This is a genomic window from Microcoleus sp. Aus8_D2, from assembly GCF_036702665.1.
Taxonomy (GTDB): Bacteria; Cyanobacteriota; Cyanobacteriia; order Cyanobacteriales; family Microcoleaceae; genus Microcoleus.
In genome coordinates, this window is the sequence record NZ_JAUBUN010000011.1 from 49,234 (window position 1) to 106,904 (window position 57,671).

Genomic DNA, 57,671 nt, shown 5'->3' on the forward strand with positions numbered 1-57,671 from the left:
AGTCGGACTTGTTGTCGGAGTCGGACTTGTTGTCGGAGTCGGACTTGTTGTCGGAGTCGGACTTGTTGTCGGAGTCGGACTTGTTGTCGGAGTCGTTAGAGCCGGTGCGGGAGCGCCGGGAATCTCACTCACAAGCAGGTTGCCGACCTTTTTGAAGGTGCCGTTACCTGGTAGGAAAAAGTTTTCTATAGTCAAATCATCCTTCTCTTTGACCTCGCCATCGGCATTGAGGTCAATCCGCAAGTCGTTTCCTTGTCTGAGAATCCCGTTCTGATCTTTTGCCAGCGTTGTTTTCAGGGTGACGCCATTGAGGATTAAATTATTTTCGGCGCCTCCTAGAGCCTTAATTGTGCTGCCGGCTGCTTTCTTAGCATTGAGGATGTAGGTGGTGTTTCCCTTGCCACCGACGAGGAAGTCGCTGCCACCGTAGAGGGTGTCGCCACCGATCAGGGTGTCGCCACCGATCAGGGTGTCGTCGGCACCAATGGCGACGAGGGTGTCGTTGCCGCGGCCGCCGTAGAGGGTGTTGGGTGCGTCATTACCGACGATCGAGTCATCTCCGTCGCCGGCGAAAACATTCTCGATGATGCTGCCGGGGGCGATGGTGAGGGTTTGTGGATCGAGTTTTTGACGCCCTGTCACATCGCGGCCGCGTAGGAAACTGGTTGAACCGGGAGTCAGGTTGACGATAACGTCATCGGTAATTGCCGCGGTGTTGATGATGTCGTTGCCGTTGTTGGTGTCGCTGAGTGTTTTGCGGCTATCGCCTGCTGCGGTGAAACTAGCGAACTCGTTGGTGTAGACGTAGGTGTTGTCATTAATAATGTCGTCGCCGTACAATCGCAAAGTTGCGCCTTTGAGTTTGCCGATATTTTTGCCGCTGGTTAGTTCTGCTGGTGCCTTGTCGCCATAAATGGAAAAGTTAAAGTAATTTGTGCCATCATTTTTGCCGTCGTTGTCCTTGCTATTATCGGAAATGTTCAGCGTCCAATCCCCAATGCCGGTTTCTCCCCAGTGGCGGGAACTGCCGAAGGTAAAGTTAATGGTTGTGCCTTTGAAACCCTTATCCCCGTCATCGGTGAAGTAAGGGAGGCGATCGAGAATTACACTCTCGGTTTTGTCAGGAGAAGTCAGCTTAACTACTAAGTCTTGAAATTGACCGTGCTCGATATTCAAGTCTAGTTCGAGCTTGTCGATGTTGATGCCTTGAGTAATCTTGAAGGTTTGATTGATCCCTGCGGGGTTATTGTCAGGGATATCTACCCCCGATTCTGGCGTCAACTTGACAAGTTGAGATTTCTCATTTGTCGCAGTTGCCGCTTCATTTTTGGCAGTTCCCGATCCCGATCGCAATTGCCAAGTTTCGGCCAAACGCACTGCTGCGGTGGCATCGATTAGCCCGAAACCGTAGTCGTGATTGACGTGGAGGCCGCCGCCGTTCCAATTTTTAGCCCCGTTAAACGTCCAAGTATCTTTGGGAATTGTCCCAGATTTATATTGGCTGCTTTTAACTACTTGATTGTTGGGATCGTTTTTGCGGGCTGAGTAAGCCAGGATTTCCTGAACGTCGCGGTAGCCGAGTTTGGGATTGGCTTGCAGGATTAAAGCGACAACCCCCGAAACCATCGGCGTCGCTGCCGACGTGCCGTCAAAGTCGTTGGTGTAGTTGGTGTTTGGAAAATTTATTAGAGTCTTACTGTTTTTGAATAATTGGTTGTCCTTTCTGTTGTAGCCCTTATCCTCGGTACGATCGACAGTGGCAATGGTGGCAGGACTATCGCCGAAGGTCGAGACCAGAAGTGGCGCGCCTGGATTGCTGTAAGAGGCAACAACTCCCTTATTGTTGATCGCAGCTACGGCAATTACATACCGACTGCTTTCGTAATCGCCTGAGTTGACATTTCTTCCTCGCTGTTCTGCAGCAGGCAAGTTTGGGTTAAAATTTGTTCGCTCGTTTCCCCCAGCCCAAGCAAATACAGTGCCTAACCCGCTGCGGCCGCTGGTGACGGCGTTTTTGATTTCTGCGATCTCCTTGGAATTGCCAAAATCAAAGCTGGAACTGCCCCCCCAGCTATTGCTAGAAACATCGAATTTAGTTTGCGCCTTTAAACTTGGAAGCTTACTTTCACCAGCGAATTTGTAAGCAGCGATCGTTGCTTCATAAGCAACACCCACTGTGCCCTTATCGTTTCTTTCAGCTGCGATAATCCCAGCTACAGAGGTACCGTGATCGGATGTTTTTTTAGGTGTATCTACTGGAAACGGCCCGCCAAACTTTTCTTCCAGCGACAGATCTTTATTGAAGTTATCCTTAAGATCTTCGTGTGCGCCATCGATACCATTATCAATGACGCCGACTTTGATGCCTTTGCCCGTATACTGCGGCCATAGAGGCAACACGTTGAGATCGATGCCGGGAGTACCTTCCTCTACGCCTACCAATGGTCTGAATTTTATTTTCTGCCCAGTGTTGAACAGCCACCACTGGTCTTCGGCGAACAGCTTTCTGTCTTCGCGCTTTGTGCCTTGGGGATCTTTTAAGTCATCCGGCAATCTGAATTGAGTAGTCATAACAACGAGCCTCTAATAATTTTCTTAACTGCTTCTGATAGCGATTGGGTCTGAGGACAGGGCGAGATCATCTGCTGATTGACGATCGCCATCACCCCGCATCCCCCCTGAGATATATTTTTTCATCGATCGGTGGCGATCGCTCAATTAATTTGCCAAAAATAAAAATTACCTGTTACAGTTCACAAATATCCAACTGCATATAGAACCCAAGGGAGCGAGGGTTGACTTTCGCTATCTGTATTATTTCAGCAGGCGGCTGTTTGTAAAAGTCGGAAAAGTCGGATCTTTAAGTCGGAAAAGTCGGAGCTTCAATCGGAAAAGTCGGATCTTTTGCGATGAGGGTGGTTTAGTGTTGACTTTTGAGGGTTGTTGTGTTAAAGGAATTGAATTTACCAAATGGGCAATCTAATCCTCAGCAAAGTGAGTCTCAACAAATCAGGGAAGTAGTTCTTCCGTACTTGTTATGGTAAATCGACTGCTATGAGCTCTTCCACTGCTATGAGCGATCGCAAGATTTCAAATGGGTTCTATGAATACGAAGGACAGTTTTAGATCTAGTCGAGTCTCCGAAACCCTTACTGGCTATATAGTGGGCTATTTTTTCTTTCGTTTGAGTCCAGCCCTAAGTTTCCTAAAATGCGTTAAAAATGGCAGGGCTTCCTCGCGATCGGCTTACAAAACCGTTAAAAAACTGTCCGAACTATTGTTCTATAAACATATAAAATTAATCAGCGTTAATCTGCGTGAACCTCCGGTTAAAAATTAGTTATATTTTCCCAAACCCAGCGATTTCTTGCTAAACTCTAACCGAGCAGACAATTTGCAGGCAATAAACGCTATTTATGCCGTACATTTCTATCCCTAAACAATTTAGGGAACCTTCCAGGGTCATCGAATCTCAACTGTTTTTACGACCAAAACGCCTCGCTATCTTTGAAGCTTGCCTGATTGGTTTAATCGCCGGACTGGCAGGCGTCTTGCTCAAATTAGGAGTCGGGTGGCTCGGCAGTTGGCGAGTTGCAACCTCCGCCGTAATTCCAGCTTGGATATTACTCCCCAGCGTCGGTTTATTTGGTGGGTTGCTAACAGGTTTCTTGGTTGAACGTTTGGCTCCCGAAACTGCCGGGAGCGGCATTCCTCACGTCAAAGCTGCTCTCGGCGGCGTCAATCTTTCCTTAGATTTCCGAGTAGCTGTTGCCAAACTTCTCACCACTATTTTAGCAGTTGGTTCCGGTTTAACTCTCGGAAGGCAAGGCCCGACTGTCCAAATTGGAGCATCTTTAGCAGGTTGGATCGGTCACTTGATGCCTACCTCCCCAGACTACCGCCGGCAATTGATTGCTTGCGGTGCGGCGGCGGGATTAGCTGCTGGTTTCAACGCTCCCATTGCGGGAGTTTTGTTTGTAGTTGAAGAACTCCTGCACGATGTTTCAGGATTAACTTTAGGGACTGCAATTATCGCTTCATTTATCGGTGCAGTTGTCTCCCAACTTTTGGGTGGCGATAGTTTAAATTTGAACCTTCGCGAATATCAAACCAGTTTTGCAGCTCAGGAAATTCCGTTCTATATACTGTTAGGAGTTTTAGCAGGATTGTTCGGAGCTTTGTTTAGCAAAGGGATTATAGCTAGTTTGCAATTTAACAAGCGGGTTCTTAAATTGTCCTTGCCCATGCGAATTGCTGTAGCAGGTATAATTTGCGGCTTAGTAATAGGTTTTCTGCCAGAGAGTTTCCGCAACAATACGGGATTGCGGGAATTTCTGCTGACCGGGGAAGCCAATGCTACAACGAGTTTAATTGCTTTTGTCGCTCATTTTTTTCTGACAATTATTTCTGCTGCTTCTGGAGCTCCCGGAGGATTATTTGCCCCTTCTCTAGTTATAGGTTCTGCACTCGGTCATATAGTGGGAATTGTGCAAGCAAATTCCCTGGGCGTCGGTTGGCCAGCAACCTATGCTTTTGCAGGCATGGGAGCATTTTTTTGCGCGGTTTCTAGGGCGCCGATTACGGCGGTAGTAATTGTGTTTGAAATTACGGCGGATTTCAAATTAGTGCTACCTTTGATGATTTGTTCTGTTGTTGCTTATTTAGTCGCAGAAAAGGTAGACAAGGGCTCGCTGTACGATCGCCTTTTGGAGTTGAACGGCATTCAGCTAACCAAGGAAAAACCCGCCACCGATACTCTCAGCGACTTAATCGCAGCTAACGTCATGCAGCGCCGAGTGGAAACTTTGTCGAGCCTGCTAACTTTCGATGAAGTGATCCAGGCATTTTCGCGATCGCACCACCGCGGCTTTCCGGTAGTTGAAAATGGTAAACTGGTCGGCATTATCAGTCAAACCGATTTGGCAAATGCCAGCAAGCGCAATTTTTCCGGCAACTCGCTGCTGAAAGAATTTATGACAGTACAGCCAATCACGGTAAGAGCAACCGATACTTTAAGTGAGGTTTTGTACAGGCTGAACAACTACAATCTCAGCCGCTTGCCGGTTGTAGAAGGACGGCATTTAGTCGGAATTATTACCCGCAGCGACATTATCCGAGTAGAATCCGATCGCCTCAGCGGAGAAACAACCCAAGGCCCGCATCCAGAACCATCCTATGTAGTCTATCAAACCAGAGCTCCGCAAGTCGGAAACGGCCGCTTATTAGTGCCGCTGTCCAACCCGCAAACAGCACCCGCCTTGCTGCGACTGGCGGCCGCCATCGCGCGCGATCGCAATTACGAATTAGAATGCCTGCAAATCATCACAGTACCGCGCAACAGTTCCCCCTCAGAAAGCGCAGTGCGAACCACAAAAAGCCGCCGCCTGCTGCAACAAGCCGAGCGCATTATCCGCAATTGGAACTTGCCAGTACACACTCAAATCCGGGTAGCTCACGACGTGCCACACGCGATTTTAGAGACAATTAGGGAGCGCCACATTGACTTAATTTTGATGGGCTGGCAAGGCGAAATATCCACAACTGGGCGCATTTTTGGCGATGTAGTCGATACGGTAATTCGGCAAGCTGGTTGCGAAGTAGTTTTAGTGAAGTGGAGCGAAAAACTATTAGTAACGCGCCAGAAAAATGAGTTTTTATCAGCTAGCAGCGCGCGGGAATATGCGTCTACAGAATGGCAGTTAAATGCTGAAGGAGTTGACGACGCCCAGAATTCCACATTTGCGGCCTCAGATTCATCAGCCACTTTTGAGACAGAACTTTCCCCGCCGAATGCAGAGATTCCGGCGCCAGAATTGGGATTGCACACGCTGATGGGTTTGCAGCGCTGGTTAGTACCAATTCGCGGCAGTTACAAGCAAGCTGCGGCTTTGCGGCTGTTACCTGCTTTCGTGGCTGCGAGTGCTCTACCGGAGATTAAATTGTGTCAGGTGCACCAGCCTTCTGTTGCGGAGCCCTCGCGCGCCGAATTAAAGCAAGCCGCGAAGTTTATTCAGGGGCGGGTTAGTTGTTCGGTAATCGCGACTGCGGTTTGCGCTAAGTCGGTTTCGGATGCTTTAATTGATTTGGCTCAAAACGATCAGTGCGATGCGATCGTCCTGGGAGCCAGTCGCGAAGGGCTCCTCAAACAGGTGATTCAGGGGAACATCCCGGAAGCTGTGGCGCGCGGTTGTGACTGTACAGTCATTTTAGTGCGATCGGCATCTTAGCAAAATCATAGCATGGGCGATTTGAGATTTGATGCGTAGGGTGCGGAGCCATCAAAAATCCCCAAATTATATGCAAAATCATCAAGCGACGCACCTTACATTTTAGTAGTCGTAGGGTGCGGAGCCATCAAAAATCCTTAAATTATATCGACAATTTCACGGCGACGCACCTTACACTTTGAGGATTGAACAAATATTTTTTATAAAAATTTTAATTAATAAACCCTCAATAAACCCGAGGGTGCGTCAGGGCAAAAATCCTGAGTTTGTATTTAAAACCTTCTCACCTGACGCACCCTACAATCTTACACGTGGAGGCTTGCACAATTATTTTTTTTATAAATGGTTTAATTAATAAACCCTCACAAACCCGAGGGTGCGTCAGGGCAAAAATCCTGAGTTTGTATTTAAAACCTTCTCACCTGACGCACCCTACAATCCTAATGACTAATGACTAATGACTAATGACTAATGACTAATGACAACTGACAACTGACAACTGACTACTAACTATGGTTCACTTTAACGTCGGCTTTCAACACTTTAATTCCTTCGCCGACATTACCCTATCGCTGGCGAAAACTTTAGACAAAATGGGAATTCCTATTTCTGTCGAACCATCGACAATCGCCTCTCACGTCACCCGCAATTCCACAGCCGAAGAAAACCACCTGCTAGCGAAGTGGATGAACACCGCACCATCAGACTTATTTCAGATCAAATGGTCTCATTACTGGAAACCTTATTTTCTCAAAGAGCTCAACGGACATCTCAACTTAGAATTTTTTGCCATCAATTACGAATTCGCTAAAAACGATGATGATTATGATTACTGGATCTACGATGCTGTCAACAATTCATCCCACATCCTAGCCGTAAGCGAATATTCTAAAAACGTTTTAATCAAAGCTGGGTGTCCGGCCAAAAAAGTCTCAGTCATACCTCTAGGTTTCAATCCTTTAATCTCGCAACTCTATTCTCCCAGACCGCAAAAAACCCAAAAAGATGTAAAATATATTCTGCACATGACCAATTCTTTTGATTTGTATAGATTTGGCACGGATCTCGCCATTCAAGCATTTTATCAAGAGTTTAAAAATGATGCCAACGTAGAGTTAATTATCAAAGATGGCGGCAAAAATCCTGATATCATAGTCGAACATATCCTAAATATCGAAAAGCAATTCGGCAAGTTAAAGTCAAAAGTTCACGTCAGGCCTAAATTTTATACTAAAGCAGAACTAGCTGATTTATACTTATCAGCAGATGCTTTTTTAGCACCGTTTCGCGGGGAGGGTTTTGCTATCAAGATTTTGGATGCCTTTGCTGCGGGTTTACCCGTCGCTATGACTCTGTACGGCGGCCCCACGGAGTACGCCAATACTGCTAACTGCTATCCCATTGATTGCGATCTAATTCCCGTCGGAGAATGTTACGATACTCAGTATCTAAAAATCAGAAATTCTCCTCATTGGGCAGAACCAAATGTTCAGTCTGTTCGCGAACAGTTGCGAAAAATTGTGGAAGATCCGATGCGTTTTCAGGTAGCACAAAAAGCTAGAGAGACGGCGGATTCGTTTAATTGGGAAGCGACGGGCAAAAAATTGCTAAGATTAATGCGAGAGTTGTTTTAGGAGCGGAAATCATGGGACTCGAACGCAAAATGTTTAGGGGAATGTTTTCACCTAGCGAAGTGGTACAATTGAAGCAACCTTGTTTTACTCCCGGGCGATTGTTTGAGCCCGGAAAATATAAAGCTGCCGATTTGCCGGATGTCGCTTTTGATATGGGTTTAGTAGACCATTTACCACCAGTCAAAGGCCGCAGTTCCGAAAATCTCAACCCCCCAAATCCACAACCTCAAAACCTTGAGGAATAAACCCCGTTTGTAGTAAGGACTTCAGTCCGCAAAATTCCCGTTTGTAGTAAGGACTTCAGTCCCAAAAAACCCCGTTTGTAGTAAGGACTTCAGTCCCAAAAAACCCCGTTTGTAGTAAGGACTTCAGCCCAAAAAAACCCGTTTGTAGTAAGGACTTCAGTCCAAAAAAACCCCGTTTGTAGTAAGGACTTCAGTCCGCAAAATTCCAGTTTGTAGTAAGGACTTCAGTCCGAAAAAGGTTCGTAGTAAGGACTTCAGTCCGCAAAAGGTTCGTAGTAAGGACTTCAGTCCGAAAAAGGTTCGTAGTAAGGACTTCAGTCCGCAAAAGGTTCGTAGTAAGGACTTCAGTCCGCAAAAGGTTCGTAGTAAGGACTTCAGTCCGAAAAATTCCAAGAATTAAAGACTCAAGTCCTGACTGCAAAAAATATCAAGCTAATTTAACCCTTTTGCTCGATTTGAGCAATTAACTCTTTCAAAACTTTACTAGCTTTATCATTGTCAATCTGACAAGTTCCGGCATTCAGGTGCCCGCCGCCGCCATATTTTAACATTAACTCCCCAATATTAGTTTGAGAAGTTTTGTTAAAGATTGACTTACCAACGGCGAAAACAGTGTTTTGTTGCTTCAGTCCCCAGAGTGCGTGAATCGAGATATTGCACTCGGGGAACAAAGCGTAAATTACAAAACGATTTCCGGCATAAATCACATCTTCGTTGCGCAAATCCAAAACGACTAAATTATCATAGACTTTGGCGCAGCGCTGTATTTGGTCTTGAAATTTTTCTGATTGCTCGAAGTAAAGGTCTACTCTTTCTTTCACATCAGGAAGCTGCAAGATTTCAGCGATGGTATGATTTTTGCAATAATCGATTAACTCCATCATTAACTGATAATTGGAAACCGTAAATTCTTTAAACCTGCCCAATCCGGTGCGGGCGTCCATTAAGAAATTTAATAGCACCCATTCTTCTGGATGCAAAACCTCTTCTTTGGCAAATTGAGCGGAATCTGCTTTGTCAACTGCGACCATCATCGCGTCGGAAATAGTCGGAAACTTTAGTTGACCTCCATAATATTTGTACAGCACCCTAGCTGCGGAAGCTGCATAGGGGTCGATGATGTGATTGATTTTGATTTTGTCATGTCTGAGAGTTTCGCTGAAATGGTGATCGAAAGCTAGATGAACTCCCTCAACATAGGGTAAATTGGTGGTAATATCGTCATTTGTGATTTCGATTTTTCCATCCTGCATATCTTTAGGATGCACGAATTTAATCTCGTCGATCAAATCGAGTTCTTTGAGCAAAACGGCACAGACAAGACCGTCAAAATCACTGCGGGTGACTAATCTGTATTTTTTAGTGAGTGGCATATGCTTCTGTGATAGGCAGGGACTGATTATAAGACAATATAACTTATTACCCGATCGCTAAACAATATGAACGCAGACCCTTACGCTTGGCTAGAGAAGTCCCTGGACACTGTTCGCCGGGCCGATTGGTATCGATCGCCACAATCGATCGAAAGCAGCCCCGGGCCTGTGGTAAAATTAGCAAACCGCCGGCTGATTAACTTTGCCAGCAACGATTATCTGGGACTTGCGGGCGATGACAGGTTGATTCAAGCGGCGATGGCTGCAACTAAGGAATTTGGTACTGGTGCGACGGGTTCGAGGTTGGTAAGCGGACACCGCGATTTGCACCGACAGTTAGAACTGGCTATTGCTAATTTAAAACAAACCGAAGACGCTTTAGTATTCAGTTCGGGATATTTAGCGAATTTAGGGGCGATCGCATCAGTTGTCGGCCAGCGCGATTTGATATTATCTGACAAGTACAACCATTCGAGCCTCAAAAACGGAGCCACACTCAGCGGTGCAAAGACGCTTGAGTACAGTCACTGCAACCTTGAGGATTTAAAGGCCAAGCTAGAGCAAAATCGCGCCAAATACCGCAAGTGTTTAATTATTAGCGATAGCGTCTTCAGCATGGATGGGGACTTGTGCCCGCTGCCGCAGTTGTTAGCTTTGGGCGAGGAATTTAACTGTATGGTATTAGTAGATGAAGCTCACGCTACAGGAGTTTTCGGTGCTAGCGGTGCCGGTTGCGCAGAACATTTCGGCTGTACGGGATTGCCACTAATTCAAGTTGGCACGCTGAGCAAAGCTTTGGGAAGTTTGGGCGGCTACGTTGCGGGCTCTGCTGCTTTAATTGATTTTCTGCGCAATCGAGCTGCGAGTTGGATTTATACTACAGCATTGACGCCTGCTGACACAGCGGCTGCTTTGGAAGCTGTGAGAATTGTACAGCAAGAACCAGAGCGCCGAGTTCGGTTGCAGCAAAATATTGAAACTTTTAAATATAGCGCGATTACCAATCGCCAATTAGCAATTAGCAATTCCCTCTCCCCAATTTTCAGTCTGCGGTTAAAAGATGCAGCCACAGCTTTAACAGTTAGCAGCTTCCTCAAGGAGATGGGTATTTTTGCTGTGGCGATTCGCCCTCCGACTGTCAGCGTCAGCCGAATTCGGATTTCGCTGATGGCAACTCACGAGCTCGCACACCTTCAGCAGTTGGTAGAGGCTTTGGGGACGATCGCACAAATATAACACTATTTGTTCAAAGCTGCATCTCTGGGTAGGGAAACGGCAATGCCATCCGTCGTGTCAACAAACACCTCAAACGCAGTCAGAGAATGCTGTTTGGCGACTAAGGCCAGAGCCCCCCGGCGCCCCCCGGATAGTCGGGGGGGACAAGAGTCACTCTCAAAGTCCCCCGACCTAAGAGGGATGCGAGGGGGATCTCGCAAGAGGCTATAAACGAGAGATCAAAAGGGTTTCAGGCGATTGTTGACAAGGCTACGCGCAGTGCCGTGTCCCTACTTGCCCGCGTCTATAGAACCCATTTGACATCTTTGAGTTTTTGGGTTGGGTGACGAGAAATATAGAGAGAGACCGGTTTGTGAGATTTACGCAAGGGGCAAGAAACCGGGTTTCTACGAGTTTTTGGTTGGGTCACGAGAAATATAGAGATCAACCCGGTTTCTCAGATTTACGCAGAATAGATCTCAAATGGGTTCTATATATTTAGATAGATTGTGGAGATTGTCAAGATATCGCTATTGACTTATGGCAAAGATTATATAGTATTGTGTGCGATCGGTCAATAACTGTGAATTTTTTGTAATTTTAGATACTTTTTGAAATTATGCGCTATATTAAAGAAGTAGGAGTTACACCAAATTTAATATAAGGAACGTTCACCATGAACACAAATCGCCAAAACGTAAAAAAAATCGCTGAAACCCACCGCGCTAACATTCAAAAGCAACTGACGCACCGCATCGAAGTAGCTAGAGCCAGCGGCAACCATGATTTGGTTCGGGTGCTTGAAGATGAGATGAGACAGCTTTAAGAAGCGGCCACTAAAATTTGCCCGTAGTTTGGTTTAGAGGGTGGCGCGAGAAATGCAGAATTCCCGCAACCCTTACTAGCGTGATTTTTCACTCCTCTCTTAGTTGGTAGAAAAAACCCCGGTTTCTTCAAGAAACCGGGGTTTTTATTGAACTTTTGGGTGATATGACCGATCGACTACCATAACAAAAACGCTTGGTTCGTAGTGCGGACTTCAGTCCGCAATCTAAAAGCGGACTGAAGTCCGCACTACGAACTAGGGTGATTGGTTCGTAGTGCGGACTTCAGTCCGCAATCTAAAAGCGGACTGAAGTCCGCACTACGAACTAGGGTAAATCGAACGCGATATCATTTATCCCCAATCGAAAATGGTATTATCTTCCTCCGACTACAACATTTTTAATGCGCAAATGGGGGCCGCCGACACTTACCGGCAAACCGCCTTGGCCGCCTTTTCCACAACCGCCGCAGGCATAAACTGAGTCGTTGCCGATCGACTCAATATCCTTTAAAGTCTGAAATACATTGCCGCTTAAGGTGACATCACTCACGGGTTCGGCTAATTTGCCGTCGCGAATCATGAAGCCTTCGGCTGCTGCAAAGGTAAACATTTCGCCGTTAGTTTGTCCTCCCAACATCCGTACTGCATAGACTCCTTCCTCAATGTCGCCCACCATTTCGTCGAAAGAATGTGCCCCAGATTCGATCGCCGTATTAGTCATCCGCACCAGCGGCATAAAAGTGGCGCTCAGGGCCCGGGCATTTCCAGTCGGACTTTCGCCCATTTTGCCCGCAGTCTCGCGATTGTGCATTCTCGCTGCTAAAACTCCATTTTTAATTAAATGCTTGCACTGAGCGGGCACGCCTTCGTCGTCGTATTTCAAAGTTCCCGGTAATCCCGGCAAAGTTGCGTCGTCAATTACGTTCAATTGTTCGATCGCCACAGGCTTACCCAAAGTCAACAATTCTTGCATTTTCGGGTTTTCGTAAATGCCGTCAGCTTCCGACAAATGGCCGAAAGCTTCGTGAATAAATACTCCCGACAAATAAGGGTCTAAAATCACCGGATATTGGCCGCCTTTCACCGGTTTTGCTTCTAGTTGGCCCACAGCTCGCACCGCCGCGCTCTTAACACGATCTTCAATATTTGTCAAGACATTGTAATCCGATCGCGAATGAATCGACTCAGACCCTTGGCGGACAACACCACCTTCCCCGCGGGCGATCGCCCCGAAGCGCCCCGTCACATCCAAACGCTCTTGAGCAATGCAAGTTCCTTGAGAATTTACAAAATAAGTAATCCCAAATCTGTCGCTGTAACCAGCCATTGTCGTCTGAATTCGCGGGTCGTGATCTAACAACAATTGGTTGTAAGATTCGAGCAACTTGCGTTTTTCTGCTAGAGTAATCGATCGCGGATCGCGACCTAATTCCACGGCTACATAATCTTGAATCGGAGTGACATCTGCTAGTACAGTTTTTTCGCTCCCAACTAAACGAGACTGCACGACAGCTTCTTCTATGCGAGCTTTTAATTCAGCTAAACCATTAAATGTTACAAAACTCCAGCCGCCTTTGTGACAGGCGCGGATGCCGCCGGCGAGACTGAAACTGCGGTTGACTGCATCTAACTGAGGGCCGCGAAAACTAATTGCTGTTGACTCGCTTTGTTCGAGGCGAACTTCTAGATAATCTACGCGATCGCGGTAAGGGGCGATCGCTTCCATCAACTGTTCCTGCATCAAATTGCCCCTATGAATGATTTGCGCCCAGCACTGACAAAAATTATTGCTAGCCTTATTTTAGCCAACAAATCCCGTGTTTCGGGAGCGATGCCGTGCCGCAGCGGTGCGATGGGGGCGCACCCTACCGATCGCACCGCTGCGGTACTGAGTGTCATACAGTACAAAAAACTCCCGCCCAGTTGCGCAAAGCCCCGCAGATCGGAAATCTTGCATCTGCCTACAGAAATAGAATTAAACTATAGCGGTTCTCAAGCGTGGTGAGGTATGTCCGGTTTGGCCTATGCCCTATGTCCGGTTTGGCCTATGCCCATAGCCCATAGCCCATAGCCCATAGCCCGTCAAGTACCTCATCTTTCTGAGAAAGGCTATAAATCTATCTAAATACTTAAAAATATAGTTGAACTACCCACCAATGGAATACTTTCAGGTTAAAAAATTCCAAATTTCAGCGTATTTAGCCGCAATTTCGACATTAATAGCAATTTTGGTCGGAGTTGGTATTTTAGACCGATCGCAACAAGAGCGATTTTTGCTGCACAACCGCGCTAGCACGATCGATCGGCTCAGCACAGTGCGTTATAAGCTGGAAAGCTCTTTGAATTCCCGGCTGTTTTTGCTCCGGGGTTTGGTGGCTGACATTTCCCACAACCCAAACATCACCGCAGCCGAGTTTGCAGCCACGGCGAGAATTTTGGTGGCACAGCAAACCGGCATTCGCAACATCAGTTTAGTGAAAAACACGACGATCGCTTACATTTATCCGCGGGAGGGAAATGAAGGGGCGATCGGGATTGACTTGATGGCGATACCCGAACAGGGGCTAATGGTGGAAGAAGTCATCAACACCAGAAAAACTTTGCTAGCTGGGCCCGTGGAATTGTTGGAGGGGGGCGTGGCCTTCGTCAGCCGATCGCCCATTTTTCTCACACCCGCCGGCGCCGAGCCCGAAACAGGAGTTTACTGGGGGTTGATCGGCCTGATCCTCGACAAAAATGCCCTGCTTGAGGAAGGAGGCCTCAATGACCCCTCAGCTAAGCTGCAATACGCCCTGAGGGGCAAAGACGGGAAGGGAGTGTCGGGGGAGGTGTTTTTCGGCGACAACTCGATTTTTCAGAGCAATCCCGTGGTGCTGGAAGTGACTTTGCCCAACGGTTCCTGGCAGTTGGCAGCAATTCCGGCGGGAGGATGGCCACAGAATTCGCCGTTTCGCGGGTGGCTGCTCGGGGGAGGCGGCTTGCTGGCCGTTTTGAGCTCTGCGGTGGTGTTTAGCTGGGTGTACGGCCCTGCGAAGCTGCGCGCCAGCGAAGCTAAGTACCGGCAACTGGTTGAGAATGCTAACAGCATTATTGTGCAGTTAGACAGTGAGGGCAAGATTACTTTTTTTAATGAGTTTGCGGAAACTTTTTTTGGGTATTCACAAGCAGAAATAATTGGCAAAAGTGCGATCGGCACAATTGTAGATCCGGCCGATTTGTCGAAAAATCACTTAGCCATCATGATTCGAGACTGTGTGGCCGAGCCGGAGAAATACTTCAAACACGAGAATGAAAACATCCGCAGCAATGGGGAAAAAGTCTGGATAGCCTGGAGAAACAAACCTTTGCTCGATGCCAAAGGACGATCGATTGGGCTGCTGTTCGTCGGTACAGACATTAGCGATCGCGTCTTAGCAGAAGCAGCAGTGCAAGCCAGCGAATCTCGCTATCGAGGGATTGTCGAAGACCAAACCGAATTGATTTGCCGCTTTTTGCCGAGCGGAATTATTACTTTTGTCAACGATGCCTACTGCCGCTATTTCAATAAATCGCGATCGGAGCTGATCGGCAATTCTTTTATGCCTTTGATTTGGGAAGAAGATAGAAACTTGTGCAGCGATATTTTCAATTCTTTAAGCTTAGAAAATCCCGCTGTTACCTGGGAACACCGCGTCACGATCGACCAGGGCGAAATTCGCTGGATACAGTGGACTGACAGGGCATTTTTTGACGTTCGAGGTGCGGCGATCGAATATCAAGGAGTGGGGCGCGACATTAGCGATCGCAAAAACGCTGAAATCGCCCTGCAAGCTTCCGAATCAGAACTTCGGGCCTTGTTCGCTGCCATGAACGACATTATTTTTGTCATCGATAGCGAAGGACGCTACCTAAAAATAGCCCCGACAAATCCCGAACTTTTGTACAAGCCGCCGGCGGAACTTGTCGGTCAAAAAGTCAGCGATATATTCGCTCCAGAAACAGCAGAATTTTTTCTGGATAAAATCCGCATCGCTGCCGCTACGAATCAAACCTGTACCTTTGAATACAACCTGGAAATTGGCAGCGAACAAAGGTGGTTTGTTGGCAAGATGTCGCCGATGCAGGACAACACTTTCATCTTCGTGGGGCGCGACATTAGCGATCGCAAACAAGCTGAAATCGCCCTGCAAGCTTCTGAATCGGAACTTCGAGCTTTATTCGCGGCAATGAAGGACGTAATTTTCGTGATTGATACGCAGGGACGCTACCTGAAAATTGCGCCCACAAATCCCGAACTTTTGTACAAACCGCCAGCAGAACTCATAGGCCAAAGTCTGCACGAAATCCTGCCACCAGAATTAGCAGATTTTTTTCTCACTCAAATTCGACTTACCGCCAACACAAAGCAGACCAATTCACTAGAATACAGCCTGCAAATTGACAACAAAGACATTTGGTTTGCCGCTAACATTGCGCCCATGCAGGAAAACACTGTTATTTGGATGGCCCGCGACATTACGGATCGCAAGCAAGCTGAAAATTGGTTGACAGGTCAAAAACAAATTTTAGAAATGATTGCTCAGGGCGCAACTCTTGGCGATACTTTAAATACTTTAGTTCAAATTATCGAACAGCAATCGAAAGATGTCATGGGTTCGATTTTAATTCTAGCTCCAGACGGCGAACATTTGCTGCACGGAGCCGCGCCCAGTTTGCCAGAAAGTTACAATGCTGCTATTCATGGCGTAGCCATCGGCCCGGATGTTGGTTCTTGTGGCACTGCTGTCTATCGCTGCGAACAGGTAATCGTTACAGATATTGCTACCGATCCTTTGTGGGCAAATTATCGAGATTTAGCCTTGAGTTTTGGACTGGGAGCTTGCTGGTCTACTCCTATTTTATCATCTCAGGGTCAAGTTTTGGGAACTTTTGCCATGTATTATTCCCAACCGCGCACTCCCGAAAATTTTGAGCTGCAATTGATCGAATCTGTCAGGCATTTAGCGGGAATTGCGATCGAGCGCAAACAGGCAGAAGACAGTCTCAAACAGCTCAATCAAGAACTAGAAAATAGAGTCGAACAAAGAACTGCCCAATTGAGGCAAACTGAAGAACGCTGGCAGTTAGCACTCAAAGGGAACAATGACGGCATTTGGGATTGGGACTTGCAAACAGGAGAAATATTTCTGTCCGATAGATTTCTGGAAATTACCGGATACGAACAAAGACCTAATCTCGATTACTTTGAGGAATGGAACAGAAGCACGCATCCCGAGGATTTAGACTTAGTAATGCAAGCTTTCCAAGACCATTTAGACAGGAAAACCCCGCATTACATAGTCGAATACCGCTTGTGGTGCTACAACAGCGCCTACAAATGGATACTCAGTCGCGGACAAGCTTTGTGGGACGAATCTGGAAAAGCAGTCCGCATTGTTGGTTCAATTACTGACATCACGGATCGCAAACAAGCAGAATCAGCACTGCGACAAAGCGAGGCAAAATTCCAAAAGCTGTCGGCAAATTTGCCGGGAATGATTTATCAATGTTTGTTGCGTGCAGATGGCTCTGTCAGTTTCCCTTACATGAGTCCTGCTTCCCGAGAAATGTTTGAGTTAGAACCGGAAGCTGTTTTGCAAAATTCGGCTTTACTAACAGATTTGGTTCATCCAGACGACCGCCAAAATTATGACGAATCTGTTGCTATTTCAGCCAAAAAGTTGCAGCCTTGGCAGTGGGAAGGACGGCTGGTGCTACCTTCCGGCAAGATGCGCTGGTTTCAGGTAATTTCGCGTCCTGAAGCTCAAGAAAACGGCGATATTCTTTGGGACGGCATCAGCATTGATGTTACCAGTCGCAAACAAGCTGAATTAGCTTTGCAAGAGAGCCAGCAGTTTATTCAAAAAATCGCCGATGCTACTCCCGGTATTTTGTATCTCTACGACTTGGAAGAACAGCGAAATATCTATGCTAATTCTTCTGTTGGCACGATTTTGGGCTATAGCTTTGACGAAATTCAAGCGATGGGTGCATCACTGATGCCTCAGTTAATGAACCCCGAAGATTTGTCAAAAGTTCTGGAACATCACGCGAGCTTTGCAGGAATTCAAGATGGCGAAGTTTTGGAAATTGATTACCGGATGCTGGCCGCAAACGGTGAATGGTTTTGGCTGCAAAGTCGGGATACTATTTTTAGCAGGAATGCTGAGGGTAAGCCCAAGGTAATAATTGGATTTGCTCAGGATATTACGACTCGCAAACAAGCAGAGGAAGCTGTGCGACAAAGCGAGGTGCGAGAAAGAGAAAGAGCGGTCGAGTTAGAGTCAGCGCTGCGGTCATTGCGCTCTACTCAAGCTCAACTTATTCAAACTGAAAAAATGTCTTCTTTGGGGCAGTTAGTTGCTGGCATCGCTCACGAAGTTAATAATCCGGTTAATTTCATTCACGCTAACCTTGATTATCTGCACCAGTATACTACACAGTTGCTAGATTTGGTGACTCTTTACGAACATGAGTATCCCGAACCTAATTCAAAAATTGTCGATCGCATTCAAGAGATTGATTTGGATTTCATGGCTGAGGATTTACGAAAACTTGTCGGTTCGATGCAGGTGGGAACCGATCGCATCCGGCAAATTGTTTTGTCGCTCAGGAATTTCTCGCGGCTGGATGAATCGGCAATGAAGCCGGTCGATATTCACGCGGGAATTGAGAGCACTTTGTTGATTTTGCAGCACCGCTTGAAGAGTCGGGACAGCCGCCGGGAAATTGAAGTAATTAAGGAGTTCGGGAAACTGCCGCGGGTGGAGTGCTATGCTAGCCAACTAAATCAGGTGTTTATGAATATTATTGCTAATGGAATTGATGCTATTGAAGAACGATATCAAAAGTTATCCCTTCGGGAAGCAGAGACAAAGAGCGGCCGGATTGTTATTTGCACTGGTGTAACGGCCCAGAACACTGTGAGGGTGGAAATTTCGGACAACGGTACGGGCATTCCGAAGGCGATACTCGATCGCATTTTTAACCCGTTTTTTACGACAAAAGATGTGGGGAAAGGTACGGGGTTGGGAATGTCGATCGTGCACTCGATTGTGGTAGAAAAGCACAAGGGCAAGATTGACTGTATTTCGGAAATAGGATGTGGAACAACTTTTGCGATCGAAATCCCGATCGGCAAAAGCTATCAGTAGTAGGGTGTGTCATCGGATTTGAGATTTGAGATTTGAGATTTGAGATTTGAGATTTTAGATATTGTAGGGTGCGTCAGCTCATAGCCGAATTTTCAGGTGGGGAGCCAGAAGTGGCGAGCTGACGCACCCTACAAATCAGACTGTCAACTGTCCCAGGTCAACTGTCAACTCTTCCTTCTGCTATACCGACTAAGATAGATTCAAGCTGCTCCCGAAGCGGTGCTGCATGAAACCTTTAATTGTATAAAAACTGACATGATGGAATTAATCCTGGAAGCGATCGCCGTAATGGGACAAAATGTCCGCTGGATGTCTTGGAATTTGTTTTTAGGTTTAGTACCGCTGGGCCTGAGTTTTTGGTTGTTCCGCAAACCTCGATCGCGCAGGCTGATGTGGGGTACGTGCATTCTCCTGGGCGCTACTTTTTTGCCCAGCATACGCCATGTTTTAGCCTATCTGAAGCACATTGTGCAAGATGTGGGCACAACTTACGTTTTGGGGGCGATCGCGATTACGCTCGCACTGATGGCTGTAGACATCTGGGTACTGCGGCAGCGCGGAGTTCGCTCTCTCCGCTGGTGGGGTGGTTTTTTCTGGTTTATTGCCTTTTTGCCCAATGCGCCCTACGTTTTAACTGATATCATTCACCTGATCGAGCAGATTAAAGAGGTGAACTCGGTGTGGGTGGTGACATTGGCGCTGATTCCGCAATATTTGGTGTTTATGCTGGCGGGATTTGAGGCATATGTACTGTCGGTGATGGGTTTGGGTTACTATCTGAAACAACAGGGTTGGGGTAGATTTATTCTGGCAACGGAGATAACTATACACGCACTTTCGGCGATCGGCATTTATTTAGGACGATTTATCCGGTTCAACACTTGGGACATTGTGACGAATCCCGATGCGTTGGTTAACACCGTAATGAATGAGTTGATTGGTAAGCGTCCGTTTGTAGTAATGGCTGCAACATTTGTCGTAATTGCTGTTTTGTATTGGGGGATGAAGCAAGTTAGTTTGGGGATTAACCAGCGATTTTACTACAATCTATCGTCGGAGTCGATCGGCGAAACCGCCACTTCTGCCGATCCCATAGATTTGAGATTTTAGATTCACCCCACAACTAACCTACAAACTGTTTGCGTCTCCACAACTTAAATCGGAAAACAAGTCTTCCTCTTTAGGTAAGTCTGTAAGGTAAGATCGTGTCCCCTAAAATAAGCGTTATCAGGTTCCGTTCGGACTTCAGTCTTCATGAAAATCTGAGGACAGAAGTCCTCACGCTCGAACCAATTTAATTGTAGTCGTGACAGCGCACCTCATAGGAGACCAATCTCTTCCCTAAACTCCCAAATAAATTACTGCGACAATGGGGTATCAAACTTGATATGTTAGAACAGTTGAAGTAGTTTTGCAAACAGTAAAGATGAATCGATTTGACCGTCAGTTGTGGGAAAGATTTATTGCGATCGCCCAACCTTACTTTTATCCTTTAGAGCCTGGGGGTGGCAGAATATTTCTGGGATTAGTGGCGCTGTTGTTGATATTTCTCTTCGCTGCTATGTTTCTACTCCTCAGCGCGTTCTGTTTGGGGGGTGCCGCTCTTTTTCCGGCTTTTGTCAACAGTATTGCAGCGGGCTTAGTCACTTTGCTGCAAGGAATCATTAATTCGCCGGCAATTGCGATCGTAGCTTTCATGCTAATTATTCCTTTCAGTGCTTTTGTCTGCTTCAAAGGCAGACTGACTCGGCACTGGCAGCCCTGGGCTTTATTAACTTTGCTGCTGTTTTTGTCGCTGTCAGTCAGCGGTCTGAATGTGATAATTAGTTACGTCGGTAACTTTTTTAACACAGCACTAGCAAAGAAAGACCAGCTCAATTACTGGAAGTATCTGTTTGTCTATGCAGGGGTTTTTGCAGTCGGCACTCCCATTGTGGTAGTTTACCGCTACACCCAAGATAAATTGGCTCTTTACTGGCGGGAATGGATGACAAATAAGTTCCTGGACAAGTATTTTCAGAATCGGGCTTATTACGAAATAAATTCACACAAGGAAATCGACAATCCCGACCAGCGAATTTCTGAAGATGTCAAATCCTTTACTCATACAAGTTTGGCATTTCTGCTCGTAATCCTGGGTTCAATAGTTGACATTATATCTTTCACGGGTATCCTGTGGTCGATCTCAAAAGAACTTTCGATATTCCTGATTGTCTACGCTATTCTGGGGACGGTCGCCACTCTGATTTTTGGTCAAAGATTAGTACCTCTTAATTTTAACCAACTTAAAAAAGAAGCTAATTTCCGCTACGGACTGGTTCACATTCGCGACCATGCTGAATCTATTGCTTTTTACCGGGGGGAGGAGCGAGAATCGATTCAAATAAAGCAGCGGTTCGTGGAAGTATTCCAAAATTTTAATTTGCTAATTGGCTGGCAGCGAAACTTGGATTATTTCACAACTGGATACGGATATGCTGTTGTGATTATTCCGGCTTTGTTTCTGGCTCCAGCTTACTTTGCCGACAAAACCGATACAATCCAGTTTGGAGATATCACTCAAGCAGGTTTTGCTTTCAGTCAGGTTTTAGGCGCTTTTTCAGTGATTGTAACTCAGATTGAACCGCTGAGTTCTTTTGCAGCTAGTATCAATCGTTTGACTGTATTTACAGATACTTTGGCAGCAGAAAGGGCGGTATCTCGTGCCGGAGTAACTGCTATAGATGTCGTAGTTGATTCTGAGTTGACGCTGTCACACGTTACTTTAGATACTCCCCAGCATGAAAAGACTTTGATTAGGGATTTGTCGGTAGCGGTGTCGCCTGGGGAAGGACTGTTAATTGTCGGTCAAAGCGGTGCTGGGAAGAGTTCTTTGCTGCGGGCTATTGCGGGTTTGTGGGACTCGGGAACGGGTCGTTTGGCGCGGCCGGAACTGGGAGAAATGCTATTTTTGCCCCAGCGTCCTTATATGATTTTGGGCAGTTTGCGATCGCAACTTCTGTATCCCAACACCAGCAGCGAGGTTGATGAAGCCAAATTGCGCCGCGTTTTGGTCTCAGTAAACTTAGCAGATTTGCCGGACAGATTGGGCGGTTTTGATGCGGATTTAGATTGGGCTGAGATTTTGTCTCTGGGAGAACAGCAGCGTTTAGCTTTTGCTAGATTGTTGCTTACAGAACCGCGATATGCTATTTTGGATGAGGCGACAAGTGCTTTGGATTTGAAGAACGAGCAACATTTATACGAGCAGTTGCAAGCAACTAAAACTACATTTGTGAGTGTCGGCCACCGATTGAGTTTGTTGAAACATCACCAGCAGGTTTTGGAACTTTTGGGCGATGGGAGTTGGCGGCTGGTTTCGCCGGAAGAATACCGCGCTAGTACGAAGGTTTTTGGCTGATAAAGGGTTGCTACAGATGATACCATGTCTGGTAAAATAACGATTATCATGTTTGTAGTGAGGACTTGAGTCCTCATCAAAACTCCGAGGACTCAAGTCCTCACCGATCCCCCCGAAGCAAGAGCCCCCTACTCGACCCCTACTCCCCTTCAAAAAGGGGGGACAAGAACTTGCCCGCAGCGTCCCCCGACTATCCGGGGGAGTAGGGGGTATGCGAGGGGGATCTCCGGGGAATAAACATTATTAACCCAAGCGTATTGGGGTATAAATATCTCAAAGTGTCCTCGAAGACCGACAAGCAAGCTGAAGATTGACAGATTCAATTGTTCGCCTGCGAGAACTCAGACAATATAATAGAAGATAGATTTTTAGTACAGGCGAGATTCCTACCTTGACTACTCCGATTCCTCAAAACTTTGTGCAGACGATCGCGAAAGAGCGCGGTGTCACAGATGCCGAATTAGAGACTGTGTTTATGGCTCTCGACGGTCAATCTACGGCTACCATCGCAACCAAGCTTGGCATTAGCGACATCGCAGTTCGCAAAAGATTAGGCGAAGTTTACAAAAAGTTTCAAATCGCGGGGAACGGCCCTGGAAAACTCTCGGAATTGAGGCATCAGTTGCTTTTTTCATACCACACCGAGCAGGGAGCGATCGATTTTAGTCAAGGTAAAGGCTCTCTATTCAAGATGCCAATCGGGCGCCGACAGGAAGATTGGGGCCAAGCACCGGATGTTGCGGTTTTTTACGGGCGGACTGAAGAATTAACTACTTTAAACCAGTGGATTGTATCGGATAATTGTCGCGTAGTAGCGCTGCTGGGTCTGGTCGGTAGCGGCAAAACAACTCTGTCGGTGCAGTTGGCCAAACAGGTACAGCATGAGTTTGATTTTGTGATTTGGCGATCGCTGCGATCGGCACCAACAGCATCCGACTTCCTCACTAGCTTAATTCAACTTTTTGCTAACCCACAAAAGTCCGATCTGCCGTTAGCGGATCCCTCGAAGAGGATCGACTTTAACAGCAAAATTTCGCGTCTAGTCGAGTATTTGCGCAAGCAGCGCTGTCTGATAATTTTAGACGATTTTGAAGCAGTGCTCCAACCAGAAGAACTAGCGGGACATTACCGCGAAGGCTGTGAAGGATATCGAGATTTAATTGTGCGGCTCTGTGAAGTCAATCACCAGAGCTGTTTTGTCCTAGTTAGTGCCGAAGAACCTACGGAAATGGCTTTGCTAGCTGGAGAAAAAGTGCGGTTTTTAAAACCTCCTATTTCCGAGGAAATAGCCCGAGATATTTTCAAAGAAAAAGGTTTGTCCGCCCAAGATAGAGAATGGGAAATCTTGTTAGCCCGGTACGGAGGCAATCTGTTAGCAATCAAGATTGTGGCGACAACGATTAACGAGTTTTTTGAGGGAAATGTTGTCAAGTTTTTGGAAGCGACGGCGTTATTTATTGAAGAACACATCAGCAATTTGCTCGCGCAGCAGTTCGATCGAATGTCAAATTCAGAACAAGAGATTTCCTACTGGCTGGCTATTGCTCAAAGTCCGATTTCCCTAGCGAGTTTGCGAGAGCAGATGTTAGTCAATTCGTCCCTTTCCGATTTGCTAAAAAATCTCGATTCTCTCGGCCGTCGCTTTTTAATCGAAAAAATCAGTGAGAGCGGGCAAACTGTTTTTAGGCTTCAGCCTTTAATCGTGCAATATGTAAGCGAAAGATTAGTCGAGCAGATTCAAGCGGAGGTTTTGGAGACAGTAAAAACGCAAGGAATAGAAAGAATGTGGCTGTTAAAAACTCACAATCTTAGTACGAGTGTTGCTCAACAAAAAGAAAGTAAAGAGGCTCGCAGTCGCTCAATTGTAGAATTAGTTAAAAATCGGTTGCAAGTGTTGTTTATGAAAACTGTAGGTTCCCAAGAACCGCTAAATATCCTGACGAAAGTTGCCTCGGGGCTGGAAGATAAATCGATGCTTGAGGTGGGATATGCTAGGGAAAATTTAGCTCAGATTATTTTAGGAATTCGGCGCTAGTATCAGATCCGGCAAATTACACCAATTCTGAAAAATACTGCAATAGTATTTGTAGGATGTGGATCCCTAAAAAATCCGTAAATTCAATCGACTTTTCGAGCGACTACACACCTGACACGATAGTTGATAAAACTAGCCAAAAAATTGTTTTGTCGGAAGAGTTTTTGTCAATGGTACAATAAACTTCATTCGATCGCGCGTGCGTCCTGGCGTCCGCTCTCCGGCTGCGGACGCCAGGACGCACGCGCGAACCGTTTTTGTTATGGCGATCGACCCGAAATGATATGATAGGTCAACCGCAAATGTCAATCAAATAAATACTGATCGACGCAGATTCATTGGGTGCATCTCATTTTTGCAGATATACTCGTAGGGGCGAAGCACCTGACGGCAGTAAATCTCTGGTTATCACTAATAAATTGTGTGCCGTCAGGTGCTTCGCCCTTGCAAAATAGAGATGCACCCGATTCATTTCAAATCAAAATAGTTTGTGAATGAGCGCAAGAAGTCTAAGGTGCGTCGGGAGTATCTCATTTTTGAAAAAAGCATTTTTTATTAGAGTGCGATCGCGCTTGATGCTCCCGGTGCGTGGTGCGGATCTATGAGATTGTCGGTTTTTTGCCATAAATTTGCGATGGCGACGCACCCTACGAAAAAAGCTTGATGCTCCCGGTGCGTGGTGCGGATCTATGAGATTGTCGATTTTTTTGCATAAATTTTCGATGGCGACGCACCCTACGAAAAAAGCATTTTTTATTAGAGTGCGATCGCGCTTGATGCTCCCGGTGCGTGGTGCGGATCTATGAGATTGTCGATTTTTTCGCATAAATTTGCGATGCGACGCACCCTACAATTCTGCGTGGTGCGTCGCTCGCTCGATTGTCGATTTTTTCGCATAAATTTGCGATGCGACGCACCCTACGATTGTGTCAACTGTCCCAGGTCAACTGTCCCAGGTCAACTGTCAAATCTGCCTTCTGCAACAAAAAAACGATCGCCCTTTAACAAAAGCGATCGCCCAATTTTTAACAAAAACAGAATTTGATAAAATTACTTGACAATCCCGAAAGCCGATGCAGATTGAGTTCCAGTAATTTTGCCCAAAGCAGGTACTGTTGGAGCCTGTGCAATTTTGGGTGCCAAAAATCCCTTCGCATAAATCTGAGGATTTTGTTGAACGATGAGGGTGTAAGATTGGCGGACTTCGGCGTTAACAGCCACAGTCTTTGCGTCGTAAACCTGCATCGCCATGTTTGGATAAAAACCAATGCCGACAATCGGTATCAAGAAGCAAAATGCGATCGCCACTTCGCGAGGTTGAGCATCGATAAACTTGGCGTCACCAGGTAAAACGCAACTATTACCGAAACAAACCGCTTCATCCAGATTATCTCGCTGATTCTTTAAATCTAGATCTTCTAGATCGCAAGCAGCCAATGTTCCACAGTTGTAAAATAACTGTCGCAGCATCGAGAGTAAATAAATCGGTGTCAAAATCAGTCCCACTGCCGCCAGGAACACAATCACTGCGCGGAAAGAAGTACCGTAAATATCGCTAGTTGCGACGCCCACAAAAACTGACAATTCGCTAGCAAAACCGCTCATCCCGGGGAGTGCTAAAGAAGCCATCGCGCCTGCTGTAAACAAGGCAAACACTTTCGGCATTACTTTTCCAATCTCGCCCATCTCGTCCATGATCATGGTATGGGTGCGATCGTAAGTCACGCCAGCCAGGAAAAACAATACTGAGGCGATCAAACCGTGGGAAATCATTTGCAGCAGCGCCCCGTTGATTCCCAAATCCGTGAAGGAAGCAATACCCAACAACACGAATCCCATGTGAGAAATCGACGAATTCGCCAAGCGGCGCTTCATGTTCGTTTGGCCGAAGGAATTCAGCGCGCCGTAGATAATGTTAACTACGCCGAGCACCGCCATAATCGGTGCAAAGTAAATGTGTGCTTTCGGAAGAAGTTCCAAATTCAAGCGAATCAATCCGTAGCCGCCCATTTTCAGCAACACGCCGGCCAGAATCATCGACACAGGAGAAGATGCTTCACCGTGAGCATCAGGCAGCCATGTGTGAAAGGGGAAAATCGCGAGTTTCACGCCGAAGGCAATCAACAATCCCGCATAAAGTAGGATTTCTAAACCTAGCGGATAGTCCTTCAAGCCCAGTTCTACCATGTCGAAGGTAACGTTTCCTCCGCCGTAGAATCCCATTGCTAAGGCAGCGACGAGAATAAAGATAGAAGCGCCGGCGGTGTAAATCAAGAATTTGGTAGCTGCGTAGCGGCGGTTTTGTCCGCCCCAAATCGAGATTAGCAAGTACACCGGAATTAGTTCTAATTCCCAAACAATGAACAGCAGCATGATGTCTTGGGCGACAAATACTCCGATTTGTGCCGAGTACATCACCAGCATTAGGAAGTAGAAAAGTCGCGGCTTGCGATCGACTTCCCATGCAGCAAAAATAGATAGCGTCGTCACCAATCCCGCCAACAACACCAGCGGAACTGACAATCCGTCAACCGAAATAGACCAGTTGAGGCCTAAAGAAGGTATCCAGGGATACTGTTCAACGATTTGGAAAGCAGAGATGCTCGGATCGTAGTGCGTCCAGAACACCCAACACATTAATACAAAATCTGCAATGCCTACGCCCAGGGCATACCAGCGCACAGTTTTGCCGTTTGTATCGGGCAGAAAAGGGATGGCGAGGGCAGCTACGAGGGGTAGCATGACAATTGCGGTCAGCCAAGGAAATTGATCCGCTATCATGATATTGAGAATAAATACTTAGTTGAAAGTTATGACAATTATAATACTTAATTTAATAAAAACTTAAGATTTGCAAATATTTCTTTATAAAAATACCGGGACTGGTAAATCACAGATTGCGGCAAATGTCAAGAGTTTTTTTCAGATTAAAAATATAAGGTACGTTGTTGCGCTTGGGCGCTCTTTTCCACAACATGAAAGAGCGCTCTTTGCGGAACAACGTACCTTATATCAACCACTATCAGAGTGCCAGTTGTGTCCAGGACTGTCCAAGTAATCCGATCGCTCACGGTTTGGGACAAGTCTTATTGGGGAAGTCACAGCTATAAATATAGGGTTTCTGCCAACTCAGAGGAATTTCTAATAAATCCCTGGTTCCGGTCATTCCCTGTCCCAGAAACAGCAGCACAGCGATCGAGTTCAAGATGACATGGACAGTGCGCCAGCGATTCGATCGATCTTTGTAAATGTCTTGAACGATCGCCAGGGAGAAAACCATCAGCAATGCAGCGGCGATGCCAATGTAGTAGTGAGACCAATACCATTCATCGGTGCGCCGATAAACGCCATCTTGAGCGCCAAGAATCACCAAGCCAGCACCCGTCAATGTCGCAAATACGCCCCGCCACATAGCAGGTGTCGATCGATATAACATGACCAAAGAGGCAATGGTAGCAACAAACATCAGCACAATGAAAATTACCTGAAACGAGTTTTTGCTCCAAACATCCTTGCTCAAAATATGCTCAAAAATCGGGTAGCCCAGACCCAACAGCGTCACTCCTACCACAGATCCAGACAGAATTTTACCTGCTTTGACGTGTTCTGAGCCGACTACAGGGGGAATTTTGCTCTTATCCCCAGATGCAACTTGCTGGCGGCGCTGCCTGGTTTGCCAAGCCATATTCAGCACAATACCCAGCATTGGAAAAACGATCGCCACAGCTACAATAGGATGCAGCAAAGCCATAAAATCTTTAAATTCCATAAAGCACCTTTTTGTTTTTAAACTTGATAAAACTAAACTTTTGAGATTTTCACGAAATCGATCGCCAGATCGCGATCGAACAAAACCCGAGGCTTCAATAAAATCCCAAATAACAAGAAGAGAGACTTTAACTCACCAGGATCGCAAGAGCGTTTCCATTGATTCGGACGACAAAACAACATCTCCACCAGACATCGATGTTGCGGCAAAGCCAATTCATCAAACCGGATGTGTACCGAGGGAAATTCATTGCTAAAATCTACCCTAGTTATCTCTCCTTGCAGCCTCAAATTATCTTCCAGAATTTTGAGCTTGACTGGGAGCATTTCTCCTGGAATCTGCGCCGGGAATCCGGCTTGAGTAATCTCTAGATGAACTCCCACTTCAGAAATAAAAGTAGTCATGCCCCAAAAGATTTGTCCGTCGATCGCCAGCCGTACCAATCGACGCAAATCAAATTATTCGTATCGATCGGATTTAGGAGCATCTAACAATATTAACAGCGTAATGCTGATAATTAAAAGGTTGTAGGTACTCCAAATCCAACCAATTCCCAACCCTTTGAGCTGCTGGATGATTTCCGGCTCTGAGGCGTGCATCTGAAATTGAATCAAACACTTGTAGGGTAGTGCTGCCGTGCCTACCCCCTATCTATCGGGCAACCGGGCTAGGGAAGAGCCCCTACAAGAATTACACAAATCATTTAGGATTGCTATATACCTGTAAGGGTGAAGCATTCGGGCGATAATCTGAGCAATAAATTTCAGGCTTTAGATCCGTTGGCGCAGCCTGCTGACAGGCATATGCTTCACCATGGGCGATCGATATAGCAATCCTAAATGATTCACAAAATTTGTAGGGGTAGTGCCCCGTGGCTACCCCAGTTTGTAGGGTGCGTCGCTTCCTATATCTAGGATAGAACTTGCAGATTATAGATGGATCCGCACCTTACACGGGAGAGAACCCGCGATCGTATGTACCACATATACGTGGAATATGCTATATCATGGTGAACGATCCGAGTCACTCTTATTTGAAGTTAACGAAACAGTTCTTTGTTATTGAGAATATTCGGCCAATTCTTGTTTGCTAAAGCAATGTGTCCGGGAATATCACCCATCCACTGTGCCTGTACTTTCTTGTCATAGTTGAGATAAAGCTTCCCCTCAACAATTTTCCAGGCATCTGGCTGAGTGACAACAAGATTTCCTTCACTGGCAGCCTGAGCGCAATATCCACCGTATTGAGGAGCATACTTTTCAGGATTTTTAGCAAACATATCGCGGTTGGCTGCACTCGCAAATATCCAAGTTGTGCCACCCCAATTATGTTTAAATTGGCTAGCTCCCATCACTAATTTGCCTTGGGTGAAATAGGCTACGACATCCTGACCATCAAGAGCCACACCTTTCTCGGTGTAATACTTAGGATGAACGGTTGTTGTGCTGCTTTTACCAGCACAAGGATTGGCTTTACCAGCACAAGGATTGGCTTTACCAGCACAAGGATTAGCTTTACCAGCACAAGGATTAGCTTTACCAGCACAAGGATTAGCTTTACCCGCACAAGGATTGGCACCAGCACAAGGATTGGCTTTTCCAGCACAAGGATTGGCTTTACCAGCACAAGGATTGGCTTCTGCAATCTTGGATGAAACGGTTGTAGAGTTTAAGTTGCTGGAAGTTTTGAGATTGGCGTAGCTAACATTAGCTGTTGCGAAACCTAGAATGGTGGCAATGGCGAGTGTGGTAATGTATTTTACTTTCATGTGTTTAATTTCCCGATGAATAGTTAGTAGTTTCCGACCCGATATTTGCTTGAGAGTTCTTGCTCTCTGGCAAGTCAGCGACTTTTTGTTGTTCTCAATATTTGAGGTTATTTACATTAACACTCAAGAATATGAGGGCTAGATGAGGAAGAGATGGATGGGAGATAAAACTATGAAGGCTCGATCGGCCCATTTCTTCAGCAAAAATTCATCTAGGAATTAGGAACGCATCATCTAGGTAGGAGGAATATCTTATAGAGTAGAGATCAACCCGGGTGCATCTGGTTTTGGCGAATATATCCGTAGGGGCTATAGCATGACCTCCGTCAATATAAGATGATAACTAATAACTTATATGCGGTCATGCTTCGCCCTCTTCAAAAACCAGATGCACCCGATCAACCCTGACTATTGGTGTCAAATTTATGACAGGAAAAAACTTGTTTGTGACTAATGATGGACAGTACCATGTTTGTGATGATACCAGTCAAATTGAAAATTTGACTCATCCCTACCGACTTTATCGGTTTTTAACTGATTTGGAAGATGTATTAGAGCAAATTAGTGATGATTATTTGCGACTCCAGGCAATTTGTCCTCTTGTCCGCAGGTTGTTAGATAGTTCCCCGTGGTTTCAAATTTCTGTGCTTGAACCTGACTCGGAGACGGGATGGGCGGTACAAACTCTTTATGATGAACCATTTTTTCCTCTGACTGTGCAGTTGGTGGCTTGGGCTCCGGGTGCGGTTTCTCCGATTCACAATCATGCTAGTTGGGGACTGGTAGCGCTACTGGGCGGAGAGGAGAAAAATACTTTGTGGAGGCGATCGCCAATTCCGAAGTTTCCCGATAAAATTCAAACAGTGGGCGAAATTTTGCTTGCACCTGGTGACGTTTTGTGCTTAATGCCCGATGCGATTCATCATGTGGAAGCGCTCGGAGATGAACCAACTATTAGTTTTAATCTTTATGGTGAAGCAGATTATGCTCGGCGCTTTGAGTTTAATCATATTAAAGGTACGGCGGAAAACTTTTAAGCGAGTATTCTGATGATTTTTTTATCTACAGGACTTACCCATTGATACCCAAGAAACCGGGTTTTTTTAGCGAATCTCCCGACTGAAACGAAGGATTTTCGTAAAAAACCCGGTTTCTGACCTCGATTGAAGTCATAATTTAGTTGGTATTTATCTAATTTTAAGGCTGAATTTTCCTCACTATACCTGACAAACAAATGAAGCAGATTCGCCAAGTCAGAGCCACTATTAACCATCTCACGGGTAAGCGAATTTCGACTTCTTCGCTTCAGTTTCGCCTGACTCGCGAATTGCTGGTACTATCTATTTTAGGACTTAGCAGTGTGGCATTTTGGGCTGGCTGGCAAAGGTCACAAAATCTAGTCGGTGCCCACAAACAAACGCTGGAATATATTGGAACGCGCTTTCCCGAACAGGTTGAGCTTTATAGTGAAATGGGTTCCCTAGAAATTGGTTTAACCCGAAGCGTCCAGAAAGCTTCTACAGGCGGAATCATGGTGTGGGTGAAACGCAATGATGGGATGCTTTTGGTGAGTTCACCTGATATGGATATGCAATCTTCTAAGATTAGGAACATGATCTCGTTGACGGAAGTACCCGCTAAGCCGACTTTTGTTCGGGTGGACGATCGCTATTTGGTGATCTGTAGCACGACTCTGAGGATTAAAAATGAGTTGCTGGGTACGGTATATTTCTCTCAAGATATCACTGATGAGCAACGTGAATTAAATGATGCGATTCGCAGTCTAATTGTTGTCAGTATTGTGGTAATCTTAGTGTTGATGGTGGCGATCGCCAGTCGCATTCGTCACGCTCTGGGCCCTCTGGAAGAGATGAGTCAGGTTGCTAGCACTTTGTCTGCTGATAATTTGCAGGCGGCAAAACTCCAACTGCATCAGGCTCCTGATGAGATTTTAGGACTTGCACAAACCTTTAATGAAATGTTGTTTAGATTATCCAGTTCGTGGGAGCAACAGCGCCAATTTGTCGGTAATGTTTCCCACGAATTACGCACTCCTCTAACGGTGGTAGTTGGTTATTTACAAAGTTTGCTGCGGCGCAGCACTAATTTAAGCGACTATCAGCAACAAGCACTGGAAACGGCGGTTGGTGAAACTGAACGCACGATTCGGATGTTAGAAGATTTGCTCGATTTGGCGCGGGCTGATAGCGGCAATTTGCACTTTCGTTTGCATCCGGTGATTTTGAATACTCTGGTGGCTGAGGTGGCAGAAATGAGCGCAAAGGTTAGCAATCGGAAAGTTATTTTGGTGTCAAATGATGAGGATGTTGTCGCCTGTGCGGATCAGGATCGTTTGCAACAAGTTTTAATTAATTTAGTTGATAATGCTATCAAGTATTCTGCTGCTGAACAACCTGTTGAGTTAGTCTTAGAAAAGAGGGAACAGCAGGTGATGGTTCATGTGCGCGATCGCGGAATTGGGATTTCTCTCCCGCATCAAAACCGGATTTTTGAGCGGTTTTACCGGGTGGATGAGTCGATGACGCGCTCTAGGGACGGTACTGGGCTGGGATTGGCGATCGCCAAAAGCCTGATCGAAGGTATGGAAGGACGTATCGCGATCCGCTCTAAACCGGGAGAAGGTAGTATTTTTACTATCACCTTACCTATCTGGAATCCGCAGCTATGAGCGATCGCATTCTCCTTGTTGAAGATGACCCTAAACTGGCAAAGTTCATCGAATCTGAACTTACTCTGGAAGGATATCACGTCACTGTCGCTCCCAATGGATTGGATGGATTAACCCTCGCCCGCACGGCTGAACCGGATTTATTGATTTTAGATTGGATGCTTCCGGGTATCTCTGGATTGGATATTTGTTTGAGATTGCGATCGACTGGCGTGCAAGTACCAATAATTATATTAACAGCAAAGGATGAAGTACCCGATCGCGTAACCGGCTTAAATGCTGGCGCTGATGACTATGTGACGAAGCCTTTCAGTATGGAAGAACTTCTAGCGAGGGTCAAAGCACGCCTGCGCCGCACTCAACCCAATGACCTGGATCAGTTAGAATTTGAAGACTTAATCTTAAATTGTTTAACTCGTGAAGTTTATCGAGGAAATCAACTAATTGAACTCACCGCTAAAGAGTTTGATTTGTTGGAATTTTTGCTGCGGAATCCCCGTCAAGTCATTACGCGCGATCGCATTTTAGAAAAAGTCTGGGGTTACGATTTTATGGGCGAGTCAAATATTATTGAAGTGTATATTCGCGCCTTACGGATTAAGTTAGAAGCAAGTAATTCACAACGCTTGCTGCATACTGTTCGGGGAGTTGGCTACGTATTGCGAGAGCCAAAGTAATACCATTTTTCCCAAATCATCCAACAGTAGTCGTAGGGTGTGTCGCTTGTCATCAATCCCTAAATTTCACCTCATATCTAATAGATCCGCACCTTACGCATTGGGTGGAGGAAACAACCCTCCGTTTCACTCCGCCCAACAGCTCTATTGTAGCAATATTTTTTCACGCATGGTATAATATTGTTTATAAAAAAAACGACAAATTTTGTGTTTTTCAAAAGTGTAAATGCTGCTTGTTTACATAATTATTTGGTCAGGTGCGGATCTGTGAGATGGTCGATTTTTATGCGGGGATTTTCGATCGCGACGCACCCTACGGCTAGTGTTGCATAAAAACTCGGTTTCTAGTCACCCGTGCGTAAGTCCTACAGTTAACAGTTGTTCGGCGAAAGATGCAATTAGAGTGAAATCGGTCAATTGCGAGATCCATTTTTGTGGTATAGCAGATTCGCCGTAAAAAGCCCCCGCCAACTGTCCGTAAACCGCACCAGTTGTATCCGCATCGTCGCCCAAATTCACGGCTAACAAACACCCTTCGGCAAAAGACGAACTGTTGTAAAATGCCCAAAGAGCTGCCTCCAAAGATTTAACCACGTAACCGGTACCCTTAATTTCAGGAGGTTGTCGCCGTTTAAAAGAACCCGCCGCAATTTCATCTATTTCTGCCACCAGGGGGTGCGCGGCCCAATATTCGGCGATCGGACAATATCTTTCCGACAGCAAAACTTCTTTACTAACTCCATTTACAGCCCCCGCAATTAAAGTACCAAAATAGCGGCAAGCATCGACGCAAGTAGCAGTACCGTGAGTAGTTCGAGAACTTTCTCCAGATTTTTGTATGACTTCTAAAGGATTTTTAGCATAAAACAAAGGTACGGGAGCCAAACGCATAATCGAACCATTTCCAGCAGCCCAAGAGTCGGTAGAACCGCAGTAAGGCTTTTTTGTATCTTGAAACAGCCAAAGTGCTTGTTGAACCGTATTGCCAATATCAAAACACTTCCCCGTACTGCTCAAATGTCCGTTTCGCTTCCACTTCACATAAGTTTCTAATTGATGGACTGGATCGAAATCTTTTTTCTCAATCAAACTTTCAGCTAAACAAAGTGCCATTGATGTATCATCTGTCCACTGTCCCGGTTGCAGGTGAAATGGGCCACCGCCAACCATATCTTTAATGGGTTCAAAGGTTCCGGGGCGACAAAACTCTAAGGTTGTTCCCAAAGCATCGCCAACTGCCAAACCGATCAAACTGCCACGATAACGTTCTATTTGCTGCATGGTAATTGTAAATTAATAATTACAGAACTTAGGAAAAAAGTGATTTGACGCGCTACTTATCGCGCTTTCGGTGCGCAGTGCACACCCTACCTTATTCTTCTCTTGATTCTCTTTCTCTGTGTTCTCTGCGCCCTCTGCGGTGAATAAAAAAAAATCTTGTTCACAAACGAAATAGAATTGTGATACCTGCCGTTAAAAATAAAAAAACCAGACTTTTCGTCCCAAAGGCTGAGACAAAAGACGACTCAAGCTAATATTGATGTTAACCTGTCCCTACCTGAGATCGAACCGTTCCATGACACCCGATGCCTCCACAGCCGCTGCTGCCGCCCCTCAATCAACGCCCGAAGTCAGCTTAGATCTGCAAGTCCGACTCAAGACAGAAGACGGACAGCTATTGTTGCTACTTCCGCCAGAAACCAACAACGAATCCGCAACTGGTACGGCATCGACTTGGACTGAACTTTGGCAACAGCTAAAAGTCAGGCTGAATGCTGGAGAACGCTTTTGGCAGCCGAATGCAGAAGTACAATTGATGGGGAGCGATCGACTTTTAGATATCCGCCAACTGCAAGAGATTGCCAATGCCCTCTTGGAAGTGGATCTGCAACTCAAACGAGTCCACACCAGCCGCCGCCAAACCGCCGTTGCCGCAGCTACGGCAGGCTATTCTGTAGAACAGCAGCCTCCGGTTTCTACCCTGAGTAAATCCGCCGACAAACCGCAATCCCTGGCGGAACCTTTATATTTGCAGATGACTGTGCGATCGGGCGTAGAAATTCGCCATCCCGGGACGATCGTACTTTTGGGAGACGTAAATCCCGGTGGCTCAGTCGTCGCCGGAGGCGATATCCTGGTTTGGGGCCGTTTGCGGGGCGTCGTGCACGCAGGTGCCGGTGGCAACACCAAAAGCGTGATTATGACCTTGCAGATGGAACCGATGGTGATTAGGATTGCTAAGTACGTTGCCAGAGGCCCAGAAACCTCACCCGCTCAGTTTTTCCCGGAAGTCGCCTATGTGACGCCTCAGGGGATTCGGATCGGTAGAGCCTCTGATTTTGACAAATCGCAGTTAATTGGTCCTTAGTCAGTAGTCAGTAGTCATTAGTCAGTAGTCAGTAGTCATTAGTCATTAGTCGTCAGTGCGAGCGTCCCGGGATGGCGAACGTTATTAGTCATTAGTCATTGGCAATACTATTGCTCTTTCAGTCGGCGCTTGATAATTTTGGTATGAGCTCAATCACTTAGTCCAGGAAATTTTCAAATTTAAGTGCAAATTCAGAGATGATTCGTAGAACAATGAGAGTTATGAGTTTTGAGTGTTGAGTTGATTCAATGAATAACAGATTGTGGCAAAATCACTAAATAATAATTGCAAATTGCCAAAAAAACATCAGACCAATGACCACCCTTCGACTTCGCGAGCGGGTAAAATGACTAATGACCACCCTTCGACTTCGCGAGCGGGTAAAATGACTAATGACCAATGACCACCCTTCGACTTCGCTCTGGGTAAAATGACCAATGACCAATGCCCAATGCCCAATGCCCAATGCCCAATCAATCTAAAATCGCTTATGGCTCGCATTATTGTTGTTACATCAGGGAAAGGCGGAGTCGGAAAAACCACATCGACAGCTAATCTCGGCATGGCTTTAGCTAAGCGGGGGCGCAACGTTGCCGTAATTGATGCCGATTTTGGCCTCAGAAATTTAGACTTACTGCTGGGCTTAGAAAACCGCATTGTTTACACGGCATTAGAAGTTCTCGCCGGAGAGTGCCGCTTAGAGCAAGCTTTGGTGAAAGACAAGCGGCAGCCGCGCTTGGTACTGTTGCCGGCGGCCCAAACTCGCATGAAAGATGCCATCAGCGCCGAGCAAATGAAGCAGCTTGTGGGGATGTTGGGAGCAAAATATGACTATATTTTGATCGACTCTCCGGCTGGAATTGAGCAGGGTTTCCAAAATGCGATCGCCCCGGCGCAAGAAGGCGTTATTGTCACTACTCCAGAAATCGCTGCTGTCCGCGATGCCGATCGAGTCATCGGCCTGCTGGAAGCCAACAACGTCAAGAAAATCCAGCTAATCGTCAACCGGATCAGGCCTGCAATGGTGCTGGCAAATGATATGATGTCGGTACAAGACGTGCGGGAAATTCTCGCCATTCCGCTGTTAGGCGTCGTTCCCGACGACGAGCGCGTCATTGTTTCCACCAACCGAGGCGAACCATTAGTATTGTCGGAAATGGCCTCTTTGGCTGGAACTGCCTTCGACAATATTGCCCGCCGCTTAGAAGGCGAAAAAGTTGAATTTCTAGATCTCAATCCCCGTCGGGAAAACTTCTTCACTCGCCTCCGCAAGTTCTTAAACACTAAAATTATGTGATGTGCTGCAATATTGGCGATCGACCTTTAACAGCAGCCACTGCATCACAAAAACTAGCCGAGATTGTTTCCAAGTGATACAAGTTCCCGAAAAGAATGAAACTGCTTTGCCAGCTCCAAACCAGACGGGAATCAATGATGCCCCAATCGAAAATCTGAAATCGACTGATTTTTTCTATGCCCAACCCTTGACAAAACCGCCAGACCCATGATATATACACTTCTCGAACGACTTTTCCCGCGCACGCCTGACAACAGCCGCGACGATGTAAAACGCCGCCTCAAACTGGTTCTAGCCCACGATCGCTCAGAGCTCAGCCCTGAAATGGTTGAGTCGATGCGCCGAGAAATTCTAGAGGTGGTGTCTCGCTACGTGGAAATCGATACTACGGAATCAGAGTTCGGCCTTGAAAGCGACCAGCGGGCCACAGCACTGATTGCAAATCTCCCGATCCGGCGAGTCAAGCCCGAGCATCCGCCGGAGAATTTGCCCTATAAATTGCCCGAGAAATTGCCCCCGAAGCGACCCGAGAATCTGGGGGACTATGTACCGGAGTATGTAGTCGAAACTCTCCCCGACACTACAGATTAACCGGGATTGACATTTTCTTGTCAGTAAACGAGTGCGATCGGCTCGCCATTGAAATTAAACTATCTCTCTACAATTAAAATCTTGTGGGGCGCGAACTCTGAGCGCGCCCCAAATATGCGATTGAAATAGGCAAAAGCTTGCCCTCTCAAATCCAGTCAATTACCCCTAAAACAATGGTTTGTAGTGAGGAATGCGAGTCCGCAGCCGGAGTGCCGACTGAAGTCCGCACTACAAACCAATAATAGAATACATAAAAACTCATCCACTTAATCTTAATAACTAATCGCTCTTTCTAAAGCATCTTGTAACTGAAGTTCTAAAGCTCTATCCGAGCGAATTTGCAAACCCGGTAAATCGTGTTTTACTAACAGTCTTTCGCCTGTTTCGGCAGTGGCACTCGGCCAGAGTACCCAACGACTACCTTGGGTAAGAGTGTTTAAACTTGCAGAGTTTTGAGTCAGCCAAATTATCGGCAGTTGCGATCGACAGTCGATCGCATCTTCGGCAGCATTAACCGCCGCCAAGGTTTCCAAAACTACCCGGTTCCCGGATACAAGTCCGGTTCGGGCAGTCCAAAGTTTGACGTTTAACAGGCGCTTGCTAGCATAGAAGTAAAGAGACGCTGCTACTGTCACGGCTCTTTCAAATTCCTCTGCTTGCCACAATGCAGCGCTGTCAAGAGCAATAATAATTTCTTGACCGCCTGCTGCAACTTCTAACTCTCTCACCCGCAGTTCTCCGTAGCGGGCGCTGGTGCGCCAGTGAATCAGGCGGGTGGGGTCTCCGTGACGGTAAGGTCTCAGGTTGCGGGTGAGGCCTTCGGTAGCGGTTTGCGATCGCAGGCGATCGTACAATTGCGGACTGTCTTCTTGACCGATGCGATCGATCAAAGGGCAAGTGCTCAACGGCAAAACCTGCGGGTAAACCACCGCCACCGCTTTTACCGGGCGGCTGCGACGGCACCAAAACAACCCTAAAGGCGCCGCCGTCCTCAAGTGCACCTCTTGCCAGCGATAGACGCCCCGCTGCGGGACTTCCACGTAGTATGTATCCCTGTATATACTTTTAGGCTCTACGATCTCGATCGGGCGGACAAGCTCTTTTCCCAATACAAACGGTAAGATGTCTACCACTTGCAACAAAGTTTTAGGTTGGCGGGCGCGATTTTCGATTTCTAGTTCCACGGTGATTTTATCGCCCGCACTCACCGGTTCGATCGGGTGGCGGCGGACTTCCAAGGAACGGAGCGATTTTGCCGGCAAAACCGCCGCTACTCCCAGCAGCGCCAAACTCCCACCGCTGAGGGCGTACAACCACCCAGACATTGTATTAGTAGCAGAACCAAAAAAGAACACCGTCATCCCCGAGAGCAGCCAACCCGCGTAGGCAGGAGTAACAGCGCGATTTTCGAGCCAGTCGGCAATTTTGTGACCGATGTTCATACAAGTTAAAATTGTTAATTAGTCGATCGCCCATCAAGCCTAATTGTAAAATATTCTCACCATTTAGCACCGAATTAGCAAGCGAGCGATTAGATTAGAAATCGGGAATTTTTTCAATGATACTTTGACCATGCCCAATAACGGATACAAGATCCCGACACTCGATCGCGCACGGTCAATCCCCAAATTTTAGACTAAGAGTTGAAACTCCCAGATTCACGGCGCTGCGAGTCAATCTCAAACTTGTACTGAGCGAAGTCGAAGTATCTCAAATCTCAAATCTCAAATCGACTGACTGGAGACTAAAAAATGAACCCCTTAAACAATCCTACACCCGTTAGACCCGACCCGATCGCCCGCCGCACACCCCCGCCCCCGCCGCCCTTGGCTGCAACTCCCGCGCCACCACCACCACCGGCGCCTGCTGCACACCCCCCTGCGCAGCAGCAGCAGCAGCAGCACCAGCACCAGCAGCGGGCTGTTGAGACTCCCGTAAGTACGATCGAACAAATGGTCAGAGATGCCCATACCGCCTCGGCTTCCGACATTCACATTCGAGTCGGCCAAGTACCTCGATTTCGGATTCGGGGCGTCATGCAAGTAGCAACCAGCCACCCCAAAGTCACGCCAGAAATTTTTGAACATTACTTAGCCGAAATTCTCAGTCCCGAACAGCGAAAACAATTTGCAACTACCAAGGAATTAGATTCAGCAATTTTTTACCCTGGCTTCGTGCGGTGTCGGCTAAACTGTTTTGATTCCCTCAGCGGCGGCGCCCTAGTATTGCGGTTGATCAGTTTGGAAATACCGACTATCGATTCCTTGAGATTACCAGAAGTTCTCAAAAATATCATTTTGCGATCGCAGGGATTAATTTTGATTACCGGGCCTACCGGTTCAGGGAAATCGACAACAGTAGCTGCGATGATCGACCACCTCAACCAGACGGAACAGAAGCACGTAGTTACAATTGAAGACCCGATCGAATTCATTCACCCTTCTAAAAAATGCTTGGTCAGCCAGCGGGAAGTCGGCTTGCACACCCACGAGTTCCAGCAGGCTTTGCGGGCAGTTTTGCGGGAAGACCCCGATGTCATCCTGATCGGGGAAATGCGCGATCGCGTTACCATCAATACAGCCTTACAAGCAGCTCAAACTGGTCACTTAGTATTGGGAACCCTCCACACTCGCAGCGCTATCAACGCTCTTAACCGCTTGTTAAACCTCTACCCGCCCGAGGAACAGCAGGCGATGCGGATTCAAATTTGCGATTCTTTAGTAGCAGTAATTGCCCAACTTTTGCTGCCAACAGTTGACAACCGCCGCGTCGCAGTTCACGATATTTTGGTGAACACGCCGGCCATGCACGATTACCTGATGAAAGGTGCTGATGATGAAGCTTTCCGGTTGATGGAAACTGATACTTATGAGGGAATGAAAATTATCAACCAGGATCTTTACAAACTTGTGCTTGAGGGCAGAGTGACGATCGAAGAAGCAACAAAAACTTCTCCCGAAGCCAGCGATTTAGACCGCCGCTTGCGGACTGGAGGCTACGAAGTTGGCTCGGCTCGCGACTTTGAAGGTAGCAAAAAAGAACGCATCGTTCGCGCCTAGTAGCATCACACATACAGGGGTAGGTACAGCAGCCCTACCCCACTAATTAATACCATTTGAGATTTGAGACTGCGGCGTCAGCGCCGTCGAACAATTTTAGATGAAAAAATTGGGAATGATATCATGTCCGGTCGATTGACCGCAATAAGTAAGGAACGCACGTGCGCCCGAAAGTCCGCAAAAAGCTGCGGACGCTAGCGTCCGCACTACGAATCGTTTTTGTTATGGTAATCGACCGGACATGATATGACTTATTGTGTATGGATTTGGAGCTTACCTACAGTTGCATTCTTTTTTGTTAATGGTATAAGTAGCAATATTTTCGGCAGACCACAATCTTGGGCGCTATTGTGCGTATCTTTACTTAAATTCTGACTATGCTTAGTAGTCTGCGATACAATCTACCGAAGTAGTAAAATGCTGTATAATCACTGTCAAGTATAATGTTAAGCTTGGTTAACGCCGATGCTACCTGATATTAACTTTAAAATTGCGTGAAGAGTCGCAGGTGATTGCAAAGAAATAGTAAAGATATGTTTTGAGTATTGCCAACAGCCAGCAACTTAAGTTTATAGTTGTATTGACAAATTTTTGACAGCAAAGGTTCCGACTTTGCCGATCGCAAAAGTAACCAGGTGAAACAAGCGCTTAATAAAACTACAAGTAGGCTGAATACAAGTAATTAGTAGGAACTCCACTCGCGTGTCTTTCCGATTAAGTCGCTTTCTGTCTAAAAAATCCTAAAATCAAGCAGACTTTAAAACATTCAGTCCCTCGAAAATCTGTTTAACAACTCGCCGATCAGGAAGCGTATTTCTCTAATTTACAGGAGCCAAGAAAGTGAACAGTGCATTTAACCCATCAGAAGTGTTTGAAGGTCCTAGCAAAGCCGAAATAATCAATCGCATCCAGCAGCTAGTTCCCCAGGGTTCTCCCGAACCGCAAAATCCTGAAATCCTAGCAGCCTTACAAACTCTCACCGCACAGCTAATCGCAGCCTATCAAGCCGACGGACAACTCGATCGCGAACCTTTTACCGACGTGCGCGATCGCAGCATTCACCTATACGCATCCGCAGTCAGTAGCAAAATCAAAGGAAAAACCATTCTCGTAACCGGCGGAGAAGGATGCGTCGGCGGTTTCCTAATCGAAAAACTCATCGAGTTAGGCGCAACTAAAATTATTTCCGCAGACAACGCCCGATGTCAAAACCCCGAAGAAACTCTCCCACACTTTAATAAAGAAGGTGCAGTAACTTTCTATGCCGCCGACATTCGCAACTTGGAGGCGCTGAAACACATATTTGAGGTAGAAAAACCAGAGATCGTTTTTCACCTAGCAGCCCAACGCCAACCCGGACTAGCTGAAATCAAAATCAGAGAAACAGTGACAACCAGCCTGTTAGGATGCAAACACGTCATCCAACTCTCCGAAGAATACGGCGTAGAAGACTGCATCTTCTCTTCCACAGGCAAAACATCTAGATATTTTACAACCGAAGTTTACGCGGCATCAAAGAAGTTTGCCGAATGGCAATTTGCTAAAGCAGCTCAAGCAGGAAACGTCACTTATGGGATGGTTCGGTTTACTCATATGTTGGAAAATAGCTTGTTTTGCGAGCAAATGTCCAAAAAAGTAGAGCAAAGTAAAATTGTCAACGTTCACGCTCCCCACCGCTACGTCACCGCTCAAAATCTTGTCGAAGCCGTACATTTATTGCTGAACTCTCTGGTGGTGTCCGTTCCCGGAAAACTGAAATTTGTCGCCGTCAGCAATCTCGGATGGCCGACAGAAACCTTGGAAGTCGCTCTTTATAAAATTCTTGAATCAGGCAAAAATCTGCCGATTTATTTTCAAGGACTTTTACCGGGATACGAAGAACCGTTTTTCCTCGGACAGTTTGACTGGAGCAACCCTACAGACATTCACCTCCTAATTAATGTTCTGGAAGATCCTTTGAGAATTGTTGACGATGCTGGCGACATGGTGACTGTAGAATTAGCTCCTTTTTCTTTGCGCGTGTTAGATCGACAAGTGTCGAACCTAGAAAACTTAATCAGCACTCCAGATTTACCGGAAGTGGAAATCAAGCACGCTCTAGTCGCAGCAGAAAAAGAAGTGATTGCTTCCTCTTTTGCGTGGAGTTCTCCCCAAGAGTTGTTGAAGATTTTGCAGTGGGGAGTCAATCCGAAGAAATTGCAAGGTTACGGAACAGAAATCGCTGACTACAGTGAGATTGTCGAACTTCTCCTGCAAGGAATCTACGGGCGGCTCAACCAAGAAGTCTTGAACAGTGCTGGAGTGACTGCTGATGAATTTGAGGACTTAATTGAGAGTCTTTCTACACTGGATTCTCTTCAAGCAGAAGTGGGATATTTGCGATCGATATCGAGATATGTCAGAGAATTTGTACCGGCGGCACAGTACACAAAAAAACAATCTGAACCTGTTCCTGTCCGCGATGCAGCGTAACTTGAAAATAGTTTAGAGGTTGCTTCGTTGTTTTTAGTCGATTAAAAGCAGAACAACCCCAAACCCGGTTTCTGTGAGATGCCGGGTTTCTTAATTGGGGGCCTGTTTGAGGTTGAATTAAGTGATTTACTTAAGATTGTAAGAATCGACATGATATGATATCATATTCGATGGAACGACTGCAATCAAATTGGTTCGATCGTTCGGAATGCAAGTCCGCTCCCAGAGAGGACTTGCATTCCGAACGATCGAACCTAATAAGGCTGATGTTTTCGGCTCAGATAGGTTAGAGATCGTTGCTCCCTGAGTTAACGAAGGTGCAAGTTGATTTAATCAACTCAATGACCGCAGCAAATTAAATTAAATTAAGGTACTAGAATTGTGCAAATAAATCAGCTAGCGTTCATATTTATTGATGTTGTACTCTTGGCGATCGCCCTAATCCTGCTAATTCCCGTTGCAGTTCTATTCCTAGAATGCAGTGCAGCTTTCTTGTCGGGCCTGAGCCCCACAGCCGAAACTCAAGAAGGGCGCCCCACAGTGGCAGTTTTAATTCCCGCGTACAACGAAGCAGCAGGAATTGGCGCCACCATCTCCACCATATTGCCGCAGCTAACACCCCAAGACCGCCTGTTAGTGATTGCTGACAACTGCACGGATGATACGGCAGAAATCGCCCGTAACTGCGGTGCAAGTGCGATCGAGCGCCACGACACAGAACGCAGGGGGAAGGGATACGCCCTGGATTTTGGCTTGACTGCGATCGCCTCAGCCCCCCCAGAAGTAATTATCATGGTTGACGCCGACTGCATCTGTGAGCCAGACGCGATCGAGAAATTAGCCCGCGTAGCAATGGCAGAACAAAGGCCAGTCCAAGCAACATATTTAATGGAACAGCCACCCAATCCTACCCCAAAAGATTCCATTTCAGCCTTAGCATTTCTAGTTAAAAACTTAGTCCGCCCCAGCGGATTAAAACAGTTAGGATTCCCATCATTGCTCACAGGTACGGGGATGGGTTTTCCCTGGTTAATCATTCGAGATGTTCCCTTAGCCAGCGGCAACATCGTCGAAGATATGCAAATGAGTTTGGATTTGGCGATCGCCGGACATCCAACCGTATTCTGTCCCGAAGCCCGAGTCACCGGATGTTTGCCGCAGCAACAGCAAGTAGCTAAAACTCAAAGAACCAGATGGGAACACGGACACCTGCAAACCTTACTAACCCAAACTCCCAGGCTGGCGACAGCTTCGATCGAGCAACAGCGTTTTGACTTAATGGCGATCGCCCTTGACTTATCCGTCCCTCCCCTATCGCTTTTAGTTGCTATCTGGGTAGCTGCTTTTGCCGTCTCCATACTAGCAGCAATCATCGGAGCATCGCCCATTCCTGCCGTCTTGTTAGGAATACAAGGACTGCTAATTTTAGTTTCAATTGTCAGCGCTTGGTCAAAATTCGGGCGTGCCGACATTTCCGGCGCAACTCTATTATCCGTACCTTTTTACATCCTGTGGAAAATCCCTTTATATCTCGGTTTTATCCTGAAGCGGCAAACCAAATGGGTGCGGACAGAACGCGATGTTTAATATTCCATAATATTCGGTAGGGTGCGTCAGCCAGATACTTGATGCAACTCGAAACTCTTGTTTCTGACGCACCTGACGATTAAGGAATAGGGTAATTCTATATTATATCTAGCTTAATCCTTTTACTCAGTAGTATCATAAAAAAATGGCGAGGCGTGCGTGTTCGAGCAAAACCCATTTCTACCTACCGTCGAGAGTTGCCTGGTTATCATGTGGCTTATCTGTGGCGGGCGATCGGCAACATTAGGTTGCTTCAGTTATCAGTGAGGATGCAGCCGTAAGATCATCTTTTATTATTTGAAGTCAAATAGCCATGAAGTCATCAGCAAAACGATACTTCAAAGCTATGATTGAATTAGTTCGCAATGAATTTTAGACGTTTTTATGGGAATCAATAAGTCAGTTTTTGCAAGTATGGCTGAGCGCAGTCACTATGAAAAACTCAAAATAACTTGGGGAAACCAATATAACATTTGGCACAATCTTCCATATCTCAATGTTTTTAATGTTAATCATATTGTTGATATAGAGGATTATATGTCTCGCATATCTCTAGCTGTTCAGGGCTATCATAAAAGTATTGAATCTTCATCTATCAAATTACTAACAATTTCCGATAAGGATAAAAATATTCTTAAGAAGACATCAATAGATTACACGGTATGCAACCGAAATGATGAGCCAATATTGTGCATTGAATTTGATGGTATGGGGGAAGGTTTTAATACGAGTCATAAATATTATGCACGAGACCAATATGGTGTTCCTGAATACAGAAAGCCCTGGATGGAACTCAAACTCAAGGTGGCTCATGGAAGCTATGTTCCCTATATAGTTGTTGGTTCTAAACAGTTTAATGATTTGCATGAAGAAGTGAAATTGACAACTGTAGATGCCTTGATTGGAAACATATTAGCTCATCAGGAATTTGATCGAAGGATAAATCATCTGGAGCAGAACCCAGCACAAGAACTCGGAATACCAGAAAAAGATTATTATGACTTATCTGACTCGCAACACAACGAGCTTATACAAGACTGGGTATTTGCTACAGAAATTGAAACAGAACTTGAAAATAACCCAGTCAAACAGAAAATAGCACTTCTTCAAGTTGAATTGTCGGCATTGAACTATCATTCTAAATGGGATTATTCACCGCCTATGGATAAGAATATCAGCCAGCAGAAAAGGATTGAGAAAATCCAAGAAGCTCTCTGGGTAATTGTAAAAACCCATATAAAATCTTCAGATCCATCGCTTAAGGATGAGCAGATAACTATTTGGCTTCCAAATTTTCAAATTCCTCATGTTGGAATGGCTGAAACTATTGCTGAAGATATTGCTCTCTTAGTTGCTCTCTTAAAGATGAAGGCTCAGAAAAGCAATTAGTAAAGTAATAAGTCCCATAACATTACGATAGACACAAAGCTGATGGCAAAATAAACAAAAAAATCTGAAGCTGGAAACTTCCAACTTCAGATTTTTACTAACTCCCCGGGTAGGATTTGAACCTACGACCAATCGGTTACACTTATCCCAACGTTTCCGAAGGGCGCGGACTATATCATCATCCCTAAAACGCAGATTTAATATCTGTCGCGGGATGTCGGGCGCTGTGAGATTTATTGGTTAGGCTCCTCATCTCTAGTCTCTGCACCTTTCCGGCTACTTGTGGTCGAAACCACTGCCTTTCGCTGGACTTGGCTCAAGATTGCCGCCACCCGAAGTGCTGCGGTTTCCTTGAATTCACCCGATTTTTCAGTATCCGTTACCGGATAAAGCTGCTATGTCACTAGGGCTTTTGGTTAATACCAAAGGCTTGCATTCATTACAGCCGATCGCTCTGCCACTGAGCTACCGAGGATTACGTGGTTTTTGTCACCCACATTTACTAATAGTAGCTGAACAGATTCGATTTGGCAAGGCCTTTGGCAAACTTTTTTTTGATCGTACAGAAAGCGGGTTTGGGCAGCTAATGCAGCCCCATTCTCATTCTGGCAAGTCGCTGCTGCGATTCTGGATCGAGGGAATTCGACAGAAAGCGACTGGAGTTTTGTTTGCGGGATTTGTGCTGGCGCTCGCTGCGGCGGGCGGTGGATTCTACGTCAGCCGCTAGTTGTTCGGCGGACATCCATTCGGCACCGTAGCCAACTACGGTCAATTGCTGCGCTCGGTCTGAGGTGGCGACAATCATCCGCCCTTTGCCTTTGATCGATCGCAACTCGTAGCGCAAACTAGCACAAGACTTTTCAATATAAGTATCTGCCGTCTGACCGAAGTCAGTGTAGTGCACTGATAAATTTTTAGTAATAATTTCTTTGACGCTGGGAGTGTCTCGATAGTGAGCGTCAAACACCAGTCGGGCTTCAAAGTCTTGAAGAGCGCTGTAGTTAACTAAAGCCTCAATCAACTCGCGGCGGGCTGTTTCGAGTTCGTCGCGATCGCGCTTCTCTCGGAGTCGAGGCCAAAGTCCAATCATGTTATAGCCGTCTACAAGTAATACTGCTTGCGATATATAGGGTGACATGGTTCAAGGCTGAAGAGCTCCAGCAGATAGAGGACGTTATTTGCATTGTTCATCAAAGCTTTTGTTAAATCTTATTACAGATTGATGATTGATTGCTACCTGCGATCGCAATAATTAAACCCCCCAAATCCCGAAAAGCCTGGAATGTGGGGGGTGATACGATTTTCGATAGGGGATTTTCGATTTTTGATAAAAGAATGGGGAATGACTTGTCACATAAGGGTTTGGAGTTTGCTTACAGTTGCATTCCTTTGGGAAACTGGTGTGGGATTTGTGCGATCCTCTTTGAGGGCTTCGCTAACGAACGATCGATAAATTTGCCAGCTTATTCGACAGATTCGACGGATACGGGCGATCGGACAACAGTCGGCAGAGATATTTTCTCAACCGCAGGAGTACAGCCCAGCCACTGCACCGACAAATCCGCAAACTGCTGCGGAGGCCCACTCACGCAAAAACGAGTCGGCAGCGCTTCCCCAGGATTCCGCAGCCCCAAAACCTCCAATTCTCTCGCCGCAGCAGCCACCACCCGCACCGCAGGATCGATTAAATTCACCCCAGCAGGCAAGAGCGATCGCAACACGGGAGCCAACAGCGGATAATGAGTACAGCCGTAAATCAGCGTATCAATCCGCTGCTGGATCAAAGGAGCCAAATATTCCCGAGCCACCTCAGAAGTATAAGGATCGTGAATCCGGTTTTGCTCCACCAGCGGCACAAAAGCCGGACAGCTAACCTGCCATACCCGACAAGAATCGTCCATTTCCAAAATCGCATTTCGATAGGCATTGCTAGCAGCCGTAGCCGGAGTTGCAATGACTCCAATCCGCTTACCTTGCTGCACCGCAGCCTGCGCCCCCGGCAGAATTACTCCGAGCACCGGAATATCAAACTCAGCCTGCACCATCTCCATCGCCAAAGCAGAACTGGTGTTGCAGGCCATAATCACCATTTTCACATCTTGTTCCACGAGCCAGGCCATAATTTCGCGGACAAAATGCACAATTTCCGACGCAGCCCGAGTGCCGTAAGGCAGCCTTGCGGTATCTCCAAAATAAAGTATTGATTCGTTGGGCAATTGTTTGTATAACTGCGTCAAAACAGTCAAACCGCCCACGCCACTGTCAAAAATACCGATTCTTTGTTGTCTGGAGTCTGTTGTCATTTGTTAGCTGTCAATAGTCTTTTGTCAATGGTCAGTAGTCATTAGTCATTAGTCTTTTGTCATTAGTCAGTAGTCATTAGTCATTAGTCTTTTGTCATTAGTCAGCAGTCATTAGTCAGTAGTCAGTAGTCATTAGTCATTTTAGCCGAAGAGCGACTGGTGCTGTATCTCGACTTCGCTCGATAACCGCGTAGCCGAAGCAAGCCGAAGGCTGGTCATTAGTCATTAGTCAGTAGTCATTAGCCATCAGTAAAATTACCAATTACCAATGCCCAATTACCAATTACCAATTACCAATTACCAATTACCAATGCCCATGCCCCATGCCCCATGCCCCATGCCCCATGCCCCATGCCCAATCCCTCAGACAATAATATTATCTTTGTTGAAGATAATATAAAATGCCACGAGCGATCGAAGCCGCCATTTGACTGCGGTAAGCTGGATCCGAAAGTCTCGCAGCATCCTCAGCGCCCGTGACAAAACCGACTTCCAGCAACACAGAAGGCATAGAACTTTTCCTCAAAACATAAAATCTCGCCTGCCGCACCCGGCGGTCTTTCGCCCCCGTCCCATCCAAAATACTGGCGTGAATCACCCGGGCTAAATCTTCCCCGCTATCGAAATAATAAGTCTCAATCCCGCTAATATCGGGGCGACTCATGTTGATCGCGTTGGCGTGAATGCTGACAAACAAAGTAGCATTCACCCGCGATGCCAGAGCAACTCTCGGTTCCAGGTCAATTTCGCTGTCGTCAGTCCGAGTCATCACGGCTTGCACGCCTTGTTGTTCCAGCAGCCTCGCCACCTGATAGGAGATATCTAAAACAATCTCCTTTTCTTGAATACCCTGAATGCCTACAGCACCTGGATCGCGGCCGCCGTGGCCGGGATCGATCGCCACTACGACGCGGCGGTTAGAAGCTTGGGGCAAATCACCCGCTCCGATAGTCCTTCTCGGCAACGGCTGCGGATTTGGATCGCGAGTCACAGGCTGCTGCGCGCTAGCATTGGACGATCGCAACTGCAAAGACAGCATCTGCGGGTTCGGTCTCGTCACCCTGCCTACCTGTACCCCCGATCGCGGCTGCACCCAAATCACCACAGTCTCCGCGTCTTCCTGGCTAGCAGTAAACGATACAGGACTGTTGCCATCGAGCTGAGGAATTTGCCCCGTCAGGGAACTAGAGGCGACTCTGATCCAGTAAGCTCTCGACGCCTGGTCCCACCCGCTGGTATAGGAGACTTGGCGGTCAGTTCTCACCACCAGTTGCGAGCCGTTACTGGCTAAATCAATGGACTGAACTCTCGCTAAAGTTCCCTGAGCTGGTCTCCCAACAGGTATAGGCCCTGAACGCGTGAGAATTGGCCCGCTCGTGCCCCCTGGCGATAGCACAACCGATCCCGAATTGCTCACAGACGCGCGCCACTGAGTATTAGAACTCTTCATCCGCAAAGTCACGCGGGTAACGGGCGGGTCTGTTGGCAATTGCCTGACTTCAATCTTGTCAACCCCGTGCTTGCCGTTCGTTTGAGGTTGTTGGCCGCCCGCGCCCGGAGCTAAAGTAGCTCCTTCTATATCGAGGGTGGCGATGTCCCCGGCTCGGCTTTGTTGAAAATTAATTTCGGGGCGGCCGCCCGCAGTGCGGACTAAAAAACCGTCCGCCGTCACCTGAACGTTCTGAACTACAGTCGCCTCGGCAGACTGGGCGGACTGTGGTGAAGGTTCAACCGATAACCTTTCTCCCCCGGGTTCTGAAATCGGATTTTGACTTTCTCCTGGGACTGGTGCGGGCAAATCCACTGTCCACTCGCTGGCAGAAATCCCCCGAAATTTTACTTGCTGGGGGTCTAGTGTAAACCCGTCTCTGAGCTCGACTACAATTCTGGTTGTATCGTCGTCAAACTGCCCTACTCGCACAGATTCGATCGCCCCTGAGAGCGGTTTGCTGACTGAGGGACTGCCCAGACTCGTCCCCGGTAAGTCGATTACCAACCGCGTGGGGTTGAAAATCAGTTGAGCTTTGGGTTGCACTCCCCCCTCTGTTCTAATGTAGAGCCGGTTCTCTGAAGCATCAAACCGCCAAGATTGCAGTCTGGCTGCTTCGGCGGCTCCGGCGAGCAAAAATACACTTAAGAAACTCGGTAGTAGCCAGTGGAATTTCACGACAGTTTTTTCCTCGTTTGCGTTACTGCTAAAAGCTGGAAGGGTGCTGCTTGCCCGATCGGCTTTCAGCAGTTAGCCGCCAGCAGGCCGGGGGCACCGGGGCCGTCAGTTGTTGGCTAAATTGACTTTTTTATGCGTTAACCGGCTCCCAAATGCCATAATCTGGCATTTGGGAACTTTCCCCTATACTTGGGGGCGATCGGTTATAAGCTGACTGAGAAATTTTTGGCACAAGGGAAGGTATTTATAGCATTCGGAAGAAGGAAGTTCGGCAACGGATTCGCAAGCACGGATTTAACGAATTTAACGGAGGTCAGAAGTCAGAAGGCTTTAGTTATCGTCGCCAGATAAGTCAGAACCAATAAAAGCAAGGGTTTCAGCAATTAATAACCTCCTCACCGTCGGGTGTGGCTCCTATTTTTAGGAGCAAGAAACACCTGGTTTCTTGAAGTTAGAAGTTAGAAGTTAGAAGTGAGAATTTTACGGAGCTTCAAGGAATCGGTTTTAGAGGTCTTTAATATTGGCGCATATCGTTACGGCTAGGGTAATAATACGCTTGACAGTTGCGTTTTATTCTAACTTTTCATAGACCACCTCGACTACTTAACAACCTACCTCGGTAACAATCCGGATTTCCCAGATTGAGGTAACTTTTGAAGGCCGCTAAATGTTACTCCCCGACCAACTGGTATATCCTTTGGGAAAAGCCTTTTTCCTGACAGCTTGACAGTTAAATACAACTACATAGCGCCCCTTCTCTCTTTTTTTCTTGAATTTTTATAGTCAGGGATTTTCGGTGCTGCTTGAAATTTAGTTGGGCGATCGCCGCGCCCGCGCCCGATGACACTATGATAGCTAGTCCATGCTTTTTGCAGTAACCGGAGAGTGTTTTGTGTCACCGGGCGCGGGCAATGCTTTGTCATCACTCTTTGATCTGGTACGATCGACACCCTGAGCATTGGTTGGTTGACGGGGGAAAAAGTTTTGACGGTAGATATAGTTATCGCAGTTGTCAAGTTTTTTGGACAGTAAAAACAATCGATCGGCTTCTGGATAAAACCTGTGATTTGGTTTGATGACCTGCCTTTCGAGTAACTGCATAACTTGTATATAATACTACCAGTTAGAGAAGATACACTATCTTGGCGATTGTGTCAATCTCTTAGTTTCTGAAACAAGCGACGATAAATAAAGGTAGATAAATGACCTGACACAAAGACGGAGACTCGCTTTCCCACAAGCATCGCCGAGAGCAAAAAAGTTGAGAGATTTAGTTCAAGTCCCCATGAGTGACCCTAAAGTCAATCTCAAATCTCCAATGCGAAAATCGACTGACTTTCAAGTGAGGCAAACTTTGTAATAACATACCACCGGGCGCGATCGACTTTTAACAACTTTATTTGGGAGCGGGATCGATACCTGCAAGTTATTTTGGTCAATTAGCACCGCCCCGTGTCAATCAACAGCGTTGCAACGATCGATCGCCCGTAGCTGCAAAATTCCGGCCGCTCCAGTTCAAAATTGCTTGATTTACTTGTTCTGGGCATTCATCCTGGGGACAGTGGCCCGCATTGTCTAATTCAACTAGCTCTACATACTTGGGATTGCATTCTACAAATTGGTGGGGCCGGGCGAACCGAGGGGGAATCATCCGGTCTTGTTTGCCCCAAATTAACAGCATCGGGATTGTTAAATTTCGCAGCACAGTCTTGACACCGGGGCCGACTTGTGCGTTGCCTACAGCTTTAAATAAAGCGCAGAAGGCGCGGGCGGCTCCCCGATCGCCCGCAGGCCCTGCTAGAATTTCCACTAATTCGTCGGTAACAGCTTCCCGGTTGGCGTAGGCAAAGCCCACCCAGTGGCGGACAAAGGAAGGCTTGCGGGCTAAAGAAAACAGAGGCCTGAGTATGAGCGGGGAAACAAACAAACTTTCCACCGCCACGATCGCCGGTAACAGCCATTCTGGCACCGCCTCCGATCGCACAGAGGGGTCTGGGAGGCTAATCATCACCGTCCCGGCTACCATCTCGGGGTGAGCCGCAGCGACGGCCAGACAAATCAGCGAGCCGATCGAATTTCCTGCCAATATGACTGGTTCTCGGATAAAAGTCAGCCAAAAATCATAAACTTGATCGACCCACACCGACACGTCGTAGTCGATCGGAGCTTTTTGGGAAGCGCCAAAACCCAACAAATCCAAGGCGTAAACCGTGTGGTTTTCGGCGAGGGGGGCGAGATTTTGGCGCCAATGACCGATCGACGCTCCAAACCCGTGCAGTAAAATAATCGGTGTTCTCGATGTGTCGGAGGCGATTGGTTCGGCCTGGGAATCTGGAAATTCGATCGCGCCTTGATGCGATGCCCTATTCGGTCGTAAATAAGTGTAGCGAGTTTGCCACCCCCGCCACATCCAGTCTCGTTGACTTCCCACCCGTTGGTGCCAGTGCAGAGAATTTGTCAATTTTGCCTCAGCTCGCAACATAAATTTACACTTGGTTATACGTATTCTACAAGGCAAATCAGGCGACTTGGGGGACTTGCCAGACCGGGCTTTCTGGGGTGCGAAAAGCTGTGAGACATGATTTTTAAGGCTTTACACGGAATTTTTGACCGTTTTGTCATCAATCTGGCACGGGGGCGGGCGATCGTGTGTGAAGTTAAAATAAAACTACGCAGAAACTCAGCCAGACTGAGTAGAATAGCAAGTATTGTAAGACTATTTTACGATCGTTCAAATATTCCCCAACGATAACGCTGAGGGGAGACAGGGCGCGGTAGTACGTCCGGTAAGGGTAACACCTTACAAAATAGCTCGATCGGACAAAGTGAAATATTGGCCGCTCAAACCTGTAACTATCAAGAAGCTTCGCTATTAAACTACTGCTTGTAAAACCATTCATGCCTGTGATTGAAAGAAGACAAAATCGCAATCTACCCCAGATCAACGAAAACATTCGATACCCCAAAATCCGGGTGATCGATACCGACGGCGCGCAACTAGGGATATTGACGCCTGCAGAAGCGCTGCGTGTGGCAGAAGAAAAAGAACTCGACCTCGTACTTGTCAGCGACAAAGCTGACCCGCCCGTATGCCGGGTGATGGACTACGGGAAGTACAAATTCGAGCAGGAAAAGAAAGCGCGAGAAGCAAAGCGGAAGCAGCACACTGCTGACGTGAAGGAAGTGAAGATGCGCTACAAAATAGAAGAACACGACTACCAAGTGCGCCTCAAGCTAGCAGACCGCTTTATCAAATCTGGGGACAAAGTAAAAGCCACGATCATGTTCAGAGGTCGGGAAATCCAACACAGCAACCTAGCAGAGGACTTGCTCAAGCGCATGGCCACAGATTTGCAGGAAATCGCAGAAGTGCAGCAAGCCCCGAAAAAAGAAGGACGCAGTATGATGATGCTGCTGTCGCCGAAAAAATAGCGCTCGCGTGATTAGTCATCAGTCATCAGTCAATAGTAATAGACTGGTGACGGTGGACTAATGACGCCGCCCAAAAACGGATATAAGTTTCCGACAAAAGTCGTGGAGGGCCAAAACCAAAATTTGAGACCAGAGTTACAGATCCCAGATGTATCTGTGGAGTAAATCTCAAATCTCAAATCTCAAATCTCAAATCTCAAATCGGGATCTTAACGCACGAGAAGCATGGAAAATTTTCAAATCAGCGCGATCGCGGGAGCAGGAAAAGGAGTGCTGCGATCGCTCAACCTGCGATCGGAAGAAGTAGAACGAACCGTACTGATGTTCCTGGTCTACACTCTAACCTCCGTCGGGCTGATCTGGCTGGAACTCAGCACGGTAGGTCTGTTTTTAGACGAATTCGGTGCGGACAAAATGCCCTTTATCTATATAGCCAGCGCCTTTATCGGTTCTGGTTTGGGATTTGTCTACTCGTGGCTGCAAAAAATCCTGCCGCTGAGGCGCACCGTTGTAGTTGTTCTGGGAATGATGTCGGTACCGCTATTTTTGTTTAGATTCGGCATCGGCTACGAAAATACTAAGATAGCTGGCATCAGCATCGCTTTTATTACTATTTTTTTGATGTGGCTGTGGGTGGAAGCTTGCTATGTCCTCAACGACCTCAATACTTCCATCACTTCCAACCAACTGTTTAATATTAGAGAAATCAAGCGCACCTATCCGCTAGTCAGCAGCGGCTATCTAGTCGCTGGAGTAGTCAGCGGGTTTTCTCTGCCGGTTTTGCTCTACGTAGTCGGACTCAAAAACGTTACCCTGATATCGGGGTTGATGGTGGCGACAGGCTCGGTGTTGCTGTACTACCTCACGGAAAAATACCGCCAAGCATTCCCGGAAACGGCTCACTGGACAGATGACGACGAAGACGACGACCAACAAGAATTTACCGCCCGCAAAGTTACAGGCCCGCTGCAAAAATACGCCATACCTCTAGTCAGTTTCTTCGTCCTTGCAGAAGTCCTCTATGTTCTGGTAGATTTTCAATTCTACAGCCAGCTAGAATATCAAAACCCTTCGGACGGTGCCAGTGGGGCTAGCTGGATTGCTAGCTTTCTGGGGATTTACGAGGGGATTCAAGGCCTGTTTCAAGTGGCGACTCAGTGGTTCGCATCGAGCCGCTTGGTAGAAAGAATCGGTGTATTCGTGACGGCGATGATTTTGCCGGCGGGAATCGCGATACTGGGGGTGCTGACCATCGGAGCATCCCTGGGCCAGCTAGTGTCTGTGTTCATCGGACTGATATTGCTGAGATTTCTCGACGAACTGCTGCACTACACGCTGTTAGAAACTGTCAGCCCGGTTTTATTCCAACCGATTCCCGACAATATTCGATCGGGCATTCAAACTCTAGTCAACGGTGTGGGCGAACCTTTGTCCTGCGGAGTGACAGGAGTAGGCATCCTGATTATGCTGTGGGTGACAGACAAGGTACTGCCCCACCAGGACGAAAAGGATACGGTATTTCATGACAACCAAAGCTTGATATTTATTGGCGCGATCGTACTTTTGGCGCTGGTGTGGCTGTTTGTGGTGTGGCTGATCCGCTCTCAATACGTGGGTTTGTTGGTCAAAAGTGCGGAACGGGGCCGCTTGGGCGTCACCGACGTTGACCTCAAAGCTCTCAAGCGCGCAGTGGTGGAAACTCTGGAAAAGCCGGGGGGCGAAGATGAAAAGCGCTCTTGCATAGAACTGCTGACGCAAATTGACCCCAAAAATGTCGGGGAAGTTCTCGCTCCGATCCTCGATTCGCTCCCCCCAGCGTTGCAGCGCCAGAGCTTGGAAACAATGCTGCAACACCCGAACCCGGAATATTTAGAAGCTGTCCGCGCACTCTCGCAGCAATCCTTGCCGCCGGAGGTGCTGGCCTTGGCTTTGCGCTACATCTGGCTGACGGAGGCTGAACCGAATATTGACAGCTTGCGGCCTTACTTGCAGCCGACTGTCGATCCGGTTGTACGGGGTACGGCGGCTGCTTTAATTATGAGAAGGGGCGATCGCCAGCAAAAGGCAGAGGCTACTAACACGCTACGCCAAATGCTGACCCACAAGCTCGAGCGGGAACGGGTGATGGGGACGCGGGCTCTGGGAGAGGCTGATTATTTGCAAGGACTGCGGCTTTACATCCCCAATCTGTTGCAAGATGAATCTCTGCGAGTGCGCTGCGCTCTGTTAGACGTGATTTCTTCTACTCATTCGGAAGAATATTATCCTTCGCTGCTCCGCGGACTCGGTTACAAATCAACTCGGGAAGCGGCTTTGCAGGCGATCGTCAAACTTCACAACGATGCGATTCCTTTGCTGGTGTATTTGGCTGAGGATATCCATAAGTCAGATTTGGTCAGATTGCAAGCTTGGACTGCTCTGGGTCAAATTGGGACTGTAGAGGCGATCGACATTTTGGTTAGCAATTTGATGACGGCTTGGGGAACTACCAGGCGCAACATCCTCCGCATCCTGTTGAAAATGCCCTCGGAAGCGGGGATAGAAGGGGTTCTAGACCGCATCGGTCGCAGCGGCTTGGAAACTCTCATCGAACAGGAGTTGATGTTTATCGGTCAAATTTATGCAGCTCTGGTGGATTTGTCTGGGGTAACAACCTACAGCAATTTCTCCGCTCGAGATGCCAGCAGGGGTGCACCCGAGAACGATACGGCTCAATTGTTGCAGCGCGCTCTGGCGGGGTTGGAGGCTGATGCTAAGGATCGGTGTTTTTTGCTGATGAAGTTTCTTTATCCGCTGGACACCGTACAAGCTGCTGCTTTTAACATCGCTTCGGGCCAACCTTCTTTGGTGGCTAGGGGATTGGAAATTCTCGACAATACTGTGGATATCGCTAAGAAGCGATCGCTGATCAATTTGTTGGATCAGCACTCGGAAAGAGAAAAATTGAGCAATCTCTCCGAATTGATGGTGTACAAACCTCTCGCCCCGAGCGATCGTTTGCGCCGTTTGCTGGAATTGCGCCATTTCCTTTCGGATTGGACTTTAGCTTGCTGTTTTCACTTGGCGAGAGAAGCGCGTTGGAGTCTTACCGCCCAACAAACTCTCGTCTGTCTGCAACACCCGACGGGTTTTGTCCGCGAAGCAGTGTTAGCCTATTTGAAAATAGCTTCGCCGCGGGCTTTGCTCGAATTGTTGCCGAGGCTGCAAAATGACCCCGATAATTTGGTGTCAGCTCAAGTTGAAGAGATGATGGCAGAGTTGGGGAGTGGGGGGAAAAGGTAAAGAAGGAAGAAGGAAGAAGGAAGAAGGAAGAAGGAAGAAGGAAGAAGGAAGAAGGAAGAAGGAAGAGGGAAGAAGGAAGAGGGAAGAAGGAACAAAAAGAAACTATGCCCAATGCCCAATGCCCAATGCCCCATGCCCCATGCCCCATGCCCAATGCCCAATGCCCAATTCCTCTTCCTTTGTTTAAGTCTAAATTAATCACTGCGTCGCATTATGTTAACTAGCGTCGAACGCCTATTGTTTGTCAGGGAAGTTCCCATTTTTAAGGAACTGCGAGATGATTTTCTCGTGCGTCTAGCATCGGTAATGGATGAACTTTCGTTTCCTTCCAAGCACAGGATTTTTACGGAAGGACAAGAAGGCCGATCGCTCTATATCTTGGTATCGGGTACGGTGCGGGTGCATATAGGCGATCGGGATTTGGCACAGTTGAAGGCGGGGGCTTGTTTCGGGGAAATGTCGCTGTTTGATGCGGAACCTCGATCGGCTTCTATTTCGACTCTGGAACAATCCGAGTGTTTGATGCTGACTCAAATGCAGCTTTATGATGCGATCGATGAAACGCCGGGAATTGCTGTTAATATTATTCGCTTGCTGTCGCGCCGGATTCGTGAGTTGAATATTAAGTTGAATGCTAAAGAGGCGGTTATGCCACCGACAGAGACTGCTAGAGTTGCTGAAATGCGGTAACTGT

Annotated in this window: 40 protein-coding genes; 23 read left to right on the top strand and 17 right to left on the bottom strand. The window is 47.0% G+C overall.

Translation table 11 applies throughout. The features are described from left to right. The coding region (locus tag QUB64_RS11355; protein WP_333394062.1) for a S8 family serine peptidase at positions 1-2,571 on the bottom strand (2,571 nt) is incomplete at its 3' end. A gap of 845 nt (positions 2,572-3,416) precedes the next feature. Here QUB64_RS11355 and QUB64_RS11360 point away from each other — a divergent pair. The 3 genes from QUB64_RS11360 (at position 3,417) to QUB64_RS11370 (ending at position 8,106) form a co-directional block, all read left to right on the top strand. Next, positions 3,417-6,227: a chloride channel protein gene (locus QUB64_RS11360; protein WP_333273137.1), complete on the top strand. Its 2,811-nt coding sequence runs from the start codon at positions 3,417-3,419 to the stop codon at positions 6,225-6,227. 512 nt (positions 6,228-6,739) lie between these two features. Continuing rightward, on the top strand, positions 6,740-7,861 hold the full coding sequence (locus QUB64_RS11365) for a glycosyltransferase family 4 protein (protein ID WP_333273134.1): 1,122 nt from the start codon (positions 6,740-6,742) through the stop codon (positions 7,859-7,861). 11 nt (positions 7,862-7,872) lie between these two features. Then, positions 7,873-8,106 (top strand): hypothetical protein, encoded by a 234-nt coding sequence (locus tag QUB64_RS11370; protein ID WP_333273133.1) that lies wholly within the window; start codon positions 7,873-7,875, stop codon positions 8,104-8,106. A 437-nt stretch (positions 8,107-8,543) separates the two neighbouring features. On the opposite strand, the gene QUB64_RS11375 is transcribed toward QUB64_RS11370, so the two are convergent. Next, complete coding sequence (locus QUB64_RS11375) at positions 8,544-9,479, bottom strand: exopolyphosphatase (protein ID WP_333273130.1); 936 nt, start codon at positions 9,477-9,479, stop codon at positions 8,544-8,546. A 66-nt stretch (positions 9,480-9,545) separates the two neighbouring features. Here QUB64_RS11375 and bioF point away from each other — a divergent pair, with 66 nt between their 5' ends. Together bioF and pirA are read left to right on the top strand one after the other, a co-directional pair. Beyond that, on the top strand, positions 9,546-10,715 hold the full coding sequence (gene bioF / locus QUB64_RS11380) for an 8-amino-7-oxononanoate synthase (RefSeq protein WP_333273127.1): 1,170 nt from the start codon (positions 9,546-9,548) through the stop codon (positions 10,713-10,715). Positions 10,716-11,370: 655 nt separating this feature from the next. Next, positions 11,371-11,520 (top strand): arginine synthesis PII-interacting regulator PirA, encoded by a 150-nt coding sequence (gene pirA, locus QUB64_RS11385; protein WP_333273124.1) that lies wholly within the window; start codon positions 11,371-11,373, stop codon positions 11,518-11,520. Between the two features lie 373 nt (positions 11,521-11,893). Here pirA and QUB64_RS11390 read toward each other — a convergent pair whose 3' ends face one another. Together QUB64_RS11390 and QUB64_RS11395 are read right to left on the bottom strand one after the other, a co-directional pair. Continuing rightward, positions 11,894-13,261 (bottom strand): TldD/PmbA family protein, encoded by a 1,368-nt coding sequence (locus QUB64_RS11390; protein WP_333273121.1) that lies wholly within the window; start codon positions 13,259-13,261, stop codon positions 11,894-11,896. Further along, positions 13,261-13,419, bottom strand: coding sequence for a hypothetical protein (locus QUB64_RS11395; RefSeq protein WP_333343291.1), 159 nt, complete (start codon positions 13,417-13,419; stop codon positions 13,261-13,263). The genes QUB64_RS11390 and QUB64_RS11395 overlap by 1 nt, the downstream gene beginning before the upstream one ends. A 257-nt stretch (positions 13,420-13,676) precedes the next feature. Here QUB64_RS11395 and QUB64_RS11400 point away from each other — a divergent pair, with 257 nt between their 5' ends. The 4 genes from QUB64_RS11400 (at position 13,677) to QUB64_RS11415 (ending at position 24,127) form a co-directional block, all read left to right on the top strand. After that, positions 13,677-18,692 carry a PAS domain S-box protein gene (locus QUB64_RS11400; RefSeq protein WP_333273116.1) on the top strand — a complete coding sequence of 1,672 codons (5,016 nt, stop codon included), beginning with the start codon at positions 13,677-13,679 and terminating at the stop codon, positions 18,690-18,692. A gap of 255 nt (positions 18,693-18,947) precedes the next feature. Continuing rightward, positions 18,948-19,802 carry a DUF1361 domain-containing protein gene (locus QUB64_RS11405; protein ID WP_333273112.1) on the top strand — a complete coding sequence of 285 codons (855 nt, stop codon included), beginning with the start codon at positions 18,948-18,950 and terminating at the stop codon, positions 19,800-19,802. A 316-nt stretch (positions 19,803-20,118) separates the two neighbouring features. Then, positions 20,119-22,092 (top strand): ABC transporter ATP-binding protein/permease, encoded by a 1,974-nt coding sequence (locus QUB64_RS11410; RefSeq protein ID WP_333273109.1) that lies wholly within the window; start codon positions 20,119-20,121, stop codon positions 22,090-22,092. A gap of 391 nt (positions 22,093-22,483) precedes the next feature. After that, positions 22,484-24,127, top strand: a complete 1,644-nt coding sequence (locus tag QUB64_RS11415) for an NB-ARC domain-containing protein (protein WP_333273106.1) — start codon at positions 22,484-22,486, stop codon at positions 24,125-24,127. A 1,050-nt stretch (positions 24,128-25,177) separates the two neighbouring features. On the opposite strand, the gene QUB64_RS11420 is transcribed toward QUB64_RS11415, so the two are convergent. The 5 genes from QUB64_RS11420 to QUB64_RS11440 all read right to left on the bottom strand — a co-directional run bounded on the left by QUB64_RS11420 (position 25,178) and on the right by QUB64_RS11440 (position 29,664). After that, positions 25,178-26,908, bottom strand: a complete 1,731-nt coding sequence (locus QUB64_RS11420; RefSeq protein WP_333273102.1) for an NAD(P)H-quinone oxidoreductase subunit 4 — start codon at positions 26,906-26,908, stop codon at positions 25,178-25,180. A 286-nt stretch (positions 26,909-27,194) separates the two neighbouring features. Beyond that, positions 27,195-27,896 carry a DUF4079 domain-containing protein gene (locus QUB64_RS11425; RefSeq protein ID WP_333273100.1) on the bottom strand — a complete coding sequence of 234 codons (702 nt, stop codon included), beginning with the start codon at positions 27,894-27,896 and terminating at the stop codon, positions 27,195-27,197. 32 nt (positions 27,897-27,928) lie between these two features. Beyond that, positions 27,929-28,348, bottom strand: a complete 420-nt coding sequence (locus QUB64_RS11430; RefSeq protein ID WP_333273098.1) for a PilZ domain-containing protein — start codon at positions 28,346-28,348, stop codon at positions 27,929-27,931. 6 nt (positions 28,349-28,354) lie between these two features. Next, complete coding sequence (locus QUB64_RS11435; protein ID WP_333273096.1) at positions 28,355-28,495, bottom strand: hypothetical protein; 141 nt, start codon at positions 28,493-28,495, stop codon at positions 28,355-28,357. Positions 28,496-28,935: 440 nt separating this feature from the next. After that, positions 28,936-29,664 carry a YHS domain-containing (seleno)protein gene (locus QUB64_RS11440; RefSeq protein ID WP_333273093.1) on the bottom strand — a complete coding sequence of 243 codons (729 nt, stop codon included), beginning with the start codon at positions 29,662-29,664 and terminating at the stop codon, positions 28,936-28,938. Between the two features lie 425 nt (positions 29,665-30,089). Between QUB64_RS11440 and QUB64_RS11445 the strand changes: the two genes are divergently transcribed. From QUB64_RS11445 to QUB64_RS11455, 3 genes are all read left to right on the top strand, one after another. Next, the gene (locus QUB64_RS11445; RefSeq protein WP_333273090.1) at positions 30,090-30,701 is read left to right on the top strand and encodes a cupin; all 612 of its coding nucleotides are present in this window, start codon (positions 30,090-30,092) and stop codon (positions 30,699-30,701) included. Positions 30,702-30,898: 197 nt separating this feature from the next. Next, positions 30,899-32,353 carry a HAMP domain-containing sensor histidine kinase gene (locus QUB64_RS11450; protein WP_333273088.1) on the top strand — a complete coding sequence of 485 codons (1,455 nt, stop codon included), beginning with the start codon at positions 30,899-30,901 and terminating at the stop codon, positions 32,351-32,353. Further along, on the top strand, positions 32,350-33,030 hold the full coding sequence (locus tag QUB64_RS11455; RefSeq protein WP_333273085.1) for a response regulator transcription factor: 681 nt from the start codon (positions 32,350-32,352) through the stop codon (positions 33,028-33,030). Before QUB64_RS11450 ends, QUB64_RS11455 begins: the two co-directional genes overlap by 4 nt. 348 nt (positions 33,031-33,378) lie before the next feature. On the opposite strand, the gene QUB64_RS11460 is transcribed toward QUB64_RS11455, so the two are convergent. Then, on the bottom strand, positions 33,379-34,311 hold the full coding sequence (locus QUB64_RS11460; protein WP_333273082.1) for an ADP-ribosylglycohydrolase family protein: 933 nt from the start codon (positions 34,309-34,311) through the stop codon (positions 33,379-33,381). A gap of 295 nt (positions 34,312-34,606) precedes the next feature. Here QUB64_RS11460 and minC point away from each other — a divergent pair, with 295 nt between their 5' ends. After that, the gene (gene minC / locus QUB64_RS11465; protein WP_333273080.1) at positions 34,607-35,398 is read left to right on the top strand and encodes a septum site-determining protein MinC; all 792 of its coding nucleotides are present in this window, start codon (positions 34,607-34,609) and stop codon (positions 35,396-35,398) included. 306 nt (positions 35,399-35,704) lie between these two features. On the opposite strand, the gene QUB64_RS11470 is transcribed toward minC, so the two are convergent. Continuing rightward, positions 35,705-35,899: a hypothetical protein gene (locus QUB64_RS11470; protein ID WP_333273077.1), complete on the bottom strand. Its 195-nt coding sequence runs from the start codon at positions 35,897-35,899 to the stop codon at positions 35,705-35,707. On the opposite strand from QUB64_RS11470, the gene minD reads away from it, so the two are divergent. Then, a complete protein-coding gene (gene minD, locus QUB64_RS11475; RefSeq protein WP_333273075.1) occupies positions 35,889-36,695 on the top strand; it encodes a septum site-determining protein MinD in 807 nt (268 codons plus the stop codon). The genes QUB64_RS11470 and minD overlap by 11 nt on opposite strands. Here minD and QUB64_RS11480 read toward each other — a convergent pair. Further along, complete coding sequence (locus QUB64_RS11480; RefSeq protein WP_333273072.1) at positions 36,688-36,915, bottom strand: hypothetical protein; 228 nt, start codon at positions 36,913-36,915, stop codon at positions 36,688-36,690. The two genes, minD and QUB64_RS11480, sit on opposite strands and share 8 nt — an antisense overlap. On the opposite strand from QUB64_RS11480, the gene minE reads away from it, so the two are divergent. Beyond that, complete coding sequence (minE, locus tag QUB64_RS11485; protein ID WP_442921650.1) at positions 36,903-37,286, top strand: cell division topological specificity factor MinE; 384 nt, start codon at positions 36,903-36,905, stop codon at positions 37,284-37,286. The two genes, QUB64_RS11480 and minE, sit on opposite strands and share 13 nt — an antisense overlap. A gap of 272 nt (positions 37,287-37,558) precedes the next feature. Here minE and QUB64_RS11490 read toward each other — a convergent pair whose 3' ends face one another. Continuing rightward, on the bottom strand, positions 37,559-38,728 hold the full coding sequence (locus tag QUB64_RS11490) for a DUF58 domain-containing protein (RefSeq protein ID WP_333273069.1): 1,170 nt from the start codon (positions 38,726-38,728) through the stop codon (positions 37,559-37,561). Between the two features lie 309 nt (positions 38,729-39,037). On the opposite strand from QUB64_RS11490, the gene QUB64_RS11495 reads away from it, so the two are divergent. The 5 genes from QUB64_RS11495 (at position 39,038) to QUB64_RS11515 (ending at position 45,793) form a co-directional block, all read left to right on the top strand. Then, entirely contained in the window at positions 39,038-40,345 is a 1,308-nt protein-coding gene (locus QUB64_RS11495) for a type IV pilus twitching motility protein PilT (protein ID WP_333273067.1), read from the top strand. 840 nt (positions 40,346-41,185) lie between these two features. Continuing rightward, positions 41,186-42,817, top strand: coding sequence for a polysaccharide biosynthesis protein (locus tag QUB64_RS11500; RefSeq protein WP_333394065.1), 1,632 nt, complete (start codon positions 41,186-41,188; stop codon positions 42,815-42,817). Positions 42,818-43,198: 381 nt separating this feature from the next. Continuing rightward, positions 43,199-44,404 carry a glycosyltransferase family 2 protein gene (locus QUB64_RS11505; RefSeq protein ID WP_333273061.1) on the top strand — a complete coding sequence of 402 codons (1,206 nt, stop codon included), beginning with the start codon at positions 43,199-43,201 and terminating at the stop codon, positions 44,402-44,404. 155 nt (positions 44,405-44,559) lie between these two features. Then, a complete protein-coding gene (locus QUB64_RS11510; RefSeq protein ID WP_333273057.1) occupies positions 44,560-44,685 on the top strand; it encodes a hypothetical protein in 126 nt (41 codons plus the stop codon). A gap of 103 nt (positions 44,686-44,788) precedes the next feature. After that, positions 44,789-45,793, top strand: a complete 1,005-nt coding sequence (locus QUB64_RS11515) for a hypothetical protein (RefSeq protein ID WP_333273054.1) — start codon at positions 44,789-44,791, stop codon at positions 45,791-45,793. A gap of 583 nt (positions 45,794-46,376) precedes the next feature. Here QUB64_RS11515 and QUB64_RS11520 read toward each other — a convergent pair. The 4 genes from QUB64_RS11520 to QUB64_RS11535 all read right to left on the bottom strand — a co-directional run bounded on the left by QUB64_RS11520 (position 46,377) and on the right by QUB64_RS11535 (position 52,745). Next, entirely contained in the window at positions 46,377-46,931 is a 555-nt protein-coding gene (locus QUB64_RS11520) for an NYN domain-containing protein (RefSeq protein ID WP_333273052.1), read from the bottom strand. A gap of 325 nt (positions 46,932-47,256) precedes the next feature. Beyond that, on the bottom strand, positions 47,257-48,096 hold the full coding sequence (gene murI / locus QUB64_RS11525) for a glutamate racemase (protein WP_333273049.1): 840 nt from the start codon (positions 48,094-48,096) through the stop codon (positions 47,257-47,259). Positions 48,097-48,472: 376 nt separating this feature from the next. Then, complete coding sequence (locus QUB64_RS11530) at positions 48,473-50,263, bottom strand: N-acetylmuramoyl-L-alanine amidase (RefSeq protein ID WP_333273046.1); 1,791 nt, start codon at positions 50,261-50,263, stop codon at positions 48,473-48,475. Positions 50,264-51,722: 1,459 nt separating this feature from the next. Further along, a complete protein-coding gene (locus QUB64_RS11535; protein ID WP_333273044.1) occupies positions 51,723-52,745 on the bottom strand; it encodes an alpha/beta fold hydrolase in 1,023 nt (340 codons plus the stop codon). 416 nt (positions 52,746-53,161) lie between these two features. Between QUB64_RS11535 and infC the strand changes: the two genes are divergently transcribed. The 3 genes from infC to QUB64_RS11550 all read left to right on the top strand — a co-directional run bounded on the left by infC (position 53,162) and on the right by QUB64_RS11550 (position 57,667). After that, positions 53,162-53,695 carry a translation initiation factor IF-3 gene (infC, locus tag QUB64_RS11540; protein WP_333273041.1) on the top strand — a complete coding sequence of 178 codons (534 nt, stop codon included), beginning with the start codon at positions 53,162-53,164 and terminating at the stop codon, positions 53,693-53,695. 225 nt (positions 53,696-53,920) lie between these two features. After that, complete coding sequence (locus QUB64_RS11545; protein WP_333273038.1) at positions 53,921-56,977, top strand: HEAT repeat domain-containing protein; 3,057 nt, start codon at positions 53,921-53,923, stop codon at positions 56,975-56,977. Positions 56,978-57,190: 213 nt separating this feature from the next. Next, a complete protein-coding gene (locus QUB64_RS11550) occupies positions 57,191-57,667 on the top strand; it encodes a Crp/Fnr family transcriptional regulator (RefSeq protein ID WP_265239582.1) in 477 nt (158 codons plus the stop codon). Positions 57,668-57,671 lie beyond the last annotated feature (4 nt).

Excerpts from the sequence above, each read along its gene's own strand:
- QUB64_RS11360 (WP_333273137.1), top strand. The coding sequence starts at position 3,417 with ATGCCGTACATTTCTATCCCTAAACAATTTAGGGAACCTTCCAGGGTC.
- QUB64_RS11365 (WP_333273134.1), top strand. The coding sequence starts at position 6,740 with ATGGTTCACTTTAACGTCGGCTTTCAACACTTTAATTCCTTCGCCGAC.
- QUB64_RS11370 (WP_333273133.1), top strand. The coding sequence starts at position 7,873 with ATGGGACTCGAACGCAAAATGTTTAGGGGAATGTTTTCACCTAGCGAA.
- QUB64_RS11375 (WP_333273130.1), bottom strand. The coding sequence starts at position 9,479 with ATGCCACTCACTAAAAAATACAGATTAGTCACCCGCAGTGATTTTGAC.
- bioF (WP_333273127.1), top strand. The coding sequence starts at position 9,546 with ATGAACGCAGACCCTTACGCTTGGCTAGAGAAGTCCCTGGACACTGTT.
- pirA (WP_333273124.1), top strand. The coding sequence starts at position 11,371 with ATGAACACAAATCGCCAAAACGTAAAAAAAATCGCTGAAACCCACCGC.
- QUB64_RS11390 (WP_333273121.1), bottom strand. The coding sequence starts at position 13,261 with ATGCAGGAACAGTTGATGGAAGCGATCGCCCCTTACCGCGATCGCGTA.
- QUB64_RS11395 (WP_333343291.1), bottom strand. The coding sequence starts at position 13,419 with ATGACACTCAGTACCGCAGCGGTGCGATCGGTAGGGTGCGCCCCCATC.
- QUB64_RS11400 (WP_333273116.1), top strand. The coding sequence starts at position 13,677 with ATGGAATACTTTCAGGTTAAAAAATTCCAAATTTCAGCGTATTTAGCC.
- QUB64_RS11405 (WP_333273112.1), top strand. The coding sequence starts at position 18,948 with ATGATGGAATTAATCCTGGAAGCGATCGCCGTAATGGGACAAAATGTC.
- QUB64_RS11410 (WP_333273109.1), top strand. The coding sequence starts at position 20,119 with ATGAATCGATTTGACCGTCAGTTGTGGGAAAGATTTATTGCGATCGCC.
- QUB64_RS11420 (WP_333273102.1), bottom strand. The coding sequence starts at position 26,908 with ATGATAGCGGATCAATTTCCTTGGCTGACCGCAATTGTCATGCTACCC.
- QUB64_RS11425 (WP_333273100.1), bottom strand. The coding sequence starts at position 27,896 with ATGGAATTTAAAGATTTTATGGCTTTGCTGCATCCTATTGTAGCTGTG.
- QUB64_RS11435 (WP_333273096.1), bottom strand. The coding sequence starts at position 28,495 with ATGCACGCCTCAGAGCCGGAAATCATCCAGCAGCTCAAAGGGTTGGGA.
- QUB64_RS11440 (WP_333273093.1), bottom strand. The coding sequence starts at position 29,664 with ATGAAAGTAAAATACATTACCACACTCGCCATTGCCACCATTCTAGGT.
- QUB64_RS11445 (WP_333273090.1), top strand. The coding sequence starts at position 30,090 with ATGACAGGAAAAAACTTGTTTGTGACTAATGATGGACAGTACCATGTT.
- QUB64_RS11450 (WP_333273088.1), top strand. The coding sequence starts at position 30,899 with ATGAAGCAGATTCGCCAAGTCAGAGCCACTATTAACCATCTCACGGGT.
- QUB64_RS11455 (WP_333273085.1), top strand. The coding sequence starts at position 32,350 with ATGAGCGATCGCATTCTCCTTGTTGAAGATGACCCTAAACTGGCAAAG.
- QUB64_RS11460 (WP_333273082.1), bottom strand. The coding sequence starts at position 34,311 with ATGCAGCAAATAGAACGTTATCGTGGCAGTTTGATCGGTTTGGCAGTT.
- minC (WP_333273080.1), top strand. The coding sequence starts at position 34,607 with ATGACACCCGATGCCTCCACAGCCGCTGCTGCCGCCCCTCAATCAACG.
- minD (WP_333273075.1), top strand. The coding sequence starts at position 35,889 with ATGGCTCGCATTATTGTTGTTACATCAGGGAAAGGCGGAGTCGGAAAA.
- QUB64_RS11470 (WP_333273077.1), bottom strand. The coding sequence starts at position 35,899 with ATGCGAGCCATAAGCGATTTTAGATTGATTGGGCATTGGGCATTGGGC.
- minE (WP_442921650.1), top strand. The coding sequence starts at position 36,903 with ATGATATATACACTTCTCGAACGACTTTTCCCGCGCACGCCTGACAAC.
- QUB64_RS11490 (WP_333273069.1), bottom strand. The coding sequence starts at position 38,728 with ATGAACATCGGTCACAAAATTGCCGACTGGCTCGAAAATCGCGCTGTT.
- QUB64_RS11495 (WP_333273067.1), top strand. The coding sequence starts at position 39,038 with ATGAACCCCTTAAACAATCCTACACCCGTTAGACCCGACCCGATCGCC.
- QUB64_RS11515 (WP_333273054.1), top strand. The coding sequence starts at position 44,789 with ATGGGAATCAATAAGTCAGTTTTTGCAAGTATGGCTGAGCGCAGTCAC.
- QUB64_RS11520 (WP_333273052.1), bottom strand. The coding sequence starts at position 46,931 with ATGTCACCCTATATATCGCAAGCAGTATTACTTGTAGACGGCTATAAC.
- murI (WP_333273049.1), bottom strand. The coding sequence starts at position 48,096 with ATGACAACAGACTCCAGACAACAAAGAATCGGTATTTTTGACAGTGGC.
- QUB64_RS11535 (WP_333273044.1), bottom strand. The coding sequence starts at position 52,745 with ATGTTGCGAGCTGAGGCAAAATTGACAAATTCTCTGCACTGGCACCAA.
- infC (WP_333273041.1), top strand. The coding sequence starts at position 53,162 with ATGCCTGTGATTGAAAGAAGACAAAATCGCAATCTACCCCAGATCAAC.
- QUB64_RS11545 (WP_333273038.1), top strand. The coding sequence starts at position 53,921 with ATGGAAAATTTTCAAATCAGCGCGATCGCGGGAGCAGGAAAAGGAGTG.
- QUB64_RS11550 (WP_265239582.1), top strand. The coding sequence starts at position 57,191 with ATGTTAACTAGCGTCGAACGCCTATTGTTTGTCAGGGAAGTTCCCATT.